General features: G+C 47.7%; 55 protein-coding genes, 2 tRNA genes and 1 pseudogene (2 of these 58 only partly in view). 31 read left to right on the top strand and 27 right to left on the bottom strand.

Annotated elements, in window-relative coordinates; translation table 11 throughout:
* Together glnB and J0X00_RS08565 are read left to right on the top strand one after the other, a co-directional pair.
* On the top strand, nt 1-64 hold the end of the coding sequence (glnB, locus tag J0X00_RS08570) for a nitrogen regulatory protein P-II (RefSeq protein WP_168796919.1). 275 nt of this gene lie to the left of the window's left edge; 64 of the gene's 339 nt are visible here — the last part of the coding sequence; its start codon lies beyond the left edge, outside the window; it ends in the stop codon at nt 62-64.
* A 166-nt stretch (nt 65-230) separates the two neighbouring features.
* Nucleotides 231-1,079, top strand: coding sequence for an endonuclease/exonuclease/phosphatase family protein (locus J0X00_RS08565; RefSeq protein WP_282477912.1), 849 nt, complete (start codon nt 231-233; stop codon nt 1,077-1,079).
* 16 nt (nt 1,080-1,095) lie between these two features.
* Here J0X00_RS08565 and J0X00_RS08560 read toward each other — a convergent pair whose 3' ends face one another.
* The 3 genes from J0X00_RS08560 to gloB all read right to left on the bottom strand — a co-directional run bounded on the left by J0X00_RS08560 (nt 1,096) and on the right by gloB (nt 4,169).
* Complete coding sequence (locus tag J0X00_RS08560) at nt 1,096-1,782, bottom strand: YIP1 family protein (RefSeq protein WP_136482283.1); 687 nt, start codon at nt 1,780-1,782, stop codon at nt 1,096-1,098.
* A complete protein-coding gene (locus J0X00_RS08555) occupies nt 1,779-3,338 on the bottom strand; it encodes a LysM peptidoglycan-binding domain-containing protein (RefSeq protein ID WP_282477911.1) in 1,560 nt (519 codons plus the stop codon). Before J0X00_RS08555 ends, J0X00_RS08560 begins: the two co-directional genes overlap by 4 nt.
* Nucleotides 3,339-3,410: 72 nt before the next feature.
* Entirely contained in the window at nt 3,411-4,169 is a 759-nt protein-coding gene (gloB, locus tag J0X00_RS08550) for a hydroxyacylglutathione hydrolase (RefSeq protein WP_136482287.1), read from the bottom strand.
* Nucleotides 4,170-4,206: 37 nt separating this feature from the next.
* Here gloB and J0X00_RS08545 point away from each other — a divergent pair, with 37 nt between their 5' ends.
* Entirely contained in the window at nt 4,207-4,959 is a 753-nt protein-coding gene (locus J0X00_RS08545; protein ID WP_218562770.1) for a class I SAM-dependent methyltransferase, read from the top strand.
* Between the two features lie 82 nt (nt 4,960-5,041).
* Here the strand turns inward: J0X00_RS08545 and rnhA are convergent, their stop codons facing one another.
* Nucleotides 5,042-5,506 carry a ribonuclease HI gene (gene rnhA, locus J0X00_RS08540; RefSeq protein WP_136482291.1) on the bottom strand — a complete coding sequence of 155 codons (465 nt, stop codon included), beginning with the start codon at nt 5,504-5,506 and terminating at the stop codon, nt 5,042-5,044.
* A 56-nt stretch (nt 5,507-5,562) separates the two neighbouring features.
* On the opposite strand from rnhA, the gene dnaQ reads away from it, so the two are divergent.
* A complete protein-coding gene (gene dnaQ / locus J0X00_RS08535; protein ID WP_282477910.1) occupies nt 5,563-6,303 on the top strand; it encodes a DNA polymerase III subunit epsilon in 741 nt (246 codons plus the stop codon).
* A gap of 9 nt (nt 6,304-6,312) precedes the next feature.
* Nucleotides 6,313-7,563, top strand: coding sequence for a TIGR03503 family protein (locus J0X00_RS08530; RefSeq protein ID WP_136482295.1), 1,251 nt, complete (start codon nt 6,313-6,315; stop codon nt 7,561-7,563).
* A 175-nt stretch (nt 7,564-7,738) separates the two neighbouring features.
* On the opposite strand, the gene fadE is transcribed toward J0X00_RS08530, so the two are convergent.
* Nucleotides 7,739-10,183 carry an acyl-CoA dehydrogenase FadE gene (gene fadE / locus J0X00_RS08525; protein WP_282477909.1) on the bottom strand — a complete coding sequence of 815 codons (2,445 nt, stop codon included), beginning with the start codon at nt 10,181-10,183 and terminating at the stop codon, nt 7,739-7,741.
* Between the two features lie 300 nt (nt 10,184-10,483).
* Here fadE and lpcA point away from each other — a divergent pair, with 300 nt between their 5' ends.
* Both lpcA and J0X00_RS08515 read left to right on the top strand, forming a co-directional pair.
* Entirely contained in the window at nt 10,484-11,059 is a 576-nt protein-coding gene (lpcA, locus tag J0X00_RS08520; RefSeq protein WP_136482299.1) for a D-sedoheptulose 7-phosphate isomerase, read from the top strand.
* A gap of 79 nt (nt 11,060-11,138) precedes the next feature.
* A complete protein-coding gene (locus J0X00_RS08515) occupies nt 11,139-11,984 on the top strand; it encodes a class II glutamine amidotransferase (protein ID WP_218562772.1) in 846 nt (281 codons plus the stop codon).
* A 102-nt stretch (nt 11,985-12,086) separates the two neighbouring features.
* Here the strand turns inward: J0X00_RS08515 and purN are convergent, their stop codons facing one another.
* Complete coding sequence (purN, locus tag J0X00_RS08510; protein ID WP_136482303.1) at nt 12,087-12,725, bottom strand: phosphoribosylglycinamide formyltransferase; 639 nt, start codon at nt 12,723-12,725, stop codon at nt 12,087-12,089.
* Between the two features lie 3 nt (nt 12,726-12,728).
* Nucleotides 12,729-13,769, bottom strand: coding sequence for a phosphoribosylformylglycinamidine cyclo-ligase (gene purM / locus J0X00_RS08505; protein WP_136482305.1), 1,041 nt, complete (start codon nt 13,767-13,769; stop codon nt 12,729-12,731).
* Between the two features lie 321 nt (nt 13,770-14,090).
* Here purM and upp point away from each other — a divergent pair, with 321 nt between their 5' ends.
* On the top strand, nt 14,091-14,717 hold the full coding sequence (upp, locus tag J0X00_RS08500) for a uracil phosphoribosyltransferase (RefSeq protein ID WP_136482307.1): 627 nt from the start codon (nt 14,091-14,093) through the stop codon (nt 14,715-14,717).
* A gap of 83 nt (nt 14,718-14,800) precedes the next feature.
* Here upp and rluF read toward each other — a convergent pair whose 3' ends face one another.
* On the bottom strand, nt 14,801-15,859 hold the full coding sequence (gene rluF / locus J0X00_RS08495; protein WP_282477908.1) for a 23S rRNA pseudouridine(2604) synthase RluF: 1,059 nt from the start codon (nt 15,857-15,859) through the stop codon (nt 14,801-14,803).
* 138 nt (nt 15,860-15,997) lie between these two features.
* The gene (smrA, locus tag J0X00_RS08490; protein WP_136482311.1) at nt 15,998-16,576 is read right to left on the bottom strand and encodes a DNA endonuclease SmrA; all 579 of its coding nucleotides are present in this window, start codon (nt 16,574-16,576) and stop codon (nt 15,998-16,000) included.
* Between the two features lie 506 nt (nt 16,577-17,082).
* Here smrA and J0X00_RS08485 point away from each other — a divergent pair.
* A tRNA-Pro gene (locus tag J0X00_RS08485) sits at nt 17,083-17,159 on the top strand.
* Between the two features lie 983 nt (nt 17,160-18,142).
* Here J0X00_RS08485 and J0X00_RS08480 read toward each other — a convergent pair.
* From J0X00_RS08480 to J0X00_RS08470, 3 genes are all read right to left on the bottom strand, one after another.
* Nucleotides 18,143-19,015, bottom strand: a complete 873-nt coding sequence (locus J0X00_RS08480) for a TraB/GumN family protein (RefSeq protein ID WP_282477907.1) — start codon at nt 19,013-19,015, stop codon at nt 18,143-18,145.
* Nucleotides 19,016-19,275: 260 nt separating this feature from the next.
* A complete protein-coding gene (locus J0X00_RS08475; RefSeq protein WP_136482315.1) occupies nt 19,276-19,719 on the bottom strand; it encodes a DUF411 domain-containing protein in 444 nt (147 codons plus the stop codon).
* Nucleotides 19,720-19,734: 15 nt separating this feature from the next.
* Complete coding sequence (locus J0X00_RS08470) at nt 19,735-22,497, bottom strand: copper-translocating P-type ATPase (protein WP_282477906.1); 2,763 nt, start codon at nt 22,495-22,497, stop codon at nt 19,735-19,737.
* A gap of 221 nt (nt 22,498-22,718) precedes the next feature.
* Here J0X00_RS08470 and gltX point away from each other — a divergent pair, with 221 nt between their 5' ends.
* Together gltX and J0X00_RS08460 are read left to right on the top strand one after the other, a co-directional pair.
* Nucleotides 22,719-24,146, top strand: a complete 1,428-nt coding sequence (gene gltX, locus J0X00_RS08465; RefSeq protein WP_136482319.1) for a glutamate--tRNA ligase — start codon at nt 22,719-22,721, stop codon at nt 24,144-24,146.
* Nucleotides 24,147-24,475: 329 nt separating this feature from the next.
* The gene (locus J0X00_RS08460; RefSeq protein ID WP_282477905.1) at nt 24,476-25,444 is read left to right on the top strand and encodes an OmpA family protein; all 969 of its coding nucleotides are present in this window, start codon (nt 24,476-24,478) and stop codon (nt 25,442-25,444) included.
* 105 nt (nt 25,445-25,549) lie between these two features.
* Here the strand turns inward: J0X00_RS08460 and J0X00_RS08455 are convergent, their stop codons facing one another.
* Nucleotides 25,550-26,056, bottom strand: a complete 507-nt coding sequence (locus J0X00_RS08455; protein ID WP_136482323.1) for a Fe3+-citrate ABC transporter substrate-binding protein — start codon at nt 26,054-26,056, stop codon at nt 25,550-25,552.
* Nucleotides 26,057-27,318: 1,262 nt separating this feature from the next.
* Between J0X00_RS08455 and mqo the strand changes: the two genes are divergently transcribed.
* On the top strand, nt 27,319-28,956 hold the full coding sequence (gene mqo, locus J0X00_RS08450) for a malate dehydrogenase (quinone) (RefSeq protein ID WP_136482325.1): 1,638 nt from the start codon (nt 27,319-27,321) through the stop codon (nt 28,954-28,956).
* Between the two features lie 803 nt (nt 28,957-29,759).
* Here the strand turns inward: mqo and J0X00_RS08445 are convergent.
* Nucleotides 29,760-30,413, bottom strand: a complete 654-nt coding sequence (locus J0X00_RS08445) for a glutathione S-transferase (RefSeq protein ID WP_282477904.1) — start codon at nt 30,411-30,413, stop codon at nt 29,760-29,762.
* 102 nt (nt 30,414-30,515) lie between these two features.
* Between J0X00_RS08445 and J0X00_RS08440 the strand changes: the two genes are divergently transcribed.
* A complete protein-coding gene (locus J0X00_RS08440) occupies nt 30,516-31,409 on the top strand; it encodes a LysR family transcriptional regulator (protein ID WP_282477903.1) in 894 nt (297 codons plus the stop codon).
* Between the two features lie 95 nt (nt 31,410-31,504).
* On the opposite strand, the gene J0X00_RS08435 is transcribed toward J0X00_RS08440, so the two are convergent.
* The gene (locus tag J0X00_RS08435) at nt 31,505-32,023 is read right to left on the bottom strand and encodes a cysteine hydrolase family protein (RefSeq protein ID WP_282477902.1); all 519 of its coding nucleotides are present in this window, start codon (nt 32,021-32,023) and stop codon (nt 31,505-31,507) included.
* 118 nt (nt 32,024-32,141) lie between these two features.
* On the opposite strand from J0X00_RS08435, the gene J0X00_RS08430 reads away from it, so the two are divergent.
* Nucleotides 32,142-33,056: a helix-turn-helix domain-containing protein gene (locus J0X00_RS08430; protein ID WP_282477901.1), complete on the top strand. Its 915-nt coding sequence runs from the start codon at nt 32,142-32,144 to the stop codon at nt 33,054-33,056.
* Between the two features lie 762 nt (nt 33,057-33,818).
* Here the strand turns inward: J0X00_RS08430 and J0X00_RS08425 are convergent.
* The 7 genes from J0X00_RS08425 to J0X00_RS08395 form a co-directional block, all read right to left on the bottom strand.
* Nucleotides 33,819-34,382 carry an AAA family ATPase gene (locus J0X00_RS08425; RefSeq protein WP_282477900.1) on the bottom strand — a complete coding sequence of 188 codons (564 nt, stop codon included), beginning with the start codon at nt 34,380-34,382 and terminating at the stop codon, nt 33,819-33,821.
* Nucleotides 34,379-34,816 carry a PTS sugar transporter subunit IIA gene (locus J0X00_RS08420; protein ID WP_282477899.1) on the bottom strand — a complete coding sequence of 146 codons (438 nt, stop codon included), beginning with the start codon at nt 34,814-34,816 and terminating at the stop codon, nt 34,379-34,381. Before J0X00_RS08420 ends, J0X00_RS08425 begins: the two co-directional genes overlap by 4 nt.
* 14 nt (nt 34,817-34,830) lie before the next feature.
* Nucleotides 34,831-35,094 (bottom strand): hypothetical protein, encoded by a 264-nt coding sequence (locus tag J0X00_RS08415; protein ID WP_282477898.1) that lies wholly within the window; start codon nt 35,092-35,094, stop codon nt 34,831-34,833.
* Nucleotides 35,095-35,138: 44 nt separating this feature from the next.
* Nucleotides 35,139-35,981 (bottom strand): class II fructose-bisphosphate aldolase, encoded by an 843-nt coding sequence (locus J0X00_RS08410; protein WP_282477897.1) that lies wholly within the window; start codon nt 35,979-35,981, stop codon nt 35,139-35,141.
* Nucleotides 35,968-37,341, bottom strand: a complete 1,374-nt coding sequence (locus J0X00_RS08405) for a PTS sugar transporter subunit IIC (RefSeq protein WP_282477896.1) — start codon at nt 37,339-37,341, stop codon at nt 35,968-35,970. Before J0X00_RS08405 ends, J0X00_RS08410 begins: the two co-directional genes overlap by 14 nt.
* Nucleotides 37,342-37,437: 96 nt before the next feature.
* Entirely contained in the window at nt 37,438-37,728 is a 291-nt protein-coding gene (locus J0X00_RS08400; RefSeq protein WP_282477895.1) for a PTS sugar transporter subunit IIB, read from the bottom strand.
* Between the two features lie 50 nt (nt 37,729-37,778).
* Nucleotides 37,779-38,759: a 6-phosphofructokinase gene (locus J0X00_RS08395; RefSeq protein WP_282477894.1), complete on the bottom strand. Its 981-nt coding sequence runs from the start codon at nt 38,757-38,759 to the stop codon at nt 37,779-37,781.
* 446 nt (nt 38,760-39,205) lie between these two features.
* On the opposite strand from J0X00_RS08395, the pseudogene J0X00_RS08390 reads away from it, so the two are divergent.
* Both J0X00_RS08390 and J0X00_RS08385 read left to right on the top strand, forming a co-directional pair.
* Nucleotides 39,206-39,379: pseudogene (locus tag J0X00_RS08390) on the top strand (recombinase family protein); the annotation flags it as partial.
* Nucleotides 39,380-39,599: 220 nt separating this feature from the next.
* Nucleotides 39,600-40,655: an ISL3 family transposase gene (locus tag J0X00_RS08385; protein ID WP_282477893.1), complete on the top strand. Its 1,056-nt coding sequence runs from the start codon at nt 39,600-39,602 to the stop codon at nt 40,653-40,655.
* Nucleotides 40,656-40,957: 302 nt separating this feature from the next.
* On the opposite strand, the gene J0X00_RS08380 is transcribed toward J0X00_RS08385, so the two are convergent.
* Nucleotides 40,958-41,034, bottom strand: a tRNA-Arg gene (locus J0X00_RS08380).
* A 55-nt stretch (nt 41,035-41,089) separates the two neighbouring features.
* Entirely contained in the window at nt 41,090-42,223 is a 1,134-nt protein-coding gene (locus J0X00_RS08375) for a flagellar assembly protein FlgT (protein WP_282477892.1), read from the bottom strand.
* A gap of 162 nt (nt 42,224-42,385) precedes the next feature.
* Here J0X00_RS08375 and J0X00_RS08370 point away from each other — a divergent pair, with 162 nt between their 5' ends.
* Together J0X00_RS08370 and flgP are read left to right on the top strand one after the other, a co-directional pair.
* Nucleotides 42,386-43,021, top strand: a complete 636-nt coding sequence (locus tag J0X00_RS08370; protein ID WP_136482331.1) for a FlgO family outer membrane protein — start codon at nt 42,386-42,388, stop codon at nt 43,019-43,021.
* A gap of 9 nt (nt 43,022-43,030) precedes the next feature.
* A complete protein-coding gene (gene flgP, locus J0X00_RS08365) occupies nt 43,031-43,468 on the top strand; it encodes a flagellar assembly lipoprotein FlgP (protein WP_136482333.1) in 438 nt (145 codons plus the stop codon).
* Nucleotides 43,469-43,559: 91 nt separating this feature from the next.
* On the opposite strand, the gene flgN is transcribed toward flgP, so the two are convergent.
* From flgN to flgA, 3 genes are all read right to left on the bottom strand, one after another.
* Nucleotides 43,560-43,985: a flagellar export chaperone FlgN gene (flgN, locus tag J0X00_RS08360; RefSeq protein ID WP_136482335.1), complete on the bottom strand. Its 426-nt coding sequence runs from the start codon at nt 43,983-43,985 to the stop codon at nt 43,560-43,562.
* A 35-nt stretch (nt 43,986-44,020) separates the two neighbouring features.
* Entirely contained in the window at nt 44,021-44,341 is a 321-nt protein-coding gene (gene flgM / locus J0X00_RS08355) for a flagellar biosynthesis anti-sigma factor FlgM (protein ID WP_136482337.1), read from the bottom strand.
* 113 nt (nt 44,342-44,454) lie between these two features.
* Nucleotides 44,455-45,198: a flagellar basal body P-ring formation chaperone FlgA gene (flgA, locus tag J0X00_RS08350; protein ID WP_256612551.1), complete on the bottom strand. Its 744-nt coding sequence runs from the start codon at nt 45,196-45,198 to the stop codon at nt 44,455-44,457.
* 81 nt (nt 45,199-45,279) lie between these two features.
* Here flgA and J0X00_RS08345 point away from each other — a divergent pair, with 81 nt between their 5' ends.
* The 13 genes from J0X00_RS08345 to flgK all read left to right on the top strand — a co-directional run.
* Nucleotides 45,280-46,206 carry a chemotaxis protein CheV gene (locus tag J0X00_RS08345; protein ID WP_136482341.1) on the top strand — a complete coding sequence of 309 codons (927 nt, stop codon included), beginning with the start codon at nt 45,280-45,282 and terminating at the stop codon, nt 46,204-46,206.
* Between the two features lie 10 nt (nt 46,207-46,216).
* Nucleotides 46,217-47,044, top strand: coding sequence for a protein-glutamate O-methyltransferase (locus J0X00_RS08340; RefSeq protein WP_136482343.1), 828 nt, complete (start codon nt 46,217-46,219; stop codon nt 47,042-47,044).
* A gap of 237 nt (nt 47,045-47,281) precedes the next feature.
* Nucleotides 47,282-47,455: a hypothetical protein gene (locus J0X00_RS08335; protein WP_282477891.1), complete on the top strand. Its 174-nt coding sequence runs from the start codon at nt 47,282-47,284 to the stop codon at nt 47,453-47,455.
* Nucleotides 47,439-47,834: a flagellar basal body rod protein FlgB gene (gene flgB, locus J0X00_RS08330; protein ID WP_136482347.1), complete on the top strand. Its 396-nt coding sequence runs from the start codon at nt 47,439-47,441 to the stop codon at nt 47,832-47,834. Before J0X00_RS08335 ends, flgB begins: the two co-directional genes overlap by 17 nt.
* Nucleotides 47,835-47,838: 4 nt before the next feature.
* Entirely contained in the window at nt 47,839-48,255 is a 417-nt protein-coding gene (gene flgC, locus J0X00_RS08325; RefSeq protein ID WP_136482349.1) for a flagellar basal body rod protein FlgC, read from the top strand.
* Nucleotides 48,256-48,272: 17 nt separating this feature from the next.
* Nucleotides 48,273-48,980 (top strand): flagellar hook assembly protein FlgD, encoded by a 708-nt coding sequence (gene flgD, locus J0X00_RS08320; RefSeq protein ID WP_136482351.1) that lies wholly within the window; start codon nt 48,273-48,275, stop codon nt 48,978-48,980.
* A 28-nt stretch (nt 48,981-49,008) separates the two neighbouring features.
* Nucleotides 49,009-50,313, top strand: a complete 1,305-nt coding sequence (gene flgE / locus J0X00_RS08315) for a flagellar hook protein FlgE (protein WP_136482353.1) — start codon at nt 49,009-49,011, stop codon at nt 50,311-50,313.
* A 199-nt stretch (nt 50,314-50,512) separates the two neighbouring features.
* Nucleotides 50,513-51,262 (top strand): flagellar basal-body rod protein FlgF, encoded by a 750-nt coding sequence (flgF, locus tag J0X00_RS08310; protein WP_282477890.1) that lies wholly within the window; start codon nt 50,513-50,515, stop codon nt 51,260-51,262.
* Nucleotides 51,263-51,281: 19 nt separating this feature from the next.
* Nucleotides 51,282-52,070 carry a flagellar basal-body rod protein FlgG gene (gene flgG / locus J0X00_RS08305; protein ID WP_136482358.1) on the top strand — a complete coding sequence of 263 codons (789 nt, stop codon included), beginning with the start codon at nt 51,282-51,284 and terminating at the stop codon, nt 52,068-52,070.
* Between the two features lie 38 nt (nt 52,071-52,108).
* Nucleotides 52,109-52,888, top strand: coding sequence for a flagellar basal body L-ring protein FlgH (gene flgH, locus J0X00_RS08300; RefSeq protein WP_282477889.1), 780 nt, complete (start codon nt 52,109-52,111; stop codon nt 52,886-52,888).
* A gap of 91 nt (nt 52,889-52,979) precedes the next feature.
* The gene (locus tag J0X00_RS08295; protein ID WP_136482362.1) at nt 52,980-54,065 is read left to right on the top strand and encodes a flagellar basal body P-ring protein FlgI; all 1,086 of its coding nucleotides are present in this window, start codon (nt 52,980-52,982) and stop codon (nt 54,063-54,065) included.
* 10 nt (nt 54,066-54,075) lie between these two features.
* Nucleotides 54,076-55,011 carry a flagellar assembly peptidoglycan hydrolase FlgJ gene (gene flgJ / locus J0X00_RS08290; RefSeq protein ID WP_218562787.1) on the top strand — a complete coding sequence of 312 codons (936 nt, stop codon included), beginning with the start codon at nt 54,076-54,078 and terminating at the stop codon, nt 55,009-55,011.
* A 236-nt stretch (nt 55,012-55,247) separates the two neighbouring features.
* Nucleotides 55,248-56,466, top strand: partial view of a flagellar hook-associated protein FlgK gene (flgK, locus tag J0X00_RS08285; protein WP_282477888.1) — the 5' portion only. Its footprint extends 716 nt past the window's final position; 1,219 of the gene's 1,935 nt are visible here — the first part of the coding sequence; its start codon is at nt 55,248-55,250; its stop codon lies beyond the right edge, outside the window.

The following is a 56,466-nucleotide window of genomic DNA, read 5'->3' as shown; positions in this document are numbered from 1 at the left end:
CATTACTGAGGTGGAGCGCGTTGTGCGTATCCGTACTGGCGAAGAAGACGAAGACGCGGTTTAACCCCTGCGGGTAAATGTCATGCTTACTTGAATCGTTGAATAAGGAGCTCCGGCTCCTTATTTTTTTGCCCGTGAAATGTGCGTAAAGTGCACTGAGAGCCGTGCAGGCTTGTCGCGTGATTTGCGCAGTGCTATGGTGCTGCTAATTTCTGACAGGATCAATTGTGATGAAAAAACGCCTTGTAGTTTGGGGGCTGCTGCTGGCTGTTTTGCTGGTGCCAGGCAGCTTTGCAGTCCTGTTTTCAGTGCCAGATGAGCCACAGCTAACCCAAGCTGATCCCCTTACCGAAGCGTTGCCACAGCAATGCTCTCAGTACCCGGCCCACGATTATCTCGACCATAATGGTACGCTGAAACTGGTGGTATGGAACATTTACAAGCAGAACCGGCCAGACTGGCAACCGGTGTTGCAGGAGTTGAGTGCGGATGCGAATTTACTCCTGTTGCAGGAGGCGAGTATGAGCGGTGAATTGCATGCCTGGTTGCAGAAAAAGCGCTGGCAGGCCAATCAGGTCAATGCGTTTGAGGTACTTGGCGAGCCAGCGGGCGTGCTGAATGCTGCACGTGTAGCGCCGCAACAGGTGTGCGCCTTTACCGCGCTGGAACCCTGGTTAAGGCTGCCTAAATCAGCCTTATACGCCCTGTATCCACTCAGCTCAGGCCAGAGCCTGGCCCTGGTCAATTTGCATGCGATTAACTTTACCTTAGGTACCGCAGAGTATCAGGCTCAGATTGAGCAACTGCTCGGTCAGCTTCAGCAGCATCAGGGGCCGGTTATCGTCGCCGGTGATTTTAACAGCTGGAGTGAGGAGCGGACGGCATGGCTCAGTCAGGCAATGACGGCAAACGGGTTACAGGAAGTGCACTTTAATCCCGATCAACGGGTCCGTTTTATTAACGGTTTGCCACTCGATCACGTGTTTTTTAAACAGCTCAGTCTGAAAACGGCAGAGGCGCCCGTTTCGGACGCCTCTGATCATAACCCTTTGCTGGTGACATTTACCTTAAGCGAGTAAAGGGCGGCAATAAGGATTAACTTAAGCCGATAAATAGGGCCCAGATCAGGTAAAACGCCAGCCAGGGCAGAGTTGCAATCACCAGCACCTGACCGCGTTCAAGCTGAGTCCAGGTGCCGACCGCGGTATAGCCCAGCACGATATACCAGGGCAGCAGCAGTGGGAAAGCGCCGGCAAACTGAGCCCAGTCGCTGGTCAGTGGCAGTTTAATCAGACCATTGAGGCTATTGAGGTCGGCGGCGTAGTTCATCACTTGACCGTGCTTAAGTAACAGACTGACGTAACTGGCTAAATCACCAATGACGGCCGGAAACAGCACCACGCTGCTGGCGGCAAACCATTTCCAGTAGCCCATCTGTGGCGCGACGGGTTTTGTTGCCAGACGAAACCACAATGCCAGGGTCAGAATGGTCAGAGTCCGCCCCACCAGATCGCTGATGATTTCACTGGCCATCAGGGGATCAGGCTGCAGCAATTCCAGCTGCGTCGGGCTGGCGCTGGTCAGTTGTGCTTGCAGAGCCTGTCTCAGCCACTCAAAGTTAACGTTATCGAAGTACGCCCCCCAGAACAGAAACGGCGTAATCATTAACACCAGATAGGTTTGCCAGCCCCACAGACTGCGCTGGTAGAGGGCGGCAAAACAGTCGCTCGGTGAACGGAAAATATCCACCAGCATGATCAAAGGATTACCTGAAGGTGTCATACCGTAACCTTAGTAACATCGACATACAATTTCAGTTTCTGGCCCGGACGCAGGTATTTCTGATTTGACAGTTCATTCCACTGCACAATATCGCGTGTTTTGACACTGAAGCGCGAAGCGATGCCACTCAGAGTGTCACCACTGCGCACCTGATAAAATACGGTGCGGATGATGGCGCCGTCGCTGCTGTCTTTCCAGATCACCAGTTTTTGTCCCACCCGTAAGGTATCGCGCGGGCCCATGCCATTCCATTTGGCTAGTGCCTGATGCGACACATTGTTTGCTCGTGCGATGGTCCACAGGCTCTCGCCGGAATGCACGGTATGGGTCAGCTTGTACTGGCCGCGGGCCAAAGACTGAGTCTTGGCCAGACGGTTGCTGGCACTCAACGCATACGCTTTTTCATCTTTGACCGACGTCGGCACCATCAGGTGTTGGCCGACGCGAATCGAGGTGCCGGACAGGCTATTGGCGGTTTGCAGAACTTTGGTGGTGGTGTTATAGCGATTGGCTATCACGCTCAGGGTATCACCGCTTTTCACCTGATAACGAATCAGTTTCATCCCTTTGCCTTTATTGGCCGCCACTTGCTGCTCAAAACGCGTGACTTTATCGACCGGGATCAGCAGTTGATGCGGCCCGTTGGGCGCCGTGGCCCACTGGTTAAACGCCGGGTTATAGCTTTGCAGTTCTTTGACGCTGATACCGGCATACTGGGCCGCAATCGCGAGGTCGAGCTGCTCTTTCGGATCAACCAGCTTCAGCACCGGTTGGTTGGCAATCGGCGGCAGCTCGATACCGTATTTTTCCTGGTTGGCGATGATATCAGCCAGAGCCAGTAATTTAGGCACATAACCGCTGGTTTCTTTCGGCAGATCAAGCGAGAAGAAATCGGTCGGCTTGCCATGACGGACGTTTTTACGCATCGCCTGAGACACCCGGCCGCCGCCACTGTTATACGCAGCGATCGCGTTATACCAGTTGCCATCAAAGCGCTTACCCAGCACGGTCAGGTAATCCAGTGCCGCGTCGGTGGCAGCATCTACGTCCCGGCGTCCGTCGTACCAGAAATTTTGTTTCAGGCCGTACATCTTGCCGGTCGCGGGGATAAACTGCCACAGCCCGGCCGCACTGCCGTGGGAGTAAGCAAATGCATCGAATGAGCTTTCCACCACGGGCAGCAGAGCCAGTTCGAGTGGCAGCTGACGCTGTTCGATTTTCTCGGTAATTAAATGCAGGAAAGGTTTGGCCCGCTCGGCGACAATCGCTAAATGGCCCGGATGTTTGAGATACCAGGTGCGGTAGTAGTTGACGGTTTCATCATCCGGAATCGGCAGCGACAGCTGCATAGCGATGCGCTGCCACACGTCATCCTGCTCCTGAGGGGGAACCACCTTAGGGGCTTTTAGCGTCGTTTTGGATGGGGCTGGCGGCACGGTCATCTGGGCAGATGCTGTGCTCTTTTCCCTGTTTTCTGATGTATCTTGACTCAAAGGCTGGGTAGTTTGGCATCCGGCAAGTAGCAGTGCAATTACCCAGCTGAATTGTACTCGCATGTAAAACAGCCTTTTTTATCGTTGGCTGCTGATAATACTTTCCGTATTAATCCCGTGACAAGCAAGAATACGTCAAAATTCGTTCTTCCATTCACGTAATGCGCTAAATACCGACAACGCATCCGTTTGCTCGGTACGATTGGTCACTGACTTCATGACGCTTGAAGCCTGTGTGCGCAAGAAAGGATTGACCCATTTCTCCCGTTGCAGGGTGGTCGGCAGGGTCGATTTGCCTTGGCCGCGCAGACGGATGACTTCATCACGATAAATTTGTAACTGTTCGTTATCGGGCTCGACGGCCATGGCAAAAGCGATGTTACTGGCGGTGTATTCGTGTGCGCAGTACACCTCGGTTTCATCCGGCAGGCTGGTGAGTTTGTTCAGTGAAGTGAACATCTGTTCCATCGTGCCTTCAAACACCCGTCCGCAGCCGGCAGAAAACAGCACGTCGCCACAAAACAGCTTGCCGTCGCCCACATAACCGATATGGCCCAGCGTATGGCCCGGTAAATCAAGCACCATAAAACGTTCATCAAACAGTTCAATTTGATCGCCGCCGTCGACCGGGTGGGTCAGGGTTGGAATCGGCTCTTTGGATGGGCCGACGACATCAACGTGTGGAAACTGACGCACCAGTTCAGGCACTCCGCCAATGTGGTCATGGTGGTGGTGGGTGATAAGGATGGCATCCAGAACCAGTTCATGCTGAGCCAGGTAGGCAAGCACCGGGGCGGCATCGCCCGGATCGACCACCGCACAACGCTGATCGCTATTTTTAATCAGCCAGATGTAATTATCATTAAATGCGGGTATGCTTTTGATATGTAACATGAGTTATCTCCAGTCACCTTGGTGAAGCGAGTTAGCAATGAAACCAGCACGCAGTGAAAAAAAACTTGAGACACCGCATTCGTGGTCTCAAATGAAAAATGGCCAGTGGGTCTGTGAGTCGATTCAAACCCGGCTTGATGAGTGGTGCCCGAAACTGTTTGGCTATCATATGTTGAAACTGGGTGGCTTGAGCTGCGAACTTGCCAGTTGTAATTGTAATATTCAACACCAAGTTCATCTCGATATCCAGAACCCATTGCATAATGTGATCGCCGACAGTGGTGAGTTACCATTTTTGGAACGCAGTATTGATGCCGTGATTGTGACCCATCAACTGGACTACTGTAACGACCCGCACCGGATGTTACGTGAGGTAGACCGGGTTTTGATTGATGATGGCTACATCATTCTGACCGGCTTTAACCCGCTCAGCCTGACCGGGCTGGCCAGTTTTTTGCCTTGGCGTAAGCGCAGCCTGCCGTGGAGTGGACGTATGTTTACTCCAAACCGGATTAAAGATTGGCTTGGGGTGCTTAATTATCAGGTGGTTGAGTGCGATCAGTATGCGTTGTTTCCGATGCTGAAATATCGTCCGCTATGGACCTGGCTGGAAAACGGTCTTGGTGACTACGGGCGTGCCTTTGGCAGTCTGTATTTCATCGTGGCGCGCAAGCGTACCTATCCGCTTAAGCCGATTAAGCCCCACTGGCGCTTCAAACGTCGTTTGTCACCAGTCGGAGTCAATTACCGGGTTAAGTCTCAGTCCAAACAGATGTCTGAGCAGAAGTAACGCCTGAGTCGTTTCTACCTCAAACATCGAATTCGACAACGCTTAGCCCGGCAATATGAGGTGCATCAACCGATCTGCAACATCAGCTTGGTTGATAACCGGTATCTTCTTCGGTTGGATTTTCAGCCGCAGTGCGTGCCAGTTCGTCGCACATTTCGTTTTCGCGGTGACCGGCATGGCCTTTTACCCAGTGCCATTCCACTTTATGGCGGGCGGTTTCTTTGTCCAGTGCCTGCCATAAATCGGCATTTTTAACCGGTTTTTTATCGGCCGTTTTCCAGCCGCGCTTTTTCCAGTTATGAATCCACTGGGTGATGCCCTGACGCACATACTGGCTGTCGGTGGTCAGTTGCACCTCGCAGGGCTCTTTCAGGGTTTGTAGCGCGACCACGGCCGCCAGCATTTCCATCCGGTTATTGGTGGTGAGGCGATAACCTTTGGCAAGGGTTTTTTCCACTTGTTTATAGCGCATGACGACCCCGTAGCCACCCGGGCCCGGATTGCCTAAACAAGAACCGTCAGTGAAAATTTCCACCTGTTTCTTCATGATTTGATACTATTGGGTTTGGCACACAATTGGCATAGTCTGACATATAAATCCTCATGAATACTAGCAACAATTCTGATTACGGTCGCATTGTGGTTCTCGATACCGAAACCACAGGTATGAACCTTGAAGGCGGTCCTCATTACGAAGGGCACAGGATCATCGAAATCGGTGCGGTGGAGATCATCAACCGCAAGCTGACTGGTCGCCATTTCCATGTTTACCTCAAACCGGATCGCGAGATTCAGGCTGAAGCGGTGGAAGTGCATGGTATTACCGATGAATTTCTGGTGGATAAGCCGGAATATAAAGATGTGCATGATGAGTTTCTCGACTTTATCAAAGGCGCTCAGTTGGTCGCACACAACGCGCCCTTCGACGTCGGCTTTATGGATTATGAGTTCAGCAAACTCAATGCTTCGATTGGTAAAACCGAGCAGTACTGCCAGATAACCGATACGCTGGCCATGGCGAAGAAAATCTTCCCGGGCAAACGTAACAACCTGGATATTCTGTGTGAGCGCTACGGTATTGATAACTCACACCGTACTCTGCACGGGGCATTGCTCGATGCCGAGATTTTGGCTGATGTTTATCTGCTGATGACCGGTGGCCAGACGTCGCTGCAATTCTCTGCCGGGTCACAGGAAAACGGCGCTGGTGGCGATAACATCAAACGGGTCAGTGAAAGTCGAAAAGCGCTAAAGGTTTTGCGTGCGACGGCCGATGAAATGCAGGCACACCAGGAACGTCTGGATCTTGTTGAAAAAAATGGGGCGTGCCTCTGGCGCCAGTAGGGAGAATCTATGTTTAGAATAGGGTTGGTATTATTCGGATTACTGTTTGGTGTCAGTGCATTTGCCAGCGATGAGTCAACCCTGTCTTTGCTGGATAACCGGTTTCGGGTCGATCCGACTATTTCTCAGATCACCTTTGTGATCTACCGTGAAAACAATTCTCAGCCAGTGGTACTGGTGCGTCCGGATGGTAAAAAGTATTACGCCTGGCGTAAGCCGGACAACGTACGCTGGTACGAAGAACCTTCCATGGACATCATCTCCATTGATCATCCGATGCCGGGCCCCTGGCAGGCGGTGGGGAAGGTATCGCCGAGGAATAATATCAAGCTTATTTCCCACCTTCAGCTCAGCTCGGATGTGTTTCCGAACCGGGTTTATCAGGGGGAGGAGATCAAGTTTACTGCCCGCCTGACTTCTGATGGTAAGCCTCTGCTGTTGAGGGACTTTTTGGACCGCGTGAATCTGAAAGTGACCTTTACCAAGTACATCGAAAATGAAGAGTCGTTGCTCAAAGAAGCCCGCCCGCTACCGACCGTAATTGGCGAATTTGCTGATGACGGACAGGGGCTGGATGAGAAGCCTGGCGATGGCGTATTTACGGTCTCGCTGCCGATTTCACCCGACCCGGGTAAGTACCGGGTACGAATCACTTCCGGCAACGGCGTTTTCCTGCGAGCTCAGGAACAGGCAGTGCTGGTGTATCCGTCACCGGTGACCACCACTTTTATCCAGTCTCGAGAGGATGGCCAACCGCACCAACTGGTGGTCAGCGGCGAGCAGGGTATGATTGAGCCGGGATCGCTGGCTGCGCATGTGGAGCATTTCAATGCTGACCAAGAGCAGTTTCTCACCGAAGGAGTGGCTGCGAAAGATGCACTGAAGGTGACGCTGATGATTCCGAACCGTGAAAAGGTCGGTAACTATTCCTGGCAAGCCAAGTTGTATGCGACGGATTTGGCCAGTCAGCGTGAGCTCTACTTCCCGATTGGCCTGCATACCTACAGCGTTGTTAAAGGGATTGATTTAGCGGCGACCCGCCGCTTACAGGAAGAGGAAGCGGCCGCGAAGCGTAAAATAGAGCAGGAACGTCTTGTGATTCAGATGCGTGAAGAGGCGCGCCAGCGCAGCATCATCTACATTGTGGTGGGTAACCTGGTGGTTTTGCTGCTGATTGTGGTCGGTTGGTTTGTGATGCGCAAATTGCGCGTTGGCAGGGAACCAAAACCGGAGATGCAGCTCAATGTGCCGAAAAAATAACCCAGGCCACAGTTAAGTGATTCACTTAGCTGCGATAGCGTAAACGACCAGTAAATTAAGCGAAGCGGCTTATCAGCCGGCGAAAAGCACGATAAGAAAAAACAGGAGGCTTTGGCCTCCTGTTGGGATTGATACTTTGCTGTTAGCTGCCGACGGTTTCAGGCTGATCTACGTCTCAGGCGGCATCACCCAGCTGCGGCGAGGTTTTCTCTGCGGCCAGCTCCTGCGGTGCGAAATCATCCACATTGATGGTGGCCAGACGGTGCGCTTCAGCTTCGCTGAGGTGTTTTGCCTGTTCCGGCGTCAGGATATTATGCTGCAGTCCCAGTTTGGCCACTTCATCCAGGCCGGTGAATGGACGACGCTGGTTGAGCGCCTGGCACACTTTATCAAACAGTGGCTCAGCGTCGAGTATCACCCGCAAAGCCAGCTCAATTTTTCCGGCCGGGTTATGCTCGCTCGGCTCCAGGTACTGATTGCGGCCCAGGCGGTCACGGGTGGCACTCGGTGTTTGCACAATTTGCGCCACCTGACTGTCGAGCTTGTCACTGGGCACTTGACGCACCCGGCCAAATGGCAGGATCAGCATTCGCAGTACTCTGCCCAGCAGGCGGTTCGGGAAGTTGGCCAGGAACTCATCGATAGCCACTTCTGCCTGCTGCATACTGTCTTGCAGTCCCCAGTGCACCAGAGGCAGGTCTTCCACTGGCCGGCCGTCATTGTCAAACCGTTTCAGGGTTGCAGAGCTGAGGTAAAGCTGACTGAGAATATCCCCCAGTCGGGCTGACAGGCGCTCTTTACGTTTCAGTGAGCCTCCGAGCACTGCCATGGAAATATCAGCCAGCAGCGCCAGGTTGGCACTGTAGCGGTTGAGTTGTTGATAGTAACGTTGGGTCGCATCCCGGACCGGAGCCTGTGAGCCGCGTCCATCGCTCAGACCAAACCAGATACTGCGTACCAGGTTGCTGAGGGTAAAGCTGACATGCCCGGCCAGAGCCTTATCAAATTGGGCTAAAGCGTCCGGCTGATCGGAATACGCCGCTGCCATTTCCTGTAGAACATACGGATGACAACGGATCGCACCCTGACCAAAAATAATCATCGAGCGGGTCAGAATATTGGCCCCTTCGACAGTAATGGCAATCGGGGCGCCCTGATATCCGCGTGCTAGGAAGTTAGAGGGGCCAAGACAGATCCCTTTACCGCCCACGATGTCCATCGCATCGATAATGGCACGCTGACCACGATGGGTGCAGTGATATTTAACGATGGCCGAGATCACCGAAGGTTTTTCCCCGCTATCGATGGCAGCAACGGTCATGTTGCTGGCGGCATCCATCACATAAGCATTACCTGCCAAACGGGCCAGCGGCTCTTCGATACCTTCCATCTGTCCGATAGGCTGTTTGAATTGACGGCGGATACGGGCGTAAGCACCGGTCGTCAGGGCTGCGGTTTTGGTGCCTCCGGTTGAGTTGGATGGCAGGGTAATGCCGCGTCCGACCGACAGACATTCCACCAGCATACGCCAGCCCTGTCCGGCCATTTGCGGCCCCCCGATAATGAAATCGAGCGGCACAAACAGATCACTGGCACGGGTCGGTCCGTTCTGGAACGGAACGTTGAGCGGGAAATGACGGTTGCCAATTTCCACGCCGGGCAGGTCGGTTGGGATCAGGGCACAGGTGATGCCCACTTCTTCTTTGTCGCCTAACAGGCCGTCCGGATCGCGCAGTTTAAACGCCAGGCCAAGGACGGTTGCGACCGGAGCAAGAGTGATATAGCGCTTGTTCCAGGTTAGGCGCATACCCAAAACCTGTTTGCCTTGCCATTCACCGTGACAGACGATACCGAAATCCGGAATTGAACCGGCATCGGAACCGGCCTCTGGGCTGGTCAGAGCAAAGCAGGGGATTTCGCGTCCTTCAGCCAGGCGTGGCAGGTAGTATTCTTTTTGCTCTGTGGTGCCGTAATGTTGCAACAGCTCACCGGGTCCCAGGGAGTTAGGGACGCCAACGGTTGAGGAAAGAACCCCCGACACACCGGTCAGTTTTTGCAGCACCAAGCTTTGTGCGTAAGCGGAAAACTCCAGACCGCCATATTGCTTCTTGATGATCATGGCGAAGAATTTATGTTCTTTAAGGTACTGCCACACCTGCGGCGGCAGGTCGGCCAGTTCATGGGTGACCTGGTAGTCACTGACCATGGCGCAGACTTCATTGACCGGCCCATCGAGAAATGCCTGCTCTTCGGCCGACAGTTCAGGCGCCTTGATACGATGCATCTGCTGCCAGTCGGGTTTACCTTTAAATAACTCGGCTTCCCACCATACCGTACCAGCGTCCAAGGCTTCTTTTTCCGTTTGCGACATGGCCGGCAGAACTTTTTTAAAGCCGGCCAACGCTTTGCGCGATACGACAGACTGGCGGACGGCAGGGATTGCCAGTAGGACAACCGCAGCCAGATACAGCGCCCAACTGATGAGACCCAGAGGACCAAACAGCGTGAGGACGAGTAGGGTAACGGTTAGGGCGGCTAAGGCAGTAATGAGTGAGCTACGATGATAGAGGCAGCCGCCGAGAACAACCATCAACCCACAGACAGAGAGCAAGATTTCCATATTTTTATCCTTATTCAGACCGGAGTGTTCGATGAGGTTTTATTCTGGTCTTACCAGTTAAGTGTAATCGAAATATTAATAAAATGTAAAACCCTGCAATACTTAAAAGTGATCTGAATGGAGTAATGCTTCTAAATTTTGGATCAAGCCCGGGTAACTGGAGGCGATTTACGCTGAATGTGGCAAATCTTGCAGGCTAACTCTCGACAGAGGAAATCGTTTGGGTAAACTCATCGGTAACGAAACTCTCCGGTTTGTAGAGAGTTTGTCTGCCAGCAGCGTAATAAAGAGAATATACCTATGTACCAGGATCTGATTAGAAGTGAATTAACTGAAGCGGCCGATGTTCTGAACAAGTTTCTGAGCGACGAGCACAATCTGGCTCAGATTGAAGCCGCAGCGAAACTGATCGCTGACTCCTTTAAACAGGGGGGTAAAGTACTGTCATGTGGTAACGGTGGCTCACACTGCGATGCCATGCACTTTGCTGAAGAGTTGACCGGTCGTTACCGTGAGAATCGCCCGGGTTACCCTGGTATTGCCATTTCAGATCCAAGCCACCTGTCTTGTGTGAGCAATGATTTTGGCTACGATTTCGTGTTCTCGCGCTATGTTGAAGCGGTCGGTACTAAAGGGGATGTGTTGTTTGGTCTGTCGACGTCCGGTAATTCTGGCAACATCCTCAAAGCGATGGAAGCGGCACAAGCGAAAGGCATGAAAACCATCGCTCTGACCGGTAAAGACGGCGGTAAAATGGCCGGTGTGGCCGACGTGGAAATCCGCGTTCCTCACTTTGGCTATGCAGACCGTATCCAGGAAGTACATATTAAGATTATCCACATTGTCATTCAGTTGATTGAAAAAGAGATGGCGTAATCAAGAACTCCGGGCTGCGGCCCGGGACTCTGGGATAGCTGAAAGGTGAAGTGTGGTTTAAAGAGGAGTGGTTTAAACCATGTGTGAATTGCTCGGCATGAGCGCTAATGTGCCAACCGATATCTGTTTTAGTTTTACCGGCCTGATGCAGCGTGGCGGACGTACCGGCCCGCATCGTGACGGGTGGGGAATCACCTTTTATGAAGGTAAAGGCTTTCGGACCTTTAAAGATCCCAGCCCAAGCTGTCAGTCAAAAATTGCGGAACTGGTTCAGAATTACCCGATCAAAAGCTGCGCGGTGATCAGCCATATTCGTCAGGCAAATCGCGGTGCTGTGAACCTGGAGAACACCCATCCGTTTACTCGTGAATTATGGGGGCGCTACTGGACGTTTGCTCATAATGGTCAGCTGACGGATTATCAGCATCTGATTTCCGGTCGCCATCGCCCGGTCGGTGAGACAGATAGTGAAGTTGCCTTTTGCTGGCTGCTAGATGAGCTGGAGCATCGTTATCCGCAGATCCCTGAGGATATGACCGAAGTATTTGCCTACATTGCTACGCTGTGTGACCAGTTACGTGCCAAAGGCGTGTTTAACATGCTGTTGTCCGATGGCGACTACGTGATGAGCTATTGCACTAACCACTTATACTGGATTACCCGTCGCGCGCCATTTGGACATGCTGCGTTGATCGATGAAGATGTTGAAGTCAATTTCCAAGAAGAGACCACACCGAATGACGTGGTATCGGTGATCGCGACTCAGCCATTGACCATGAATGAAATCTGGCAACGCATGAAGCCCGGAGAGTATAACCTGTTCCATTGTGGCGAGCTGATTGCAACCAATGTTGAGCAACTGGCGGATGTTGAGTTTGTACCGGGTAAACCGGGAGACCAGTCGCCGAAAGCGCCATTGGCGTAGTCCCGGCATCTGCCAGTCGTTGGGGCGGGTTGGGACAAATAAAAAAGGGTTGATATGCTATCAACCCTTTTTTGTTGTCAACTTTGTCCCGGACGCAGACGGTTACTGGTCAGGATGGCCGTGGATGCCGAGCGGATTACCATCAAGATAGGCTTTACCGTCTTTCATCTCCAGGCGTCCTTCAACAAACCACTGGGTCACCAGTGGGTAGATGCGGTATTCCTGCTCCTGAACGCGTTTGGTCAGGCTATCCACCGTATCTTCATCGTAGATAGGTACACTGGCTTGCAGAATCACCGGGCCACCATCAAGTTGCTCGGTAACGAAATGAACACTGGTACCGTGCTCTTCATCACCGGCATGGATAGCGCGTTGATAGGTGTTCAACCCCGGGTATTTCGGCAACAGTGACGGGTGAATATTGATCATGCGCCCCATGTAATGGCGCACGAATTCACTGCTCAGAATTCGCATGTAACCGGCCAGAACTATCAGGTCCGGCTGATATTCATCGATCTGTTGCATCAGGGCGTGATCGAATGCATCACGCGTTTCAAACGCCTTTGGATCGACAAACACTGCAGCCGCACCTGCTTTTTTAGCCCGTTCTAAGCCATAAGCAGTTGCTTTGTTTGAAAAAACAGCCGTTACTTTGCCATCGCCAATACTTGTTTCACAAGCATCGATGATCGCTTGTAAATTGGTACCATTTCCTGAAACTAAAACAACAATACTTTTCATTGATTATTTGATCTCTACTTGCTCTTCATTTTCCTGAGCAGCGGCGATTTCACCAATAACCCATGCGGTTTCACCTTCTTGCTGCAGCAGTTCTACCGCAGCCTGAGCCTGATCTTTTGGCAGTGCAATCACAAGGCCGACACCACAGTTAAATGTACGGTACATTTCGTGAGTGTTTACATTGCCCTGCTGTTGCAGCCATGTGAAGATTGCAGGCCATTCCCAGCTCTTGCCGTCGATAACCGCTTTAGTGCCTTCTGGCAGTACGCGAGGAATGTTTTCCCAGAAACCACCACCAGTGATGTGAGAAATCGCATGAATGTCATGCTCAGCAATCAGTTTCAAACCTGATTTGATGTAAATTCGGGTTGGCTCCAGAAGGTGTTCGCCGATTGCTTTACCTTCCAGTAGCTCGTTTTTGTCAGCGCCGGATACTTCCAGGATCTTACGAACCAGAGAGTAGCCGTTTGAGTGAGGGCCGCTGGAGCCCACAGCAATCAGTGCGTCGCCGGCGGCAACTTTGCTGCCGTCAATGATATCTTCTTTTTCGACCACACCGACACAAAAACCTGCCACGTCATAGTCTTCACCTTCGTACATGCCTGGCATTTCAGCAGTTTCACCACCGATCAGGGCACAGCCAGCTTGCAGACAACCATCAGCAATGCCGGATACTACGTCGGCTGCGGTATCCACGTCTAGTTTACCGGTTGCATAGTAGTCAAGGAAAAACAGTGGTTCAGCGCCTTGTACAATCAGGTCGTTCACACACATCGCAACCAGGTCGATACCAATGGTGTCATGCTTTTTCATATCCAAAGCAAGACGTAGTTTGGTACCCACACCATCCGTGCCTGACACCAGGACCGGTTGTTTGTATTTGGTTGGGAGTTCACACAATGCACCAAAGCCACCAATGCCACCCATTACCTCTGGGCGACGAGTACGCTTTACTGCACCTTTAATTCGTTCAACAAGCGCGTTGCCTGCATCGATATCTACGCCAGCATCTTTGTAGCTAAGAGAAGTGTTGTTGCCGCTCACGGGGAAAGTCCTCGATCTAGTTGGATATGAAAACGGCGTTATTCTACAGGGCTTAAAACAAAAAGGAAAACGTTTGCGTCAGTTTTTTTCTGCCATTTTTGTAACCTGAAATTTTTCCGCCAAATTTGATTTTTCCGTCTCGAACCGGATCCTGGATGAGGCAGGCTTGTGGGGCAAAGTTTATGTGGCACAAGGGCTAAAGGGCGGAATAAGCGCGCTGAATCGGGCCATGACAGCGCTAAAAATCCCGGACAAACGTCAACATAAGGAGAATTTCAGTGTATAATCGGAAAGTTTGATTAAATTATGCCGGAGATGGAAATGAAAGTTGTTGAAGTGAAACACCCTCTAGTGAAACATAAAATTGGCCTGATGCGAGAAGGTGATATCAGCACTAAACGTTTTCGTGAGTTAGCAACCGAAGTTGGCAGCCTGCTGACTTATGAGGCCACCGCTGACTTTGAAACTGAAACAGTCACCATTGAAGGCTGGAACGGCCCGGTTGAAGTAGAGCAAATTAAAGGTAAAAAAGTAACGGTAGTGCCGATTCTGCGTGCTGGTCTGGGCATGATGGATGGCGTTCTGGAGCACATGCCGAGCGCACGCATCAGCGTAGTCGGTATTTACCGTGATGAAGAGACACTTGAGCCGGTACCTTATTTCAATAAGCTGGCCTCGAACATGGAAGAGCGTATTGCTCTGGTGGTCGATCCTATGCTGGCGACCGGTGGTTCTATGATTGCAACCATCGATCTTCTGAAAGAGAAAGGCTGTAACCAGATTAAAGTACTGGTGCTGGTGGCTGCGCCTGAAGGTGTTGAAGCTCTGGAAAAAGCGCACCCGGATGTTGAGCTGTACACAGCGGCTATCGATAAGAAACTGAATGATAAAGGTTATATCGTTCCAGGCCTGGGTGATGCCGGTGATAAGATCTTCGGTACTAAGTAAGCTTTAACGCGCTTGTTATCAATTGAAAAGGGAGCCAGTGGCTCCCTTTTTATTGGCAAATCATCGTGTTCGGCGTGATGGTACTATTTTTTCAGGCTCAGTGTGCCACCTTTGCGTGGCGTGACATTAGGCTTATGAGAGGTGTTGGAAACGTAACTTTTTGGTTTACGTGCAGCAGGTGCTTTGTCGCTGTAAGTCTTAGCGTTGTCGCGTTCTGCCTTGCCGTTCGACCGCTCTGACTGGCGCTGCTGGCCTTTTTTCGAGTTCGGTGCATGACGGTATTCATCGGCATTATGGCCGCGGAACGTTTTTGGGTTACGGCGTGCTTTCGAATGCTGGTTTTCTTCGCGGCTGTCATACAGCTTGGCATCCGTCGCTTTACGAATACGCTGACCATTATGGCCGACTTGTGAGGCTTCTTCCGTACCGCTCGAACCTTCACACATAGCCAGAATCTCGGCAATCTCCGCATCGGTTAGGTAACGCCATTTACCGTTCGGAATACCATCCAGAGAAATATTCATGATGCGTACCCGGCGCAGTTTGAACACTTCATAACCCAGAGCTTCACACATACGGCGAATTTGGCGGTTAAGTCCTTGAGTTAACACGATACGAAACGAAAATTTGGTTTCCTGAGTGACTTTACATGGCAGAGTCACGGTATCGAGGATCTTGACCCCTGATGCCATCTGCTTGATGAACTCAGGTGTGATTGGTTTATCGACCCGCACCACGTACTCTTTTTCATGACTGTTACCGGCGCGTAGAATTTTATTGACGATATCACCGTCGTTGGTGAGAAAAATCAGACCATCAGAGGGTTTATCGAGGCGGCCAATCGGAAAAATACGTTTCTTGTGACCGATAAAATCCACGATGTTACCTGGGATATCACGCTCAGTGGTACAAGTGATACCGGTCGGTTTGTTAAGGGCAATATAAATCGGTTTTTCTTTGCTGCGCAAAGGCTTATCGTCAATGCATACGTCATCGTTTTCGGTGACTTTGGTACCCATCTCCGGCAACTGGCCATTTATGGTTACGCGGCCCTGTTCAATCAGTTTGTCTGCTTCACGGCGTGAGCAAAAGCCGGTTTCACTGATAAATTTGTTGAGGCGTTTTTCGATAGGTTGCGACATGAGTTCTCCTGACGTTTCACAACGGAATGGGCTCGCACAGCGTTAGCCACAGCAAGCGGGGCAGAGGAAAGGTTCTCTGCGTTAAAGCGCGCGTTTCAGCGACGCTCAGTTGGCGCGCATTGTAGCAAGTCAGCGTGATTAGCCAAGTCGTTTCTGATGGCGTTCGCGATTCTCACTTTTTTTATCGGCGCTCTTTTTCAGCAGGACGTAGACCGCGCCACTGCCGCCATGGAAACGCTGCGCTGAGTGAGCGCATTGCACGTCCTGAATCTGATTGAGCCAATTAGCAACATAACTTTTCATCATGGCTGGCGGATTAGACTTTTCACCGCGGCCATGTACGATCAGTACCGTACGGATATCCATGCGCATGCACTGCCTGAGGAAGTTGACCACTTCATCGCGTGCTTGTTTGAGCGTTTTGCGATGCAGATCGAGGCGAGCCTGAACCGGATATTTGCCCAGACGTAATTTGCGGAAAACGCCTTCCTGGACGCCGTCACGTTTGAATTCAATGATATCGTCTGGTTTAAGCATCGGCGCGAAGTCGACCGACAGATACTCAGGGTCGTCTTCGGACAGGCTCATGGCCGCTTCACGCTTGGCCAGCTGACCTTCGGTGATGGTGTGGTGCTTTTTCAGTTCAGCGGTGTCTTGTGTGATGGGTTTGACGTCTCCCATCATCTGCTGAAACAGTTCGAAATCATCCTGAGACATAATCGCATCTCGAAATCATTATTGAATATCAGGATTATACCAACGGAATGGTGTGGGTGATCAACGACTAATAATAAAAAACCGGAGCAGACAAGTTACCTACTCCGGTGCATAGCGAAATTCTATTTTGCAATAGCAGCTAAGCGATCTAGTGAGGAGATTTGTCGTTCATGACTTTGACAAATGAAGGAATCGCTAGGTAACAGCACCAGACCCAGAGCTTCAAGACAATTTTCCTAATTGCATTACCCAATAGGAGCTTGAGCTGTCAGTCTGTATTCCCTCCAAAGCGTTCGAAGACAGGACTAAGGTAAAATCTGTTGGGGGAGACGACACTGATCTGGATCAATGATGTTGCAGAGGTTGCGACAATGTTTATATTGCTGTGTTTTTAGTCACATTTTTTTGTGTTTGATTGAGTTTTAAGCGAACAAAGCAAAAATGCAAAAAAAGTCTGCTAAAGGGCTTGCACCAAAAACCAGAATCCGTACTATACACAACGTTCCCGGTGAATAGCGCAGTTTGGTAGCGCATCTGGTTTGGGACCAGAGGGTCGGGGGTTCGAATCCCTCTTCACCGACCACATTTAAAGCCTCGTCAGAAATGACGGGGCTTTTTCGTTTCTAGAATTTGAAATGAGAATTCATAGCATAGCGGTCGGGGGCTGGAAGCCCAGCCGCGTCGAATTCCTCATTCACCGACCACATTTAAAGCCTCGTCAGAAATGACGGGGCTTTTTCGTTTCTAGAATTTGAAATGAGAATTCATAGCATAGCGGTCGGGGGCTGGAAGCCCAGCCGCGTCGAATTCCTCATTCACCGACCACATTTAAAGCCTCGTCAGAAATGACGGGGCTTTTTCGTTTTTCTGGAATTTGAAATGAGAATGCATAGCATAACGGTCGGGGGCTGGAAGCCCAGCCGCGTCGAATTCCTCATTCACCGGCCACATTTAAAGCCTCGTCAGAAATGACGGGGCTTTTTCGTTTTTCTAGAATTTGAAATGAGAATTCATAGCATAGCGGTCGGGGGCTGGAAGCCCAGCCGCGTCGAATCCCTCATTCACCGACCACATTTAAAGCCTCGTCAGAAATGACGGGGCTTTTTCGTTTTTCTAGAATTTGAAATGAGAATGCATAGCATAGCGGTCGGGGGCTGGAAGCCCAGCCGCGTCGAATTCCTCATTCACCGACCACATTTAAAGCTTCGTCAGAAATGACGGGGCTTTTTCGTTTCTAGAATTTGAAATGAGAATTCATAGCATAGCGGTCGGGGGCTGGAAGCCCAGCCGCGTCGAATTCCTCATTCACCGACCACATTTAAAGCCTCGTCAGAAATGACGGGGCTTTTTCGTTTTTCTAGAATTTGAAATGAGAATTCATAGCATAGCGGTCGGGGGCTGGAAGCCCAGCCGCCTCGAATTCCTCATTCACCGACCACATTTAAAGCTTCGTCAGAAATGACGGGGCTTTTTCGTTTCTAGTGTGCTTGAATTTTAGACCCTAGACCCTAGACCCTAGACCCTAGACCCTAGACCCTAGACCCTAGACCCTAGACCTTCACTCACTTAATAAAACTGACAATCTGCCGCTTGGGAATGATTGCGTTTGTGTACGGTAAAGCCGCGTTGTTGCAGCATACTCAGCAGGCTGTCTTGGCCGACCAGGTGCAGGGTTCCTACTACCATCAGATATTGACCCTGACTTTGGGGCAGCAACTGACCGCTGGCCAGCTTGTCAGCCCAGTCGCGATTGCGATTTTGCACCATGGCTTGTTCCAGCTCAGGGGACATCTCGGTTAGCTGTGCCATTGAATTTAGATTGTCGGCGTCGCCGGCAATCCAGCTGTCGATCATGCATTCCGTCATGGCCTGATTTTTTTCCCAGTCGTCAAGCAGGGCCGTCAGCATCTCCTGACCCGCATCGGGTTGCTTGGTGAGCAGATCAACCTGAAACTGGACCGATTCCAGGGCCACGATGGGTTTATTGGTGTTGATGGCTTTGTCCATCAGTACGGCATCGACGCCTTGCGTCGGATGAAAGCCGAGTTGTTGCAGTTGCAGTAACTGGATTGATAAAGCGGCTTTCCATGGTGCAAGCTGGCGAAATACTTTACCGTCCTGACCCAGATCTTTAACCACCTTATCCAGCATAAAAACCTGCTCATCCGATAAAACTTGCTCAGCACTCGGTTGCCCGCTCGGGTAGCGGATATGTTGATTGTCGCGAATATCGGCTTCAACGATTAAGCCGTCTGCGTCCTGCAGAGCCTGGTATACAGGCTGCGGCAAGGGATACATTTTCGGCTCGCCAACGTGAATCGAGCCGAAAATAGTCAGTTGAAGATCGCCTTTACTGGCTTGCCAGTAGAGAGGCTCGGCTTGAAGAGAGAAAGCGGCCAACAGGCAGCATGTGGCGATAATGCGGGAGATCCCTGTCATAACGTATTCCTTGCGTATTTGAATATAATTACCTTACCGGAACCCGCAGGTAAAGGTCGACTTGCTATGACTGTTATTAAGCGGGACACCGCCTTTATTTTACGCGGAACACACATCCTTGTCTTAACGAGGAGGATCGCCTTTACCAGCGGCAGGCCAATGGTCACAAAACTCAGCGAGGTGATGGAGCCTGTCCCGTAAAGTATGTGGATACACAATAAAGTAAAGCCCTGCACAAGGCAGGGCTGATAGGCTGAACATTACTGATTGGCGGGGTATTGCCGGTATTTGAAGCTCTGGCCTTGTTCGTTAAAGGCGTACACCACGTAGGCATCTTTCTGATCGCCATACTCCATGCCCGGAGACCCCATAGGCATGCCGGGTACTGCCAGCCCCTTGGCATTTTTCGGCGGATTGGCAAGGAACGCTTTGATATCTTCAGCCGGGATATGCCCTTCAAACACATAACCATTGATTTCAGCCGTATGGCAGGATGCTAACTGTGGAGTGATCCCCAGTTGCTGCTTAATGCCATTCATATTGTTGTGCTGCTGTTCTTTAACATTAAAACCGTGCTCTTGCATATGTTTGCCCCATTCGCCGCAGCAGCCACAGTAAGGGGACTTATGGTTGATGACATCGGTGGCTAACGCCTGGCCGGAAAACGCAAACAACAGTGCAAGTCCGAGTGAGTATTTATTCATAGTTGCCTCTTGTATTCAGGAATGAAAACGAGTTTTCACCAAGCGCAGTCGGTTGGCATTACTGACCACAGTGATTGAAGACAGCGCCATCGCTGCGCCTGCGACCACCGGGCTGAGCAAAAAGCCGAACGTAGGGTAGAGCACGCCGGCCGCAATCGGGATACCTAATGTATTGTAAATAAAGGCTCCCAGTAAGTTTTGTTTCATGTTCTTCACGGTGGCCCGGGACAGTTCGATAGCGCTGACGACAGCCAGTGGTGAGGAATTAAGCAACGTCATCTGAGCGCTTTCTATGGCCACATCACTGCCGCTGCCCATCGCGATACCGATATCTGCCTGTGCTAATGCCGGTGCATCATTGATGCCGTCACCAATCATGGCAACACGGCGGCCTTCACTTTGCAACTGCTCTATTTGCTGCGCTTTCTGATCCGGCAGCACCTGGGCAATCACCTGATGGATACCAAGCTCTCTGGCAATTGCATCTGCCACGCTTTGATGGTCACCGGTCAGCATCACGGTATGAATCTTCATCTCGTTGAGGGCGCGTATGGCTTGCTGCGCGCTTTGCTTAATCGGGTCAGCAATAGCGATAAGTCCAAGTAACTGTCCTTGACAGGCAATGGCGACGGGGGTCCAGGCCTGACGGGCAAATTCCTGCAGTGTTTGCTGGGCTGTGTCGAGGTTAATTCCGCTGTGCTGGAAGTGATCCAGTGACCCGACCTGGACTTTTTGATTTTGATACTGCGCCTCCAGCCCGCGGCCTCGCAAATTATTAAATTGAGAGATGGCCGCCGCTTTAACCTGATGCTGCTTGCCGTAGTCAATAATCGCTTTGGCCAGTGGATGTTCTGAATGTTGCTCCAGCGCAACAGCCAGGCTGAGCATCACGGACTCTTCGCCCTGCAAGGTGACCACTTGTTGTACGACAGGCTTACCTTCGGTCAGGGTGCCGGTTTTATCAAACACCACGGTGTCTATCTTGCTGGCGCTTTGCAGTACGTTGGCATCACGGATCAGTATGCCCATTTCCGCGGCTTTACCGACTCCGACGGTCACTGACAGTGGGGTGGCAAGGCCAAGAGCACAAGGACAGGCGATAATCAGAACTGTGGTGGCGATCACCAGCATGTAACTGGCGCGAGGTTCAGGACCGACCCAGAACCAGATGGCGGCAGCCAGCAGAGCGATGGCGACCACGGCCGGTACAAATACCGCGGAAATTTGGTCAGCCATTTTCGCGATTGCCGGTTTACTGCTTTGTGCCTGACGTACCATCTGAATAATTCTGGCCAGCATGGTTTGCGAGCCTGTCCCGGTTGCGGTGATGATCAGGCTGCCGTCCTGGTTAATGGTTCCGGCGGAAACATTATCGCCGGCGGATTTGTGCACTGGGATCGGTTCGCCGGTTAGCATTGACTCATCGATATACGAATCGCCTTCGAGGACTTTACCGTCCACCGGAGCTTTTTTACCGGGTTTGATCCGCAACTGCATACCCTGGCTGATGTCTGCAACCGCGATCGTGCGCTCGGTGTTGCCTTCAATCAGAGTCGCTTGTTGTGGCTGCAGGTTAATCAGTGCTTGTAACGATTGGGTCGTCCGGGCTTTGGCACTGGTTTCGATGTAATGACCGAGTGAAATCAGGCCAATGATCATTGCTGTGGCCTCAAAGTAGACATGGCGTGCAGCGGGCGGGAACCAGTCCGGAAATACGACCACCAGAACGGAATAAAACCAGGCAGCGCCGGTGCCAAGTGCAACCAGAGTATCCATCGTCGCGCGGCCATGTTTTAGTGCTTGCCAGGCGCTGCTGAAAAAGCTGCGTCCGGCAGTGGCGAGTAACGCCAGGCATAGTAAGCCGATGATCCCCCAGGCGATCTGATCGCTGCCGGACCGGATCATCATATTGCCGCCCAGCACGCCCCAGGCCATAAGTGGCACACCGACCATCAGGCCGGCCAGAGCACTGCGTTGATGCTCTTTTTTCACCTGCTCAAGTTGCGCCTGCTGTTTTTGCTGCTGCTTGGCCGGGTCATCGACGGATTCAGCCTGATAACCGGCTTTTTGCACAGCGGCAACTAATTGCGCGGTGACGTCCTGGGTTGCGATGACCAGTGCGCTCTGTTCTGCCAGATTAACTTGCGCGCGGTCGACACCGCTAACGGAGGTCAGCGCTTTTTCCACCGACGAAACGCAGCTGGCGCAGGTCATGCCTTTGATGAGTAAGTGCATACTGACCTGCCTGTCGTTTGACTGTGCTGATGGTGTAATAGAGTCACGCTGAGACTGGGCAGCCGTTGTCAGCGTGTCTTGGTCAGAGTCAGGAGCGGAGGCGGTGTGAGAGACTGCGTCTGTCTTGACTTCTGCGGCTGTCTCAGAGCTTGCCGCTGTGCCAGTCAGTTGTGCCTGGTAACCCGCCTCAGACACTTTGGCGATGATGTCATCTGCGCTTAAAGTGGTTCGGAGTGACAGTGAGTCTTTACTTACCTTCAGGCGTGCAATCTGGTTACTCTGTTCGAGCTGTTTGGTCAGTTTGTTGACACATCCCGCGCAGCTCAGTCCTTGCAGCTCAAATTCGAGAGCCTCTGCGCCCTGATAGCCCAGTGATTCGACACTATCAAGCACTTGATCCAGCGATGCATCGACATCGAGTTCGATAAAGGTCGGAGAGAGAGTCTGAATCTCGGCGCTGAAATCTTCATTAATGCGGCGCTCAAGCTTACGTGCGCAGCCCATGCAATTTAAACCCGATAAACTTAAAGTAAAATGACTCATGGTTTTCCTCTCCGATATTTAATAATAGCAGGATAAACCTTCCCCTTGCGGCAAGGTCAAGCTTTGTTCGTCACGGGCAACTTTTCAGGTCCATCCGGGCTAAAGCGCAGTTGAATATGCCAATCAACGTTGTGGACTGGGAGCTGTGGGTGCTAGAATACTGGCCAAAATTTCGCGCATGCTGAACTCTCAGCAGAAGTTCCAGACAAAGGTAAATCATAATGACGGTTAAGACTCGTTTTGCTCCCAGCCCAACTGGCTTTCTTCACGTAGGTGGTGCCCGTACCGCACTGTATTCTTGGCTTTATGCAAAAAGTCAGGGCGGAGAATTTGTACTGCGTATCGAAGATACTGACCTTGAGCGTTCAACTCAGGAAGCAGTAGATGCCATTCTGGAAGGCATGAGCTGGCTTGGACTGGATTGGGATGAAGGCCCTTACTACCAGACGAAGCGCTTTGACCGTTACAATGAAGTGGTTGAACAGCTTCTTGCCGAAGACAAAGCTTACAAATGTTACGCTTCAAAAGAGCTGCTGGACGAAATTCGTGCTGAGCAGGAAGCGAACAAAGAGATGGCTCGTTACGATGCGAACCATCCGAAGATCAAAGCGGTCAACGAAGCGGCAAAAGAGGGGGATCCTTGTGTTATCCGCTTCCGCAACCCGAAAGAAGGCAGTGTGGTCTTTGATGACCAGATCCGTGGCCGTATCGAAATCCGTAACGACCAGCTGGATGATCTGATCATTCGTCGTACAGACGGCTCGCCAACGTACAACTTCTGTGTTGTTGTTGACGACGTAGACATGGGCATTACCCACATCATCCGTGGTGAAGACCATATCAACAACACGCCTCGTCAGATCAACATCTACAAAGCAATGGGTGCGACTATCCCGACATTTGCTCACTGTGCAATGATCCTGGGCGACGACGGCGCCAAACTGTCTAAACGTCATGGCGCGGTCTCTGTAATGCAATACCGTGACGAAGGTTATCTGCCAGAAGCACTGATCAACTACCTGGTGCGCCTGGGTTGGGGTCATGGCGATCAGGAAATCTTCTCTCAGCAAGAGATGATTGAGCTGTTCAGCCTGAATGCTATTTCTAAATCGGCCTCTGCGTTTAACACTGACAAACTGTTGTGGCTGAACAACCACTACATCAAAACCTCGTCACCTGAACATGTTGCTAAGCATCTGGAATGGCATTTTGATCACCAGGGCATCAACAAAGACAATGGCCCGGCACTGACTGACATTGTTAAGCTGGTGGGTGAGCGTTGCCACACTTTGGTTGAACTGGCACAGCAGTCGCGTTACTTCTTCGAAGACTTTTCTGAATTTGAAGCAGGCGCAGCGAAGAAACATCTGCGTGGTGTCGCGAAAGAGCCTCTGGCACTGGCGCTGAGCAAGATTGAAGCCCTGACAGAGTGGAGTAGTGAAGCGCTGCATCAGGTGATTGCTGCTGTATGTGAAGAGCTGGAAATCGGCATGGGTAAAATCGGTATGCCACTGCGTGTTGCCGTGACCGGTGGTGGTCAGTCGCCTTCAGTGGATGCTGTGATGACGCTGATTGGTAAAGAGCGAGTGATTGCTCGTATCAAGCTGGCACTGGCGTACATCGAAGAGCGCGAAGCGAACGCCCAGTAAGGATAATGTCTCACCGGTTGATGCAACATCAGCCCGGTCAGTCTCCAACCTCAATGCAAAACCGCAGCTGATGGCTGCGGTTTTTTTATTTTCTCCTCTTATCATTTGGACTGCATTTGAGATAAGTTCTCGGTTTGCAAGCGTTTATATCTGAGAATTCGCAGAAAACTAACAAAACTTAACCAAATCCATATGCAACTTTTCAATGCTATTCATTATAGTTAATAGCGAAGGCCCGCTTTTTAACGGGAAGTCGGTAATGAACAGGTTCACACAGGCGTTAAAGTCGCGAGTCTTACAATCACAATAATGAACCGTAAGGAATGGTTATGAAAAAGTTAGCAGCAATGGTATCCGCGTCAATGTTAGTCGCATCAACGGCCGCTATGGCCGATGTGTATGTTGGCGGTAAAGTCGGTAAAACCTGGCTTGATGATGCGTGTCACAATACTGAATCCTGTGATTTGGATGGTACAACGGCAGGTGCTTTAGTCGGTTACAACTTCAATGACTGGTTGGCTCTGGAAGGTGGTTACGATTACCTGGGTAAATTTAACGGTGCAGGCATTGATCGTGACACTGCAGAAGCATTTACAATTGCACCTAAACTGAGTATCGGCCTGACGGATTCTCTCGATCTGTACGGTAAAGTCGGTGGTGCGCGTGTATTCTACGGCCACTCTTCTGACTACTCATACCTGGGTGCTGCGGGTCTGGAATATGCAGCAACCAGCAATCTTGGTGTTCGTCTTGAGTATCAATACCTGAGTGACATTAATAATGACGTTGTACGTGCCAAAGCACATACAACCACTCTGGGTCTGGTTTACCGTTTTGGCGGTAATGATGAGCCAGCACCGGTCATGGCACCTGTGAAACCAGCACCAGTTGCAGAGCCAGCTCCAGCACCTAAGCCACAAATCGTGACTAAAACTTTTGAGTTCCAGCGTCTGGACAGCAAAACCTTTGCTAACGACAGCGCATCGCTGAGTGCTGAGAAAAAAGCTCAGTTGGATGACCTGGTGGTCTTCATGAATGAACACCCACAGGCAAAAGTAGAAGTGACCGGTCACACCGACTCAAGCGGTCCTGAAGCCTACAACCAGAAACTGTCTGAGAAACGTGCTCAGGCCGTCGCGACAGCACTGCAAGAAAAAGGCATTGCAGCTTCTCGTATCAAAGCGACAGGTCAGGGGGAAAGTAACCCGGTTGCTTCGAACAAGACTGCAGAAGGTCGTGAGCAAAACCGCCGCGTAGAAATCGTGATTCCGGCATTTGATTACCAAGTGCAAGAATAATCGGCGATTGTTAGCACAAAGCCCACCAAAATGGTGGGCTTTTTCATTGTCTTCGCTTGACGGGTATTCAGTTGAACCTCGTTGTAACAATATCATCCGAACGGGTTATTTGAGATCAATACTGTTTAAACGGCCCATATAAACCAGTATATCGAGACAGTCTTTATGGGCTTCCAGCAGAGCCTTTTTAGTTTTAGTGTAAGCGGCTAATTTGCCATGCTTATTGATAGAGCAGACCACGCTTTTGAACGTGCAGCGACCTTTTTCATCATAGTGACGCCAGGCTGCGATGTAACAGGCATCACGGCAGTCCGGGTTATCCTGAGTCGGGCGCGGTTTATATATGATTTTAGGCTCCAGACTGTGTGGCAGTCGGGTCATCAGGTACGGGTCTTTCAGGATACGTCGCCAGTGCTGGCCCCACATTTCTCGTCCAAGCTCGTTACGCATCTTGATTGCTTTTTTTAATCCCTTTTTCTCACCAATTCGGATGTAGCCCACCGACCGATGCAAAACTTTATCATCAGGGGTGTGAATGTGAATCTTGTACGCCGTCTTGGCTTTAGAGATAAAGCGGTGACCAGTGTTGGTTTCCAGGTTACTCTTTGTCATACGCGATGCTATAGATAATATTGTTAATAGTAATAGTAGAATAAATTCCCAAGAATAGTAGCGACAGAATAGGGGAAACTGATCGCCCTTCATCAGGGCGATGTCAGATTTGCGCGAAATGAAGCTGGCCCCCGCCACAAAAGGGACACGCAAGTTTAGAAATGGAACTGGACACACATCTTTGCAAAAAAGGCTCCGCATAAAAAACAACGAATTGGCCTGGAAATTAGCCACTAAACGGACAGGGTTAATGGCGTGGGTTGTTATTTTTACCGCGGATCATTTAGGCAGGAGAGATTATTTTATAAGAGTGTAGTTGCTTATTTTTTAGTGTGAGTGGAGAGGGAGAAGTCCTAAACTTGCTGTACTATCGATGAAGGAAATTAAATGAACTCTCATTAATGAGAAACGGTGGCAGCGCTAAATCACAAAACCATTCATCATATCTATGTAATGGCTCAGCCAACCATGTGTTGTCTGTTGAGGCTCTGCTTGGCAACGCGCAATGGCTGAGAGCTACCTATCCATCGTCTGGAGTTTAATCCAAGCTGGAGGGCGTAAAGGGGCGTGTCCCGTTTATTTCTTCCTGCTTATGATTGGTACGGATATAAATACATCCCCTGAAAGAAGCTAAATCTAGTCAGAAAAAAGAATGAAAACCCAGCGATTAATCAGAAAAATTCGGCTATGTGTACTGGTATTTTAGTATTTATCTAACACCTGTATTTATTGTTTTGAATTTGTCTGGTGGTTTATTCTTTAGTAAATAACCTTTTATATTGTGATGTTTTAAGTGACCTAATATATAGAATGTTGTTCTATATAGTGAATTATTTAAAAAAGAAAAAAATAGTGAATCTTTTGTTGTTGCTTTGTATGTTTACTTCACATTTTTGCTATGGTAGTTTGCGTGCCCCAAGGAAGGACACTGTGGTTTACAGTGTGTTTAGTCAAAACTAAATAAGTGAAATCTTATTTTAATGGCTGCTAAGTCATGGTTGGTTAATTTTTATTGAGTAGTTGTACAACGTGCTTTTATTCAAAATATAACGTTGCTTATTTTTAATAATGTTAATTTAAATCTGGTCGTGTTGCGCTATGAATTATTTTTGTCATTGTTTTAAGGCATATGACTGCGATGATGATTTATTGATGTGTTGTTGACAGATTACCTACTTAATATCCATTGGTTATCCGTGCTTTTTTAGAGCAAAGGCGGTTTTCCTCGGCTGCTTAATTTTATATTTAAGGTCAGTGTCTTTATGAAAAAATTAGTCATGATGTTGTTTGCTGTTGCCAGCATGACATCTTTTCCGTCAGCGTATGCTGACGATAATGATTCACCGGTTGATGTGCTGCTGATTGGTGGCGGGATCATGAGTGCGACTCTGGGCACCTACCTGCAGGAGCTGGAGCCTGAGTGGAACATGACCATGGTTGAGCGTCTGGACAATGTTGCCCAAGAAAGCTCGAATGGTTGGAACAACGCAGGTACCGGTCACTCGGCACTGATGGAACTCAACTACACGCCGCAAATGCAGGATGGTAGCGTCGATGTCACCAAAGCGGTGAAGGTGAACGAAGATTTCCAAATCAGTCGCCAGTTCTGGGCATACCAGGTTGAGCAGCAAGTGATGCATAACCCGGCATCTTTTATCCGCAGTGTGAATCACATGAGTTTCGTCTGGGGTGATACCAACGTTAACTTCCTGCGCGCTCGTTACGCTGAACTGCAGAAGAATACGTTGTTCCAGAGTATGGACTATTCAGAAGATCCGGCACAGATCAAAGCCTGGGCACCTTTAGTTATGGAAGGTCGCGATCCGAATCAGAAAGTGGCGGCTACCCGCTCAGTACTCGGTACGGATGTCAACTACGGTGAAATCACTCGCCAACTGGTCAGATCGCTGCAATCGCAACCTAACTTTGACCTGCAACTGCAAACGGAGGTTCGTGGTCTGAAACAGAATACGGACGGCAGCTGGACAGTGACCGTGGCTGATCTGGCCAACGGTGAGCAGGAAAAACAGATCCACGCTAAATTCGTTTTCATTGGTGCTGGTGGTGCGTCTTTGCCGCTGCTGCAGGCATCGGGTATTCCTGAAGCGGATAACTATGGTGGTTTCCCGGTTGGTGGCCAGTTCCTGATCACGGAAAACCAGCAAGTCGTGCAACAGCATCTGGCCAAGGTGTACGGTCAGGCTGAAGTGGGCGCGCCTCCGATGTCGGTGCCGCACCTGGATGCGCGTCGTATTGATGGTAAAGAAGTGATCCTGTTTGGTCCGTTCGCTACCTTCTCAACCAAGTTCCTGAAAAACGGTTCACTGTGGGATCTTATGAGTTCGACTACTGCGGACAACCTGATGCCGATGGTACATGTGGGGCTGGATAACTTTAATCTGGTGACTTACCTGATTGGCCAGGTACTGCAGGATGATGAAGACCGTTTTGCCGAACTGCAGAAGTACTATCCGAACGCGAAAAAAGAAGACTGGAAACTGTGGACAGCGGGCCAACGTGTGCAAATTATTAAGAAAGACCAAGAGAAAGGCGGTCGTCTGCAATTTGGCACTGAAGTTGTTGCTTCACAGGATAAAACCCTGGCGGCTCTGCTGGGGGCATCTCCAGGCGCGTCTACCGCAGCCCCTATCATGCTGAATGTGCTGAAATCCGTATTTAGCGAGCGTGTTGACGGTGTCTGGAACGATAAATTGAAGCAGATCATTCCTTCATTTGGTCAGCACCTGAATGGTAATGTTGAAGCGACGCTGAACGAGCTGAACTACACCAGTAAAGTACTTGGTCTGCACAAACCTCAGCAGGCGCAAGGTGATGCACCAGCGCCGGATGCTGATGCAGCGATTCCTGAGAAAGCACCGATGGCTGATATCGAGCTGTAAATCTCGCTGCCACAATGGGGCCAGATGAGTAAGGATAGGGCGCCTACCTGCCTGCGTTGCAGAGACTCGCGATGAAATAGAGTCAGATTTGAAATCCAATCCCCTTATGCTTTGTGCCTGAGGGGATTTTTCTGTATGGCCTAATCCGCGCATGAGCGGCTGGTTAATAACGTACATTCACGAGCAGGCCGACATAAGTGCCGTCAGATTCAGGCGGAACGACGAACTTATGGTGTGCCACATCTCTTTACCAGAGGCGCTCGTCTGATACGAGCTGAGGTAGCATATGAGTTGGAAAGGCTATGCTTTTAACAAGGTTATGTGTCGGGTTTTTCAGCCGTTTTATGAATATGCAGTGGATAAGGCAAGCTGTGTTATCAAGTCCAGCCTCTACGATGAGGACGAGCTGATTCGTGTACTTAAAGGGGTCAGCAGCGAAGGTGACGACTATATGTCCGTGTTCATGATTGGTAGATAGAGTCGCAGATGCAGAGTGTCTTTTAACTTGGAGTTCTGTGAATAACTGTATTTTTGAGGATTTGTAACACATATTTGCCCCATTCGAAGTTACGCCTGATTAATGCACTAATTCAGAAAGTTGCTTTTTGGATTACTTTTATTCATTTTTGATCGAAATAAAAAACCAGTAAAAATTAGCCCTACTTAGCTCTCAACAAGCTAAGTTCGAATCAGTTAAACGTGGCAAAGCAAGAGTGAGTGGAGAACTCACTCTACTTCAAATGGATACCCAATACCTAAAAACGATTAGCTAGATAGTAAAGGCAAAGTGAGTTGAGCAATTATCAATAATGGTTTTCGCTAACATCACTATTTAGTGTTTCCTTCCGCAGTCCGACATTCGAAAGTTGCATAGGTACAAAGCCAGATAGCCCTTCTACTCGTTTGAGCCAAGATTCAAGAACAGGGTAATCAGCTAAGCTTATGCCGCCTTCTGGTGCTAACTTGATATAACTGTAGAGCGCTAAGTCTGCAATAGTCGGCTTTGTTCCGACCAACCATTGGCGGCCGTTTTGGTAATTCTGAAGTTGCTTGAGTAGCTTATGTGCTTCTTGAGTGAGAGGCTCACTGTCTATGTTGCGATTAAATAAGTTCGCTGTGCGTAGTTTGGCGATTGAACCTGCTAGTCGGTGAGCGGCAAGAGAAAGACACTGCTCGATATTCGCACGTACTAGAGGCGACTCGGGAAGCCATTGCTTTTCTCTATCATAAACGGTAGCGAGATAAACCAAAATCGCGTTTGAGTCAGAAATGACGGTTTCACCATCAACTAATACTGGTATTTGACCAAACGGGTTAAGTGCCAAAAACTCTGACCGTTGATGTTCCCCAGCCGGTAAATCGACAGTAATGAGTTCAAAATCCAATTCGAGGATACTTAATAGCAGGTGCACGCGGTGTGCGTGCCCTGAGATAGGGTGCCAATATAGTTTTATCATTGTTTTCTCCTAACTAGTTGTCTGTTCTATATTTAAGAACAACTTGCGAAGAAGAAAAACCCCGCTAACATGGAATGATAATTTCCAGCATGTTGATAAATTATGGACACTATCGATGGAATGAGAACAGTTGTGGCAGTAATAGAAACAGGCTCATTTACCGCTGCTTCAGAGCGTTTAGGTATTTCTAAATCTTTGACTTCCAAATACGTTAACCGCGTCGAAGAGCAGCTTGGAGTCAAACTGTTTCATCGCACTACCCGCAAGCTTTCAGTTAATCAGTCTGGCCAAGAATACTACCTTCAAGCACAACAAGTTTTGGCTAAGTTTGACCAGCTATATCATCAGCTTAACTCAAATAATAAAGAGGCTTCGGGGCCTTTGCGCGTAACAGCTTCACAGGGTTTTGCAGAGGAATTATTAAGCCCACTTATTCCTGAGTTTCACGCTCGATATCCAGATATTCAGATTGATATCATAGTTACCAACCAAAAACTGGATTTAGTGGAGCAAGGCATAGACATCGCTTTCCGTGCCAGTGAACTCGAAGACTCCAACTTAAGATATCGTAAGGTAATGTCACTTCAAAGTTCAGTGTATGCTGCACCTGACTTAGCAAAACAGTATCGGCATGATATGGAATTGAAACAATTGCCATGCCTTATAGATAACAATCTTCACTCCACAGCTCGTTGGCCTGTGGCCAGTGCTTTGAACCAGAGCAATACTGGTAATAGTCTCACCGTACGAGCCGTTTTCAAAAGTAATAGTCCACGGCTTATTCGCCAGTTGACGCTCTCAGCAGTCGGAGCAAGCTATCAACCCGATATTATCGCTGCACCTTATGTGAAAAAGGGACTATTGCAAAAGCTTGATATCGGTTTTAAACCACTTAAGTATCCGTTAAACGCTCTCTACCGTGGAGGTGTTTATCAACCTGAACGAGTGAAAGCCTTTTTAGATTTTGTTATTGATAAACTTGGTGCAATTGATTGAAAGCAGCAGATACGCGCTGGCACATATCTGCTCCATTGTTCGTTAAAGCGAAACCTCACTAGAAAGCGATACCAGTGAGGTTTCAATACATTAAATTATAACACTTCGGAAAACGTTACTAGAGGTACGCGAGGTGATGCAGCATTCAAAGCAATTTTATGAATCATCGCATCTGTAGTTGTGCAACAATCTTCAATAATTGAAACTTTATATTTTTCTGCTTTCTTTGATATAGCAGTATGCGTAACGCAATTTTGTGTCATCATCCCACATATCAGTAACTCGTCAATATCTAATTTTTCCAGTGATTTCTCTAACGGAGTTTGATAAAAGCTATCTGCATGCTGTTTATGTACGATTTCTGCATTAGGGCATATCGCGATTATTTCTGGGTGGATATTCGCTCCTTCACTACCTTTTTCAAAGAAAGGTGCCATTCCTTTAGGAGCTGAAGATACATGTTGGATAAGAAAGACCGGAACATGCTGTTGGTTAGCTTTAGCAATTAATTCTTTAATGTTTATCAGGATCTTATCTGTGTTCCATAATGGAAATTTACCTTTAGGGAAGTAATCATTTTGTATATCAATTATAAGTAACGCAGTTTTGTTCATTTTTGATCTCCTGTTTTTTTAACTTTTTGTTCAGGAAAATTATGAGCAACTTGCTGTAGTCTTTTTAGTGGTTAAAATGACATAAAAAGGGCAAAAATCGACATGTATAGAGAGTCGTATGACAAAAATATCCATTGGAATTTGTGAGTATCCTTCAGTATTGAAGTCTGCGGTTTTTGGTCTTGAAGAGATGTTTTTGCTTGCAAGCAGAGTTTGTCGAGAACAAAGGATTGAGGTCTTATTTGAACCAGTCATTATTTCGCATGATGAGTTGATAGAGGATAGTTTTACCGTTGTTTTGCTACCGCCAGCTTCAATAGACGATTATTACTTAGCACCTGAAGCCGAACTTATTGAATGGCTTAGAAAGCAGTATTCCAAAGGTACAGTTCTATCATCTGCTTGCGCGGGGGTATTTATTCTGGCCGCAACGAACTTGCTTGGTAAAAGAGAAGTGACAACCCATTGGGCGTTAGCAGAAACATTTGCCAGAATGTTTACGGAGATTCCACTTAACAGTAATAAGATATTGATCGATCACGGTGACATAGTGACGGCGGGCGGTATGATGTCGTGGCTGGATCTCGGGTTTGAACTGGTCTCTAAATATTCCTCACCTCGGGTTGTTCGCCAACTTGGTAAAACACTTGTTATCGATACTGCGCAGAGAGAACAGAGCTATTATCAACAATTCAAACCATCGTTCGATCATGGTGATTTGGTGATTGTTTCGGTTCAACAAATAATGCATCAAGGTTATACAGAACCGTTATCGATACATCAGCTAGCGAAGCAAGTAAGCATGACTGAACGTACTATGCAAAGACGGTTCCTAAAGGCTACGGGTTACAACCCAAATCAGTATTTGCAGCGTCTCAGAATACAGAATGCATGTGATTACTTGGAAAGTACAAAGCATTCATTTGAATGGATAGCCAATCAAGTTGGTTACGAAGATATCAGTGCATGTCGAAAGGCCTTTATCAATATTGTTGGATTAACTCCACGAGAGTTTCGAAAGAGATTTTCCTGATACAAAATCGGTTGGTAGTTAAGGTACGACAGAATCGCTTGGTGATCACAGGTTGCAGACCATTGCCGTAACTTATCTCTGCCCCATTGTGTATTTCGAGTAGTGTCTTAATCTGAAGACAAAAAGTATGTAGGGCTAGCGCTATAATCGAAACCTATTCCTTATCCCTAAACTAACTAGGAATAATAGAGAAAAGCAGATGATGGAATAAATGATGGAAAACACACTCCTTGGATGACGTCTCAGATATTTAGCCAAAATTAGCTGACACAGAATTCTGAACGCCCTCTCCAAAAGAGCAGAAATCTGGTATCTTCTGCCCTCGGTCAACTGCTGATAATTCATGGTAGTACTGCTTGTTTCTTTGGCGAGAAGAGCGTACCACTTTCAGCAGTTGGCTTCATCTTCTACACCTTTCCATGAATGTCGCACTTATTATCTGAAATCGGGGTTAAGTAAAGTACCATCAAGATCTAATGCCAATAATTTGTGCACTATATTTTTCCTTATTCATTTAATCGCTAGAGCTGTTACATGTTTCGATTTATTAAATTAGCAACTATCAGGCAGCCTCTTACGAGTTATTCCGTTATTAAACATTTTATCTGTCTAATTTGAGATGCTTATCGGCTTAGAAAACGTATCACCTGACATATTTGACTGTAACCATTGTCCCTCATGTTAGGATATGCCGAAGTAAAAAAGTGCAAGCTACCTATAGGGGGGAGTAGCCTGCACTATCAGGAGTTATATAACTTTCTACTAGAATTTGCTAATAGCTTTTTGTGGTGTAGTTGTATGAATAATTGAAGAAATATTCTTAATCAATTCTGAAAAGCCATTTAAGCAATCTTGCTTTATACAAAAAGTTTTACCTACATTCATTGGCTTGGCTTGTTTTGCAAGTTTTTCTAGTTCAGGTAAATATTCGGGCCCAGGATGACCTTCCTTCCTGAAAGGTAATCTCTGTTTGTATCTTTCCACAACAAGAGCGGGAGATATTTCATTCCATACTTCGATGACGTTATCGATATTAGATGAGTTTAAATATTCTAATAATAATTCTTTTGGTTGAAACCCAAACCAAGCATCAACAACATATATGCAGTTGTCAGGAGAACTGCATATAGTATTCCAAATAACTTTATAAGCAGCTTTTCCTAGTTCTCTATTGAGTTCTCTGTCTATATCGCTATGTATTTCCATAAATGGTTCTTTAATTGTATCGATAGATAGATATGGGAAATTTAACTCTTCAGATATTAATTTAGCTGTTGTGCTTTTTCCTGAGGCTGGAATACCGTTAACTATAATAACTGTTTTCATAATAGCTCCAAGACCTCCTCACTTGATCGTGCACTTTTCACTTTTTGACGTATCTCAGGGTCAGAAAGTAATTCGAATATAGGTTTTAGACCATATTCTATGTGACTATTCCCATCTTTCGCACATAGCATTATGATTAGATCAACATCTGGGCTTGAGTTAATAGATATAGGAGTCTTTAATGTTATAAGGCTAAAGCCCAACTTATTTACTCCTTCTTCGGGTCTAGCATGTGGTAAAGCAAACATTTCATCTTCAAATACGTAGTATGGACCGGTTTCTTCAGTTATCTTCTTAATAGCTTCTACATACCGTTCTTCAATGAAATTTTTATCAATTAGGGGTTTAGCTACAATAGAGAGAGCTTCTTTCCAATCACTAGTATCTACTTGCAATTGTATTGCATTTGCTTCTTGCAAAATCTCTTTCAACATAATTATTACCTTAATTAGAAGTTTTTCCTCGCTGCATTCCTTAACTCATTCATTCTGGTGAAAACACTATCTACTTGAGTTATAAAAGAAGGTGCTTGAGAGTAAACAGATACAGCTTGAGTATATTTAATTAGTAGTTTTTGTTGGTAACTAATATTATTTGGTTCAGATTCATGCAATTTCTCTAGAGCAGAAATTTCCTCGTGGAGCGAGATCGCGTCGCTTTCATCAACAGGACTTGTGTTTCCACCACCAAATATTTTTTTTAATAAACTCATTGGGTTACCTATATAAGCCCCGAGTGCACGGGGCTTTCCTAGAGTTAACTGAATAGATTGATTTTTTCAGCTATTACGTTTCTCACGGCTTGGCGAGCAGGGATGAAAAATTTACGTACAGAGTCATTAACTTTTCCACTTGAGAAAGTATCTTTGCAATGCTTAACCCATTGAACGTTCATTTCGGTACCAACGTTAACTTTGTTCATTCCTGTTCGAACTACAAACTTCATATCTTCGTCACTAACACCTGTACCGCCGTGTAAAACTAATGGCTTTTTAATTGTAGCGTGAAGTTCTTTTAACAGTTCATGTTGGATATTGGTTTTAGCAGTATAAGAGCCATGAACCGTCCCTATACTAACAGCTAACATGTCGACATCTGCGTTTTCAACAAATGTTTTAGCTTCTGATATGGACGTAAATGCGATATCGCCATCATCGACAGATTTGCCGTCTTCGGCGCCACCGATAGCGCCTAATTCCGCCTCTACAGTGACATTTACTTTATGCGCATACTCGATAATTAAGTTTGTATTTTTAATATTTTCTTCGAGAGGTAGGTGTGAACCATCATACATAACACTGCTAAAGCCACTATCAATAGCTTTCTTGATGTCCTCGATATTTGAACAGTGATCTAGGTGAAGACATGTAGGTACATTGTGAGCTTTAGCAAGGGATTTAATTGAACCTACAAGTAGCCCATACCCTAGATATTCGGCTGTCCCTGTTGAAATCTGAATCATCAAGGGGGAATTTGTATCTAGCGCCGCTTCAAAATATGCAGGTAACATTTCCAAACAGTGTAAGTTAAATGACCCAACAGCATTAAATCCACGTTCTTCTGCAATTGAGAATAATTCATTGTAGTTAAGCAGTTTCATTTGCAATATCCTTTTTATCTGAAGTAGTTGAAAGTGACTTATTGACGAAAATCGTAATAGCGATAACAAAGATGATGAATGTTCCAACAAATCCCCAATTACCGTTGAAGGCATTGCCTAGTAGCAGACCAGAAGAAATAACATCTGAGTCGCTGAACGTGACACCGACAAAGCCATAAGTTTCTAAAAGTGGAATAAGAATAGCTGGAAGGAATGTTATAAATAGACCGTGGACAACTCCACCGATGATAGCTCCTCGGCGACCGCCAATAGCATTACCAAAAATACCAGCGGTACCACCTGCGAAGAAGTTTGTTAATAGCCCAGGAAGAATCATTGCTAAACCAAACATTGGGAACAGCAACATACCGATAACCGTACCTACAGTTGTAGATAGGAAGCCTAGAATTACAGCATTAGGTGCGTACGGGAATAAGACTGGACAATCTAAAGCTGGTTTTGCATTTGGTACAAGACGCATAGCAATACCTTGGAATGCTGGAACTAGCTCTTGTAGTAATAGGCGAACACCTGAATAAAGCACAAATACGCCAGCAACAAAGACCATTGCTTGCATAAATGCGTACATTACAAAATTCATACCATTTGAGTATTGAGAGATATACTCAGGCCCAGCAGCCAATGCAGGAATGATATACATAGGTATCATCACGACAGCCATTGATAAGTATGTATCATTTAAAAATGAAAAAGCTTTTGGTAACTTGATATCTTCAGTGGATTTAGAGTTTTTCCCTACAATTTTTGCTGTGGCTGCCTGAACCATATATCCAATTGTACAGAAGTGACCCAAAGCTATATTGTCATTACCTGTTATTTTCCTAACAACAGGTTGAGCCATCGCTGGCATAGCTACAGCCATGATGCCGCCAAATATGCCACCCGTAAAAACAAGAGTCGCACCAGTTAAACCTGCTTTATAACCAATTACTGCACCAATTGTACTCATCCAAAGCAATGCTTGACCTGTTAGGAATATATACTTCCATGGAGTGAATCTAGCTATAACGATATTAGTTGCGAAAATAACGATAAGTGTTAAGGCTACTTCTGTTCCTAATTGTTTGTTGGCTACACCTGCTATAGCAGCAACGTCAGTAATATACCCTGTCATCCCAAATCCATTAGTAAAAATATTATTTAAAAATGTTAGGGTTTCAACGATGATATTTATTCCTGCCATCATTACCAAAAAACCAAGCATAGTTTTGAATGTACCTTCAAATACTTTACCATATGATTTTTTTTGCAGGATTAAACCAATCATTGCAATAAACGCTATTAGTATTGAGGCTTGGCCTAATAAATCTTTAACTATGAACTCAAATAATGCATTCATTATATTTTCTCCATGTTCTATCAAATTTAGGGTGTAAGAAGCCTAATGCGCAATTAAGTCACTTATATTTTTTAAACTAAGAGATGTTTTTATTTTTTATTTTTGAAAGAAATTACTAAGCTTTTCTTCCATTTCATTACTATCAGTAAATTTTTGTATTGTTATTATTTTCTCAGCATCTTCTGGTGAAGCACTAGCTCTGATAGCATCAGAAAATGATGTAGATGTAATAATTGCGTCTGGTTTTAATGCTAATACTTCCGATACCGTTGTATGGTTCAAATTAAAGTCAACACCCATTTTTTCTAAAATAGGCTTTGCTGTCATTTCTAGAGCAAAACTAGAACCTAAACCGCATCCACATACACACCAAATGTTGTAAGCCATAATTTATTCCTTCATTCATGTTCTATCTTTCATTGTTTATTATAAGATTTTTATATTATTCCTAACTGCTGTGCTAGTTTAAAATAATGTCCATCCTTATCTATCACTCTATTCTCCATAGTATCTAAATCTACGGGAATAGGCTTATTACTTGAGTTTATTACAATGACTTTATTAGCCATTCCACTTTTGATGCAACGAACAACCTCACTTGCAGCAATTGTTCCTTGATATATTTCTTCTGTTGTAGGACACCCATTTCTTAAACCAAATCCTAACGTTGTTTTTCTTGTTCTAATTCCGATTAATGGTTCTAACTTTTCTGCTACTGTATTTATCGCACCTTGGAATCCTGGTATATATTCATGTGTATAACTTTCTGCACAAAGTATTATTACGCTGTTTTGTATAGCCAGCTTTTCTTGAACTCTTCGTGCCAAATCTTCAATAGGTATATGATGTTCTGGTATTAAAGCAAAATCAGAGTTGGATTTTATAGCTGACTGTAATGTCAGTTCACCACAATAAGCACCTAATACCTCTACAAGAAATACTCGATTTGGTAATGCTCGACCAGTATTTCTAAGTTTTGTTACTTCGTGAAGGACTTGTTCACAAGCCGTTGAAAAACCGATAGTATATTCAGAACCATCTAAGTCATTATCAACAGTCATTCCAACACCAAAGCAATTCACTCCGTGTAAACTGAGCTTATGTAGAAATTTCATTGAACCATCCCCACCAGCTAAAATGAGGACTTCTATTTTTTCTTTTTTTAATTTGGCCGCTATTTGTTGGTATTCACCTTGGTTTAAATACCTTTCTGAACGACCAGAAGATATTATTGGCATTGAAGATATAGAGTAGTCAATAAGATCTCTATAGCTTACTTCTATTTTATTTCCACTAAGGAGACCGTGAATCCCGCCATTGAATATAGTTATATCAGCACTAGATATTCTTGCTACTTGAAATATAAAGTTATTTATCCCCGAGCTATCTCCGCCACTAATTACTATTCCGATCTTCATATGTACTCCCATAACTTTAATCTGAGTTTATTATTGACCGCCAAATTAAATTATTTTGTGATTTGAGTCACTAAATTACCCTGATTTGATCATTTATTGACTCTTTGTGATCTGTGCACACTATTGTTTTTGTGATCAATGTCTCTAATTTATTTTTGTTGTTAATTATATGTTAAATTTATTTTCTAAGGTAGAGTTAAATCTAATTGATGCTTTGAATATTTTCACTTTGATTCACCCACACATGATGAATTCATCATGTGAGGGTGAAGTGTGATGAATTTTAAAATTTTATTTCTTTAAATTATCTCGATGATTTGTGTCAAATTTACCTATAGATAAATTTGATAGTAGGGTTTGAATATCCTAATACTTAATAGATATATTAAAATAGACGTTATTTAATGATCGGTTTAAATTAGACACTTTGTCTCATAAGGAGTCATTTGATGATTAGAGCGTATCTGAGAGCTTCTACGGATAAACAGGATGCTAGTCGTTCAAAAGATGAGTTAAAGGCTTTTGTAACGAATCATAATCAAAGAATAGCTAGCTTTTATCAAGAGAATATCACCGGAACTAAGCCTGATCGCCCAGAGCTGAACCGACTACTTAGTGATTGATAGTAATTGCAGGTGTCTTTAAGGAGTTCTGTTTTCCCACATCCGTTATTACCAATGATAACCGTAAAAGCATTACTTTCATCACTCTCTTTTTCCCAGAGGATACGTTCTCTAATTTTATTAGGTTCATCGCGGATTAGCGGGAACTTAAAACAAAAACGGTAGTAAGTGATAAAGTTACATCGCCAAACACAACCTTACACAAACTACCGTTTTCATGCCGAATCATACTTTCCTATCATCGTTCTGGGAAGGCTTTCATGTCGTAAAGTCTGTACAAACGTCTTCTCTCATCACGATTACTCTTCAACCCAGCACAACTGCTCGATGTTCATGTGGGCAACATGTTCAAGCCATACATGATTATCAGTGGCGCACGATTAAAGAAGCGATGATTCTCGGCGTACCCGTCGAGCTATCCCTACAAACAAGGCGTATCAAGTGCCCTGACTGCGGTATCAAAACCGAATCTATTTCTTGGCTTGAACCTTTTGCTCGCCTGACTAACCGCTTAAGAAGTTACATTGAGCAGTTGTTGCCTCTTCTTCCTATCAAACATATTGCCCAGATGACGGGGGTTCATTGGCATACGATTAAGGCGATAGATAAGCGTCGGCTGCAACATGTGGTGCCAGAGGTTAACTGGGCAGAGCTGAGACAACTGGTCATGGATGAGTTTGCTCTCTTCAAGGGACATCGTTATGCCACTGTTATCGCGGATGCTAAGACGCATCAAGTGCTTTGGATAGGCGTCGGACGCAGCCGAAAAGATATCCGTCCCTTCTTTGAATTACTCGGTGAGCATAGCCAGAACATAGAAGCGGTTGCAATGGATATGAATACGGCTTTCGACTTTGAAGTGCAGCAACATTGTCCTAACGCCCGCATTGTGTACGACTTATTCCACGTGGTCGCCAAATTTGGCCGGGAAGTGATGGATAGAGTCAGAGTTGACCAAGCTAATCAACTCAAACAGGACAAGAAAACGCGCCAATGGGTGAAACGTTCACGCTGGGTTCTCCTCAAAAACAGAGCTAATTTAGACGGTAAGCAGGAGAGCTATCTGAGTGAGATACTGAGCATGAACAAGGACTTAATGGTGACGTATTTACTTGGCTCTCAGCTTAAAGAGTTATGGAGGTGCCAGTCGGAAAGAGAATCTTTTAGAAAGCCAAAAATGTCAAAAATTGTGCTCTTCCCACTACCATTTTTACCTACAAAAACACATAAGCTAGGCATATTTTTTAGTTCAATTTGCTTTAAAGCACGGTAGTTTTTAACTCTCAAGTACTCGATTTTCACCAATAGCTCCTCTCACATTTTTTAACTATCTTTAAGTATGATTTTTTGTTGATTTTACCTTAAAAACTACGGGGTTTGGTAAAATTAATCTACTGAGGATGTTCGCATTTTACAAAGTTAAGGCAAATTTATCAGGGGTATTAAGTTTATTGAGAGGGTAACAGCTGAGCATTTATTATGTGTTTTTTATTGAAAATATATAGAGTCGTGATCATTATGTGGATATAAACAAAAGCGCCTTAGCTTAATTTGAAGCTAAGGCGCTGTTTTATATGGCGCTCCCGACAGGATTTGAACCTGTGACCTGCCCCTTAGGAGGGGGCCGCGCTATCCAGCTGTGCCACGGGAGCGGAGAAAGAATATACTACCCAATTATTTGAATAAATTCATGTTTTCAAATCACAATCATAACTGTTTGTGCATTACGTCGCCAACTTGAATACTGGAAGCCAGCTCCGGCTGATCTACGGTCAGTTCTGCATTGGTGTCATAGACACGGCTTACGGTCAGGGTGATTTCGCTTTGTGACACTTTATTGCGCGGCAACCCGTTTTGATCGATAAAGGCACCGGTGTGCCACAGTTGCAACTTATCGCCCTCTCTGACGCCGTGAATTCTACCCAAATCCATGCTCACGGTATTACCAAATTTAGCCACCACCTCTGGCAGGGTAATTTTGCAGGAGATTTGTGACTCCAGATCCAGCATGATATCCCGGCTGACCTGAAGCAGCATCTGACCGTAAGTGGATGTCCAGAAGCGGGCGCTGCGGGTATCGACCTGGCTGGTTTTAGCAAATGGCCAGTTGGCCACTTCGCGGTAATTACCTTGATACACTTCGCTGCCGGTTTTGCCGTCAAACACATGCAGTTCGAGCGCAAACTGACGGTTAATCACATCATCCTGGAAGGTGCCCTGATCGACGGTTGCGGTCAGGTCGGTAATCACTCCGCCAACCAGGTACTGAGCTCCTGAGTCCTGAGCCAGCATTTTGATCCGCTCCGGGTTGCGGGCATCAATATCATAGTCTGTGGTGCCAACCGACATAAAACTGTGCGAGTCCTGCTCGATCTGGCGATTGAGGATATGGGCGAAGTCATCGCCGACATCGTAGATCTGACCCATCACGGCTTGCTGGGGAGAGGCAACATCAATATTGCCGATCATAAAGGTCTTTTTATAGTTACTGATGTGGCAAGCTGTTGCCGACGGATAAATATCAATCCGGGCGCGCACCTGCATCACATTCCCGACCACAAGGCGTTTTTCCACCAGAATCGAGCGTACCTCATGATTGGCAAACAGATATTCGCGCCGGTTGTCCTCCAGCAACGGTAACAGGTTACTGATACTGCCAATATCTGCCCCGGCAAAATTTACCGCTTTATAGATGGCATCTTCCAATGCATGCAGTCTGGCCGATTCTTCGGAGGCAACAATGGCCGAGGTTCCGGTAACCTCATACCAGGCTGCGTGGGCTGCAGGAATCCAAAGTGACAATAAAAGCATTGAAACTAAAGAATAAATGTTTTTTTTCATCGTAATTTACCAGTCAGGTACAAATTTTGCTTTTTAATTTTCAGCTGATGTAGGCATTTGCTGTTCAAAGTGGTCTCAGCTTAGAAAAGCAAAGAGCGTTCCAGTTTTGTCACAGAGAGTGAAATTGAACGTGCCGCCTTAGTATATCTGGAGATGAAGATAATGAAAAAATGGCTTTGCTTAGTGCCGGCGATGATGCTGACTGCCTGCTCTTATGCCCCGATCTATAACGGCAAAGAGTCATACGGTGGTTCGCAGTTTATGTTGATGGAGAGTCCGCGCCACACCCTGGACTTCTTTGTGGACAGCTTGACCGAAGATCTGGTCGAATCGAATACCAGTGTGACTGCCCGTACACCGATTGCAATTACCTCTTTTGTCGATTTGCAGAATATGGATACCACTAACTGGCTGGGCAACTCGGTCTCGGAAGGGTTGATTTATCAGTTCCAGCGCCGTGGGTTTAAAGTGGTGGATTTCAAAACCACAGGTTCTATTCAGGTCACTCAACAAGGTGATTTTGCTTTCAGTCGTGAATGGAAAGATCTGGCCCAGCAGCAAGAGATTCAGTATGTTCTGACCGGGACCATGTTGCGTCAGGAAGGTGGCGTACTGATTAACGCCCGAGTGGTTGGTATGCAGTCACGGATCGTTGTGGCTACCGCGCAAGGCTTTTTACCGGCGGATCGTATTGGCCGCGATCTGGATACGCTGAACAGTATGCGTACTCAGGATGGGGTGTTAATTCGGTCCGATCCAACCATGACTCAACCATACACTGTGATTTTGCGTCCCTAGGAGGAAAGGATGAAATACGGATTACTCGTACTGCTGGCCGCTGTGATGGCCTTATCCGGATGTCAGCCGCTCCAGACTTTGCGCGCGGATGAGTGGTTGACTGCGGTGGGTTACGCCAATATTAATGAACAGCGTGGCCGCGATACGGCAGAGAAACAGGTTCGCGCGATGCGCGCATCGAAAATCGATGCTTATCGTGAACTCGCTGAACAGGTGTATGGCATGCGCGTCAGTGGGCGTTCGCAATTGCAGGATCAGCGAATGGGGACTGAACTGACGGCTGGTGCTGTTGATGGTGTGATCCGCGGTGCGGAAGTGGTGCGTAGTTATAAAGTTGGCGACAATTACGTGACTGAGCTGCGTCTCGATATTCGTAAGATGGATCGTCTGCGCGACTACGGTGAAGTGCAGCAGGTGCCGGAAAATCGTCAGCAAACATTATTCTAAGCGGCACACTCTCATCTCTCCAGATAACAAAAAAGCGGCGCTCGACAGCCGCTTTTTTGTTATCTGTTACGCAGTTTATGCCCTGATGCGGTCAGGCTTTAATATTGGTGCCTAAGGTCGATACGGTATGAGTTTGACCGGTCGCGTTGTAAGTCATGCCGATTTTACCGTGACTTTGCTGCATCAGATTATTCAATTTGTTGAAACTTAGCTGAGCACGATTTAGTGCCTCGCCGTTGACGGCATTAGCTTGTTGGCACTCTTGTACCAGGCTGCGGATTTGTTCGACCAGATTCGCCAAGTATTCATCTTCTGTCAGGCTCGGAACATGAGGATGATTGGAAATGCGTTGGTCGGTCTGTTGCAACTGGCCGACTAGGGTGATTTTCTGTTTCGCCAGCGCTTCTATATCCGCGGCAACACGGCCGGTGATGGCAATTTTTTCCTGCTCCAGTAACGCGGACAGCTCCTGGGCGTTTTTGAGCTGAAACTCGACTAAGTCTTTCAATGCTGCCATGACTTCATCACCTTTTTGCCGGACTGAGTATCAGCTTACAGGCCACCCAGTTCATTTTCAAATTTGATCATATTGTCGGCCAGTTTTTCCGGATCGACTTTGTACGAGCCGTTCGCAATCGCTTCTTTGATTGCAGCGACTTTGGCGCTGTCGAAACTCGGCGTCGCGGCCATTTCGTTATGCATTTCACCGATTGCTTTGCCCTGAGAGCTCAGCGATACCGCATCGTTACGCGGTTGAGAACTCTGACTGACTGAGCCAGAAGTTGTTGATGATGCATTAGATTCTGAACGCGCAGGGCTTCGGCTCGTTGTCGTCAACGAGTTTCCTGAGCGAATGTTATCAATGCCTGCCATATTTTTGAGCCTTATAAAACTATGAACGTGTACCGTCAATATCGACTGTTGAGCGACGAACTTTAGCTTTTTCTTAACAGTCGGGTAAATTTCCCTGCGTTGAGTAGAGGCAGCTAAAATCGTACGGTGACTTCACCTATTCCGCTGACTTGAGCATCTATTATACGGTTAGATTTGCTATTTTTCACTTTTATCTGTTCACCAAAGGTCCCGTCCGACAATGCGGTGCCTTCGGTTGTGATGCTCATCCCGCCGCTGACGGCGCGGATACGTACGTTTTCATTACGGCAAACCACACAGACATCATTTTGCTCGATGACATCACCTAACTTAAGGTTTTTCTTGGTCTTTGCTCCGACCACCAGATCCGGAGAGGAAAAACCTTGCCGTCTGAAGCGCAGCAGATCTACCATACTCATCGTCACATTATGAGCTGTGATGATTTGGCCGCGGGTCAGTGGTGTTAGTGCGGTGACCATGGGAACCGTTACCGTTAATTTGACCGGAACATAGACTTTCCAGTTATCAGGCTCACATTCTACTAACACAGTGATCGCACTGGCAGAGCCGTTGTTAGATGATGATGAGGTCTGCAGTGGCGCAGGGCAGTCGGTGGCAAAAATACGCTCATCGATATTGGCGGCACTGACATCCAGCTCGCTGCCGGCCGGTGTATCCACGTTGCTCAAAACGTGCTGCTGAGCGGCTTGCTGAATCTGAACAATTTGTTCTGGTGTTGCACTGTGCACAGAAAGACTAAAGAAAACGCACAAAAAGCCGATACAGGTATAATAAAAGTGGCAGAAAGCTCTACACTTACGTTTGGTATGTTGGCATACACGGGTATTCGAAATCATGGTTCGGTTCTCTGGTTTCTTCATAGCCTTAGGTAGGTTATCACTTTTTTACATAAAAATGTTTAAGATGGAGATGTGCATATGACGGGTATTCTTGATTCTGTGAATCAACGTACGCAACTCGTCGGTCAAAACCGACTGGAATTACTAACCTTCCGTCTGAACGGACGCCAACGTTATGGCATTAACGTATTTAAGGTGAAAGAAGTTCTCCAGTGCCCTCGTTTGACTGCAATGCCTAATTTGCATCGACTGGTAAAAGGCGTTGCGCACATCCGTGGTCAGACCGTATCGGTGATTGATTTGAGTCTGGCGATTGGTGGCCGTCCGACCACCGAAATTGACAAAAGTTTTGTGGTCATTGCCGAGTTCAACCGCACGATTCAGGCTTTCCTGGTCAGCTCAGTTGAACGTATTATCAACATGCGTTGGGAAGCCATTTTGCCACCACCGGAAGGGGCTGGTAAAGGTAACTACCTGACTGCGGTGACCAATATTGATAACGAGCTGGTAGAAATTCTCGACGTAGAGAAAATTCTGGCCGAGATCGCTCCGGTGAATGAAGTGATGGATGCCAGCATTGGCGAGCAGATTGCTCATGCCGAGCAGGAAAAAGAAATCGTACGCCGTATACTGATTGCGGACGACTCGAGTGTGGCACGCAAACAGGTGCAACGTGCGATTGAGTCGATTGGATTTGAGTGTATCCTGGCCAAAGATGGCAAAGATGCTCATCAGCAATTGGCCAATATGGCTAAAGAGGGGAGCATTTACGATCAGATTTCTCTGGTTATTTCAGACATTGAAATGCCGGAAATGGATGGTTATACCCTGACTGCTGAAATTCGTCGTAACCCGGCTCTTAAAGACTTGTATGTTATTCTTCACTCGTCACTGAGTGGTGTATTCAACCAGGCGATGGTTGAGCGAGTCGGTGCGAATTCGTTCATTGCGAAATTTAACCCGGATGAACTGGGTAACGCAGTGAAAAAGGCTTTAGTAGAATAAAGAGAACTGAATGACTGCGATAACTATCAGCGATCAAGAATATCGTGATTTCTGCCGCTTTCTGGAATCTCAGTGCGGCATCGTGCTGGGAGACAGTAAACAGTACCTGGTCAGAAGTCGTCTGAGTCCGCTTGTCAGCAAATTCAAGCTGGCATCGCTATCCGATCTGCTGCGTGATGTTACAACCGGCCGCAACCGAGAGTTGCGTGTCGCCGCAGTGGACGCGATGACGACCAATGAAACCTTATGGTTCCGTGATACCTATCCATACACAGTATTGGCCGATAAGCTGTTGCCTGAACTGGCCAAGAACAAGCGTCCGATCAAAATCTGGTCTTCGGCCAGTTCTTCTGGTCAGGAGCCTTACTCTATGGCGATGACCGTGTTGGAAGTACAGCAACGTCGTCCTGGTGTGTTACCCAGCGTGTCTATTACTGCAACCGATATCTCGACCAGTATGCTGGATATGTGCCGGGCCGGTGTGTATGACAACCTGGCTCTGGGGCGTGGTCTTTCTCCGGAGCGTCGTCGCACCTTCTTTGAAGACGCCGGTGATGGCCGGATGAAGATCAAAGACAACGTCAAGCGAATGGTTAACTTCCGCCCGCAGAACCTGATGGAAAGCTATAGCTTGCTGGGCAAGTTCGACATTATTTTTTGTCGAAATGTCTTGATTTACTTCTCGCCAGAGATGAAGTCCAAAGTACTTAATCAAATGGCAAGCAGCCTTAATCCCGGTGGCTACCTGCTGCTTGGGGCATCAGAATCTCTGACCGGTCTGACTGACCGTTTTGAGATGGTGCGCTGTAACCCAGGTATCATCTATAAGCTCAAATAAGCTATAAGCTCAAATAAGCGTTATACCTCACCGATAAGCCCGGCAAATTGCCGGGCTTTTGTTTGCCGCTGTACTCGCCCGTGACTCCTCACCATTGCCGCCGGCAAGCGCTTGTGCGATCGGCTTAAGGTGTGTGTCCGGTTAAAGATGACGGCTATACTAAGGAGGCAAAGGTGCGCTGCAGGCTTGCCGCCGGGCTGACATTCCCCCGGTGGCGGCTTGGTAAAATAGGGTTGGATGAAAACATTACCGGATATGGTTTTTGCTCAGCGCTCTGGCGTGTATTTTGCAAAACAGCAAGGGATGATGATGTGGTCAATGTGTATTGTTAAAGTTGGTACGCTAATTGCTATAAATTCATCAGTAACGGTCAGTTCTATCAAAGAGGCACAGTATGGCTATTTCTTTTGACAATGCACTCGGTATCCACCAGTACACGGTGGGTGTGCGTGAACGTAATGCGGAAGTGATTGCTTCTAACATTGCGCAAGCAAACACTCCTGGGTTCAAAGCAAAAGGAATGGACTTCCAGAAGGCGTTGCAGGCGGCAAGTTCGGAGGCAAGCATTGGTCTTAGCCTTACCGATGGTCGGCATATTCCTGCCTCTGCGAATGTGACAGGGGAAATGCTTTACCGTCTTCCGACACAACCTGACACTGGTGATGGCAATACGGTGGATGTGGATCTGGAGCGTAACTTGTTTATGCAAAACCAGATGCGTCACCAGGCATCACTCGATTTCTTAGGCAGCAAGTTTAAGAACTTAACCAAAGCTATCAAAGGGGAATAATTAGATGAGCTTATTTAATGTGTTCAATGTGACTGGTTCTGCAATGAGTGCTGAATCTGTTCGTCTAAATACCACTTCGAGCAACCTAGCGAATGCGGACAGTATCAGCAGCTCTGCGAAAGATACTTACAAAGCTCGTCATGCGGTGTTTGGCGCTGAGTTAAGTAAGGCACGTTATAACCATGATGTGAATGTGCCAGTCAAAGTGTTGGGCATTGTAGAAAGCGATAAACCGCTTACCGCGGAGTTTAACCCGGATCACCCACTTGCTAATGACGAAGGTTATATCTACAAGCCTAACGTCAACGTGATGGAAGAAATGGCCAATATGATCTCAGCATCCCGCGCATACCAAAGTAATGTTCAGGTCGCTGAGGCGAGTAAACAAATGCTGCTGCGTACGCTGCAGATGGGTCAATAAGGATAAGGAGGTAGCGAATGGCCGGAATTAATAACGTTGGTCAAAGCGGCTTGTCCTATGTTGACCAGCTAAAAGCGCTTCAAGAGAAAAATAAGCCAACCGAGACAACGGGTAAACAGGATCTCAAACAAGAGGATTTCCTGTCGTTGCTCACCAAGCAGCTTTCTCAACAAGACCCTTTTAAGCCGGTCGGCAACGACCAGATGATCGCGCAAATGGCTTCATTTGCCACGGTTGATGGTATCGGCAATATGAACAAGCAGTTTGAAAGTCTCAACTCGTCGATGACATCAAACCAAGCTCTGCAGGCATCTTCTCTGGTAGGTCGTGATGTACTGGTACCAGGTGCTGCAGGGGTGAAAAAGGACGGCGCCAGTATGGCGGCGATGGTGAAGCTCCCCCAATCCATGGAAAACGTCATGGTGCGAGTTGAAAACGAAGCGGGCCAGCTGGTGCGCACGTTTGATCTCGGAGCGAAGCCAAGCGGTGATAACCGCATCGAATGGGACGGTAATGATCAAAACGGTAATCCATTGCCGGGCGGCAAATACAAAGTGAGAGCTTCGGGTTTGCTGAATGGGGAAAGCAAAGACTTTGAGGTGTCGACCTATGCCAATGTCAATAGCGTTCTCCTGGGTAAAGGTGATGGTAACGTACTGCTCAATCTGGCTGGTTTTGAATCGCCAGTTCGACTTGCTGAAGTACTAGAAGTTGGCCAAGCATAATCATGCTAGCTAGATAGGAGAATTTGGAATGTCATATGTATCTCTAAGCGGTTTGTCCGCAGCTCAGTTAGATCTGAACACCACCAGTAACAACATTGCGAACGCCAATACCTTTGGCTTTAAAGAGTCGCGTGCGGAATTTGGTGATGTTTACTCGAATTCACTGTTCACTAACGCGAAAACCACTCCGGGTGGTGGCGTGATGGCGAACAAGGTCGCGCAGCAATTCCATGAAGGTTCAAGTATTTATACTAACAACCCGATGGACCTACGTATCTCAGGTACCGGCTTTTTTGCGGTTTCTAAAGATCGTATGGTGCCGCAGCAAAATGAGTTGACGCGTAACGGTGCGTTCCACCTGAACAAAGACAACTACATGGTGACCTCAAATGAAGAGTTCCTGCTGGGCTATCAGGTTAATCCGGATACCGGCGAAGTGCTGTCTTATGAGCCTTCACCGCTGAACATTCCAGCTGAGTTTGGTAAGCCAAAGCAGACCTCAAATATTGATGTGGGTGTCAACCTGCCGGCTAACGGTGATCTAAAAGATCCAACCTTGTTTGATTTCACCGATCCGGAAACTTACAACCGTTCAACCTCGTCAACCATCTATGACTCGATGGGGCAGTCGTATAAGTTAACCACGTATTATCTGAAAGATCAGACTCAGCCGAATACGTGGCAGACATATTACACAGTGACTGACCGTGACGGTGAGAAGCCAATTAACATCGCTGGCGGTGATGCAACGTCGGGTAGCGGTCAGGTTGGTCACACCATGCGCTTCAATAACGATGGAACATTGGCAAGCCTGAACAATGGTCAGCCTATTGTTTCTGAAGCATTGGGTGCGGGTGCTAACCCGCTTAACCTGAATGGTGCTGATGTCAACCAGACCTTATCTTTCGGTCTGGATGCGGCCACTCAGTTTGCCGCTCCGTTTGAACTGACTAAGTTTGATGAAGATGGGGCGACAACCGGCTTCCTGACCAAGATCGATTTTGACGAAAACGGCAGTGTGATGGGTACTTATTCGAACGGTGAAAACGTGACTCTGGGCCGAGTGGGCCTGGTGCGTGTACCGAACGAGCAAGGCCTGGATAAAAAAGGTGGTACTCAGTGGGATTCGACTCAGATGTCCGGTGGTAAAATCTGGGGTGAATCCAACAAAGGTTCATTTGGTACCATTAAGAACGGCACACTCGAGCAGTCAAACATTGATATGACTCAGGAGCTGGTGGACCTTATCTCCGCGCAGCGTAACTTCCAGGCCAACTCACGTGCTCTGGAAGTCCATAACCAGCTGCAACAGAATATCCTGCAGATTCGATAATCCTTTCATCTGGCCTGTCAAACCAGCGGCAACGCTGGTTTGACAGGATTGCCACTTGCCTCATTGCCGCGGCAAATTCTGTCTTCCCCTCTCAACAATTTCCTGCTTTATCTTTCCTAATAATTTGATTTAAAACACTATTTATTTTTGGCACGCCAATTGCTTTATTACAGTTAATAAACGATTTTGGGAGCGAATTATGGATCGTGCTTTGTTTTTAGCCATGAGTGGCGCCAAGCAGAATATGCAAGCAATGCAGCTGAGAGCGAACAACCTGGCCAACGTCAGTACCACCGGTTTCCGGGCGGATCTGGAGCAGGCGCGTTCCATGCAAGCGTACGGTGATGGCCTGCCAAGCCGGGTATTCAGCATGACTGAGCGTCCGGGGCACAATTTTCAGCAGGGCAGTGTGATCACGACCGGCCGCGATTTAGATGTGACTGTCCAGGGCGATGGCTGGCTGGCAGTGATGGATAAAACCGGCAAAGAAGGTCTGACCCGCAACGGCAATCTCAATATCGACGCGAACGGACTGCTGATGAATGGCAGTGGCCATCTGGTACTGGGTGAGAATGGTGCGCCTATCACTTTGCCGGTTCCGCTGGCCAAAGTGTCGATTGGCAATGATGGGACGATTTCGGTTCGTCCGCAGGGCGCTCCGCCGGATGCGATGGAAATCGTTGATCGCATCAAACTGGTTAAACCCGATAATCAATCGTTATATAAAGATGTCAATGGTCTGTTCCGGGCGAAAGATCCCAACGTAGCCTATGACGCAGATGCAACGGTCAAAATCCTGACCGGTGCGGTAGAAGGCAGTAATGTCAATGCGGTTGGCGAAATGACCAGCCTGATTGATCTGCAACGTCAGTTTGAAATGCAGGTCAAGATGATGAAAACGGCAGAAGACATGGATAAATCATCCGATACTCTGCTGCGCATGAGCTAACCGAGAACAGGAGTTTAATATGCAGCCGGCATTATGGGTAAGTAAAACGGGTCTGGACGCACAGCAAACCAACATTGCGACCATTTCCAACAACCTGGCCAACGCCTCGACCGTAGGGTTTAAGAAAAGCCGTGCGGTGTTTGAAGACCTGTTTTATCAAAATATTAACCAGCCAGGCGGCCAGTCGTCTCAGAACACCGAATTACCGAGTGGTCTGATGCTGGGCGCGGGCTCAAAGGTGGTCGCAACCCAAAAAGTGCATACTCATGGGAATGCACAGACCACGTCCAACAGTTTGGACATGATGATTGAAGGGGATGGCTTTTTCCAGATTCTGATGCCTGATGGCAACATCGGCTATAGCCGTAATGGTCAGTTTACTCTTAATGCTGAAGGCGTGATTGTGACCTCAGGTGACGGCTATCCGCTGCAGCCGGAAATTGTTATCCCTGACGATGCTATCTCGATTTCGGTTGGTAATGACGGTGAAGTGTCAGTAAGGGTACGTGGCCAGCAGGACAACCAGGTGCTTGGTCAGATCACCACCGTTGATTTTATTAACCCGGGTGGCCTGGAACCGATTGGACAGAACCTGTACTTACCGACCGGCGCCAGTGGCGATCCGCAGGAAGGGGTGCCTGGGCTGGATGGTCTGGGTAATATCCGTCAGTCGATGCTGGAAAGCTCCAACGTGAACGTGACCGAAGAGCTGGTCAACATGATTGAAGCGCAGCGCGTGTATGAGATGAACTCAAAAGTGATCTCGGCTGTGGACAAAATGATGAGCTTTGTTAACCAGCAGCTGTAAGCGCTGGATTAGTGACAGATTAGCAAGAGAATGCCGCGATGAAACGTTTACTCAGTTTAGCTTTGATTTCACTGTTATCAGGCTGTAGCCTGCTGCAGGAGCCGATTGAAACACCGGATGTTGCAGCAGGCACCACAGTGGTGGATGCGGTGGAAGGTGATCAGTCTGAGCCGAGCAGTACCGGCCTTATCGATACGTTGCGTAATCGTACCGACCCGGTGGCGGGCGACCCGGCCTGGGCGCCGATTCATCCGAAGAAAAAACCGGAGCATTACGCGGCAGAAACCGGCTCGCTGTTTAATCTTGACCATGCCAACAGCTTGTATGACGACTCCAAACCGCATGGTATCGGGGATATTATCACGGTTAACCTGGACGAGAGCACAAACGCCTCTAAGAGTGCCGATGCGGATTTATCCAAATCGAATGATGCCTCGATGGATCCGCTCAGTGTCGGCGGCCAGGAGCTCAAACTGGGCGATTACAACTTCTCATATGGTCTGAAAAACGATAACAAATTTTCCGGCAGTTCCGCTGCCAACCAGAGTAACAGCCTGTCCGGTTCGATTACGGTCGAAGTGATTGAGGTGCTGGCTAACGGTAACCTGGTGATCCGCGGTGAGAAATGGCTGACCCTCAATGCCGGTGACGAGTACATTCGTCTCAGTGGCACCATTCGTCCGGATGACATTGGGTTTGATAATACCATTGCCTCAAACCGCATTTCCAACGCCCGAATTCAATATTCCGGCACCGGAACCAATCAAGATATGCAAGAACCTGGATTCTTGGCACGATTTTTTAATGTCTCTTTGTAAGTCGGACTGGGCGGTCGAGATTTTGACAGCTTGAGGTATCGATGAGGCCAGATTGGCCTCATTGTTTTTATAAAGAGACAGGTAATCCACCATGAAAAGACTCACATTGTTATTGTTGATGTTTGTTGCGGCAACGGCGCAGGCTGCCCGCATCAAAGATATGGCTCAGGTAGCGGGTGTGCGCAGTAACCAGTTGGTGGGTTACGGCCTGGTCACTGGTTTGCCGGGCACCGGCGAATCTACCCCCTTTACCGATCAAAGCTTTAACGCGATGCTGCAGAACTTCGGCATTCAATTGCCGCCGGGGACCAAGCCAAAGACCAAAAACGTTGCCGCTGTGATCATCACTGCTGATTTACCGGCGTTTTCCAAACAGGGGCAAACCGTTGATGTGACCGTTTCATCGATTGGTTCCGCATCCAGCCTGCGTGGCGGTACTCTGATGCAGACGTTCCTCAAAGGTCTGGATGGTCAGGTGTATGCCGTTGCCCAGGGGAATCTGGTGGTGAGTGGCTTTAGTGCTAACGGCGCGGATGGCTCGAGCATTGTCGGCAATAACCCGACGGTGGGCATCATCTCCAATGGTGCCATTGTCGAGCGCGAAATTCCGACCCCGTTCAGTCGTGGCGATTTTATTACCTTTAACCTGTTTGAATCTGATTTCACGACCGCGCAGCGTATGGCGGATGCGGTGAACCAGTTCCTCGGGCCGCAAATGGCATCGGCTGTCGATGCCACTTCAGTAAAAGTGCGCGCACCGCGTGATGTCAGCCAGCGTGTGGCCTTCTTATCTGCGATTGAGAATCTTGAGTTCAATCCGGCAGACGGTGCGGCAAAAATCATTGTCAACTCGCGTACCGGCACCATAGTCGTCGGTCAGCACGTGCGTCTCAGACCGGCTGCGGTCACCCACGGTGGCATGACGGTTGCGATTAAAGAAGATTTGAATGTCAGCCAGCCAAATGGACTCTCGGCAGGTCAGACTGCAGTCGTACCGGACTCTTCGATCGAAGTGACCGAAAAACAAGGTAAGATGTTTAAACTTGAGCCTGGCGTGACGCTGGACGACTTAGTCCGCGCGGTCAATCAGGTGGGCGCAGCTCCGTCGGATCTGATGGCTATTCTGCAGGCGCTCAAACAAGCGGGTGCCATTGAAGGTCAACTGATCATTATTTAAGGAGCAGGTTATGGTTAATAATCCTAATGATGTCGGTTTTATTCACGATATTGCCAGCCTGGACAGCTTGCGTAAGCAGGCGGTAACCGGCGACAAACAATCGGAAAAAGAAGCACTGCGCTCGGCTGCGCGCCAGTTCGAATCGATATTTACCACCATGATGCTCAAATCGATGCGTGATGCCAATGCCAGCTTCAAATCGGGAATGTTCGACAGTCAGAACGAAGACTTCTACCGCCAGATGCTGGATGAACAGATGACCAGCGAACTGAGTGCTTCCGGCTCGCTTGGCTTAGCCGATATGATTGTTGCCCAGCTCTCTGCAGGCGATAATGCCGGTGCTGATCAGGGTGATAATTTTGACCAGGCGATGCGCCGTGTCGAGCGTGCCCGTGAGCAGGCGGCAATGCAACCGGCAACGGAGCCGGCGCAGGTTGCCGCAGCGGCAAGTCCGGTTGCCAGTGAGAAAGCGGATACATTTGAATCACCGCAGTCGTTTGTCGCTTCGCTCAAGCCGTACGCGAATAAAGCGGCCAAAGCTCTGGGTATTGATGCCTCACTGCTATTGGCTCAGGCGGCACTGGAGACGGGGTGGGGGCAGAAAGTGGTCAAAAATGCGCGTGGCAGCAGCCATAACCTGTTTAACATTAAGGCTGACCGCAGCTGGCAGGGTAATAAAGTCGCGACTCAGACGCTGGAATATTACAACCATACGCCAGTGATGGAAAAAGCAGCATTTCGCTCTTACGGCACCTATCAGGACAGCTTTAATGATTATGTGCGCTTTTTAGAAAATAACCCACGTTACAATACCGCGCTGCAGCATGGCGGTAATGATGAAGCCTTCATTCGTGGTATTCATCAGGCCGGTTATGCAACGGATCCTGAGTATGCCGACAAGGTGTTGCGGGTGAAAAGCCAGATAGAGCAGATGGACGCGCTGTAAGCGTGGTTGCAATGTCGCATCGTTCCCTTATTGCTAAGCCGGCATTGTTGCCGGTTTTTTTACTGCTGCCGGATGAGCTTTCTTTGCTTTACCTTGTTACCAATCACTTATTTATCTTGTTACCAATCCCTTATTTATCTGTAGCTTAGTTCGATTTTATCTTTTGGCATACATATTGCTTTTACCTTAACAGGTGCTGTATTACTGCGGCAATTTTCTTGGTTTTTGGGGGCATTATGGCGTCTGATCTGCTGAATTTGGGTGCGCAAAGCGTACTGACAGCTCAGAGACAACTTAACACCACTGGTCATAACATTTCTAATGTTAATACAGAGGGTTACAGCCGTCAGTCTGTCATCCAAGGCACCAATACACCGCGCCAGCTTGGCGGTGAAACCTATGGTATGGGCGTGCACGTGGAAAATGTTCGCCGCTCATGGGATCAGTTTGCCGTCAAAGAGCTTAACCTTGCCACCACCGACTACTCCTTTAAACGCGACAGCGAAGAAAATCTCGATATGCTTTCCAAGCTGCTGTCGTCAGTCGCATCGAAAAAAATCCCGGAAAACCTCAATGAATGGTTTGATTCAGTCAAAAGCCTGGCAGATTCTCCCAATGATGTCGGCGCACGTAAAGTGGTGCTGGAAAAAGCGGATTTAATTACTCAGAACATGAATGACTTCCATGAGACCGTGCGGCGTCAGTTTGATGTGACGAACAAAGGGCTGGATGTCGGCATTAAACGCATTAACCAGCTTGGTCTGGAAATCCGCGATCTGCAGCGTCTGATGATGCGTACTCCGGGGCCGCACAATGACCTGATGGATCAGCACGAGAAGCTGGTTAAAGAGTTGTCTGAGTACACAAAGGTCACCGTGACGCCGCGTAAGAACGCTGAAGGGTTTAACGTTCATATCGGTAACGGTCACACGCTGGTTTCCGGTACCGAGGCCAGTCAGCTGAAGATGATTGACGGTTATCCGGATGTGAAACAGCATCGCCTGGCCATGGTGGAAGGCAACGGTATCAAGCCGATTACCGCACGCGATATCGGCGGTAAGATCGGCGCACTGATGGATATGCGTGACAAGCATATACCTGGCTTGCTGGATGAACTGGGTCGCATGGCAACTTCATTCAGTTATGAAGTCAATAAATTACAGCATCAGGGCCTGGATCTGCGCGGCGATGTCGGCAGCGATATCTTTATTGATGTGAACTCGGACGAAATAGCCAAGGCTCGCGTTGTCACTGGCAGCGATTCCCAGGCGGACATGGCGGTGTATATTCAGGACATCAGCCAGTTGCAAGGTGGCGAGTACTCACTGAGCTATAACGGGGACGATTACATCATTACCCGCCCGAACGGTGAACAGAGCACTGTGGTGCCTGTACGCGACCATATCGATCTGGATGGTTTCCGTATCCAGATAAATAACGAGCCGCGCGCCGGCG

It is taken from the genome of Vibrio sp. ABG19, from assembly GCF_029962385.1.
Taxonomy (GTDB): domain Bacteria; phylum Pseudomonadota; class Gammaproteobacteria; order Enterobacterales; family Vibrionaceae; genus Vibrio; species Vibrio ostreae.
The sequence above is the reverse complement of the archived record's forward strand: the minus strand, read 5'-3'. Positions and strand labels throughout refer to the sequence as shown.

Excerpts from the sequence above, each read along its gene's own strand:
- J0X00_RS08565 (WP_282477912.1), top strand. The coding sequence starts at position 231 with ATGAAAAAACGCCTTGTAGTTTGGGGGCTGCTGCTGGCTGTTTTGCTG.
- J0X00_RS08560 (WP_136482283.1), bottom strand. The coding sequence starts at position 1,782 with ATGACACCTTCAGGTAATCCTTTGATCATGCTGGTGGATATTTTCCGT.
- J0X00_RS08555 (WP_282477911.1), bottom strand. The coding sequence starts at position 3,338 with ATGCGAGTACAATTCAGCTGGGTAATTGCACTGCTACTTGCCGGATGC.
- gloB (WP_136482287.1), bottom strand. The coding sequence starts at position 4,169 with ATGTTACATATCAAAAGCATACCCGCATTTAATGATAATTACATCTGG.
- J0X00_RS08545 (WP_218562770.1), top strand. The coding sequence starts at position 4,207 with ATGAAACCAGCACGCAGTGAAAAAAAACTTGAGACACCGCATTCGTGG.
- rnhA (WP_136482291.1), bottom strand. The coding sequence starts at position 5,506 with ATGAAGAAACAGGTGGAAATTTTCACTGACGGTTCTTGTTTAGGCAAT.
- dnaQ (WP_282477910.1), top strand. The coding sequence starts at position 5,563 with ATGAATACTAGCAACAATTCTGATTACGGTCGCATTGTGGTTCTCGAT.
- J0X00_RS08530 (WP_136482295.1), top strand. The coding sequence starts at position 6,313 with ATGTTTAGAATAGGGTTGGTATTATTCGGATTACTGTTTGGTGTCAGT.
- fadE (WP_282477909.1), bottom strand. The coding sequence starts at position 10,183 with ATGGAAATCTTGCTCTCTGTCTGTGGGTTGATGGTTGTTCTCGGCGGC.
- lpcA (WP_136482299.1), top strand. The coding sequence starts at position 10,484 with ATGTACCAGGATCTGATTAGAAGTGAATTAACTGAAGCGGCCGATGTT.
- J0X00_RS08515 (WP_218562772.1), top strand. The coding sequence starts at position 11,139 with ATGTGTGAATTGCTCGGCATGAGCGCTAATGTGCCAACCGATATCTGT.
- purN (WP_136482303.1), bottom strand. The coding sequence starts at position 12,725 with ATGAAAAGTATTGTTGTTTTAGTTTCAGGAAATGGTACCAATTTACAA.
- upp (WP_136482307.1), top strand. The coding sequence starts at position 14,091 with ATGAAAGTTGTTGAAGTGAAACACCCTCTAGTGAAACATAAAATTGGC.
- rluF (WP_282477908.1), bottom strand. The coding sequence starts at position 15,859 with ATGTCGCAACCTATCGAAAAACGCCTCAACAAATTTATCAGTGAAACC.
- smrA (WP_136482311.1), bottom strand. The coding sequence starts at position 16,576 with ATGTCTCAGGATGATTTCGAACTGTTTCAGCAGATGATGGGAGACGTC.
- J0X00_RS08480 (WP_282477907.1), bottom strand. The coding sequence starts at position 19,015 with ATGACAGGGATCTCCCGCATTATCGCCACATGCTGCCTGTTGGCCGCT.
- J0X00_RS08475 (WP_136482315.1), bottom strand. The coding sequence starts at position 19,719 with ATGAATAAATACTCACTCGGACTTGCACTGTTGTTTGCGTTTTCCGGC.
- J0X00_RS08470 (WP_282477906.1), bottom strand. The coding sequence starts at position 22,497 with ATGAGTCATTTTACTTTAAGTTTATCGGGTTTAAATTGCATGGGCTGC.
- gltX (WP_136482319.1), top strand. The coding sequence starts at position 22,719 with ATGACGGTTAAGACTCGTTTTGCTCCCAGCCCAACTGGCTTTCTTCAC.
- J0X00_RS08460 (WP_282477905.1), top strand. The coding sequence starts at position 24,476 with ATGAAAAAGTTAGCAGCAATGGTATCCGCGTCAATGTTAGTCGCATCA.
- J0X00_RS08455 (WP_136482323.1), bottom strand. The coding sequence starts at position 26,056 with ATGACAAAGAGTAACCTGGAAACCAACACTGGTCACCGCTTTATCTCT.
- mqo (WP_136482325.1), top strand. The coding sequence starts at position 27,319 with ATGAAAAAATTAGTCATGATGTTGTTTGCTGTTGCCAGCATGACATCT.
- J0X00_RS08445 (WP_282477904.1), bottom strand. The coding sequence starts at position 30,413 with ATGATAAAACTATATTGGCACCCTATCTCAGGGCACGCACACCGCGTG.
- J0X00_RS08440 (WP_282477903.1), top strand. The coding sequence starts at position 30,516 with ATGGACACTATCGATGGAATGAGAACAGTTGTGGCAGTAATAGAAACA.
- J0X00_RS08435 (WP_282477902.1), bottom strand. The coding sequence starts at position 32,023 with ATGAACAAAACTGCGTTACTTATAATTGATATACAAAATGATTACTTC.
- J0X00_RS08430 (WP_282477901.1), top strand. The coding sequence starts at position 32,142 with ATGACAAAAATATCCATTGGAATTTGTGAGTATCCTTCAGTATTGAAG.
- J0X00_RS08425 (WP_282477900.1), bottom strand. The coding sequence starts at position 34,382 with ATGAAAACAGTTATTATAGTTAACGGTATTCCAGCCTCAGGAAAAAGC.
- J0X00_RS08420 (WP_282477899.1), bottom strand. The coding sequence starts at position 34,816 with ATGTTGAAAGAGATTTTGCAAGAAGCAAATGCAATACAATTGCAAGTA.
- J0X00_RS08415 (WP_282477898.1), bottom strand. The coding sequence starts at position 35,094 with ATGAGTTTATTAAAAAAAATATTTGGTGGTGGAAACACAAGTCCTGTT.
- J0X00_RS08410 (WP_282477897.1), bottom strand. The coding sequence starts at position 35,981 with ATGAAACTGCTTAACTACAATGAATTATTCTCAATTGCAGAAGAACGT.
- J0X00_RS08405 (WP_282477896.1), bottom strand. The coding sequence starts at position 37,341 with ATGAATGCATTATTTGAGTTCATAGTTAAAGATTTATTAGGCCAAGCC.
- J0X00_RS08400 (WP_282477895.1), bottom strand. The coding sequence starts at position 37,728 with ATGGCTTACAACATTTGGTGTGTATGTGGATGCGGTTTAGGTTCTAGT.
- J0X00_RS08395 (WP_282477894.1), bottom strand. The coding sequence starts at position 38,759 with ATGAAGATCGGAATAGTAATTAGTGGCGGAGATAGCTCGGGGATAAAT.
- J0X00_RS08385 (WP_282477893.1), top strand. The coding sequence starts at position 39,600 with ATGCCGAATCATACTTTCCTATCATCGTTCTGGGAAGGCTTTCATGTC.
- J0X00_RS08375 (WP_282477892.1), bottom strand. The coding sequence starts at position 42,223 with ATGAAAAAAAACATTTATTCTTTAGTTTCAATGCTTTTATTGTCACTT.
- J0X00_RS08370 (WP_136482331.1), top strand. The coding sequence starts at position 42,386 with ATGAAAAAATGGCTTTGCTTAGTGCCGGCGATGATGCTGACTGCCTGC.
- flgP (WP_136482333.1), top strand. The coding sequence starts at position 43,031 with ATGAAATACGGATTACTCGTACTGCTGGCCGCTGTGATGGCCTTATCC.
- flgN (WP_136482335.1), bottom strand. The coding sequence starts at position 43,985 with ATGGCAGCATTGAAAGACTTAGTCGAGTTTCAGCTCAAAAACGCCCAG.
- flgM (WP_136482337.1), bottom strand. The coding sequence starts at position 44,341 with ATGGCAGGCATTGATAACATTCGCTCAGGAAACTCGTTGACGACAACG.
- flgA (WP_256612551.1), bottom strand. The coding sequence starts at position 45,198 with ATGATTTCGAATACCCGTGTATGCCAACATACCAAACGTAAGTGTAGA.
- J0X00_RS08345 (WP_136482341.1), top strand. The coding sequence starts at position 45,280 with ATGACGGGTATTCTTGATTCTGTGAATCAACGTACGCAACTCGTCGGT.
- J0X00_RS08340 (WP_136482343.1), top strand. The coding sequence starts at position 46,217 with ATGACTGCGATAACTATCAGCGATCAAGAATATCGTGATTTCTGCCGC.
- J0X00_RS08335 (WP_282477891.1), top strand. The coding sequence starts at position 47,282 with ATGAAAACATTACCGGATATGGTTTTTGCTCAGCGCTCTGGCGTGTAT.
- flgB (WP_136482347.1), top strand. The coding sequence starts at position 47,439 with ATGGCTATTTCTTTTGACAATGCACTCGGTATCCACCAGTACACGGTG.
- flgC (WP_136482349.1), top strand. The coding sequence starts at position 47,839 with ATGAGCTTATTTAATGTGTTCAATGTGACTGGTTCTGCAATGAGTGCT.
- flgD (WP_136482351.1), top strand. The coding sequence starts at position 48,273 with ATGGCCGGAATTAATAACGTTGGTCAAAGCGGCTTGTCCTATGTTGAC.
- flgE (WP_136482353.1), top strand. The coding sequence starts at position 49,009 with ATGTCATATGTATCTCTAAGCGGTTTGTCCGCAGCTCAGTTAGATCTG.
- flgF (WP_282477890.1), top strand. The coding sequence starts at position 50,513 with ATGGATCGTGCTTTGTTTTTAGCCATGAGTGGCGCCAAGCAGAATATG.
- flgG (WP_136482358.1), top strand. The coding sequence starts at position 51,282 with ATGCAGCCGGCATTATGGGTAAGTAAAACGGGTCTGGACGCACAGCAA.
- flgH (WP_282477889.1), top strand. The coding sequence starts at position 52,109 with ATGAAACGTTTACTCAGTTTAGCTTTGATTTCACTGTTATCAGGCTGT.
- J0X00_RS08295 (WP_136482362.1), top strand. The coding sequence starts at position 52,980 with ATGAAAAGACTCACATTGTTATTGTTGATGTTTGTTGCGGCAACGGCG.
- flgJ (WP_218562787.1), top strand. The coding sequence starts at position 54,076 with ATGGTTAATAATCCTAATGATGTCGGTTTTATTCACGATATTGCCAGC.